The organism is Ruegeria sp. CDSA033 (assembly GCF_059612305.1).
This window is the reverse complement of record NZ_JBXWQI010000006.1, coordinates 1-54,729: the sequence shown is the minus strand read 5'-3', so window position 1 is coordinate 54,729 and position 54,729 is coordinate 1. Positions and strand designations below refer to the sequence as shown.

Annotated in this window: 59 protein-coding genes (1 of these 59 only partly in view); 24 read left to right on the top strand and 35 right to left on the bottom strand. The window is 58.1% G+C overall.

The genetic code is table 11. The features are described from left to right. The 3 genes in view from AC2FLA_RS10285 to AC2FLA_RS10275 are tightly spaced (at most 54 nt apart) and all read left to right on the top strand, a layout consistent with a single transcriptional unit that may run on beyond the window. Nucleotides 1-461, top strand: the 3' end of a protein-coding gene (locus tag AC2FLA_RS10285) for a flagellar hook-length control protein FliK (protein WP_496721961.1). It extends 751 nt beyond the left edge of the window; only the last 461 of its 1,212 coding nucleotides appear in the window; its start codon lies off the left edge, out of view; the stop codon is at nucleotides 459-461. Beyond that, the gene (locus AC2FLA_RS10280) at nucleotides 458-1,129 is read left to right on the top strand and encodes a flagellar hook capping FlgD N-terminal domain-containing protein (RefSeq protein WP_496721959.1); all 672 of its coding nucleotides are present in this window, start codon (nucleotides 458-460) and stop codon (nucleotides 1,127-1,129) included. Before AC2FLA_RS10285 ends, AC2FLA_RS10280 begins: the two co-directional genes overlap by 4 nt. A 54-nt stretch (nucleotides 1,130-1,183) precedes the next feature. After that, the gene (locus AC2FLA_RS10275; RefSeq protein ID WP_496721957.1) at nucleotides 1,184-2,050 is read left to right on the top strand and encodes a phosphotransferase family protein; all 867 of its coding nucleotides are present in this window, start codon (nucleotides 1,184-1,186) and stop codon (nucleotides 2,048-2,050) included. Here the strand turns inward: AC2FLA_RS10275 and AC2FLA_RS10270 are convergent. The 5 genes from AC2FLA_RS10270 to AC2FLA_RS10250 form a co-directional block, all read right to left on the bottom strand. Next, nucleotides 2,047-3,357: an NAD(P)/FAD-dependent oxidoreductase gene (locus AC2FLA_RS10270; RefSeq protein WP_496721955.1), complete on the bottom strand. Its 1,311-nt coding sequence runs from the start codon at nucleotides 3,355-3,357 to the stop codon at nucleotides 2,047-2,049. The two genes, AC2FLA_RS10275 and AC2FLA_RS10270, sit on opposite strands and share 4 nt — an antisense overlap. Further along, the gene (locus tag AC2FLA_RS10265; protein ID WP_058272596.1) at nucleotides 3,354-4,172 is read right to left on the bottom strand and encodes an ABC transporter permease; all 819 of its coding nucleotides are present in this window, start codon (nucleotides 4,170-4,172) and stop codon (nucleotides 3,354-3,356) included. The genes AC2FLA_RS10270 and AC2FLA_RS10265 overlap by 4 nt, the downstream gene beginning before the upstream one ends. Further along, nucleotides 4,169-5,059 (bottom strand): ABC transporter permease subunit, encoded by an 891-nt coding sequence (locus AC2FLA_RS10260; RefSeq protein WP_496722160.1) that lies wholly within the window; start codon nucleotides 5,057-5,059, stop codon nucleotides 4,169-4,171. Before AC2FLA_RS10260 ends, AC2FLA_RS10265 begins: the two co-directional genes overlap by 4 nt. Then, nucleotides 5,059-6,186 (bottom strand): ABC transporter ATP-binding protein, encoded by a 1,128-nt coding sequence (locus AC2FLA_RS10255; protein ID WP_109310740.1) that lies wholly within the window; start codon nucleotides 6,184-6,186, stop codon nucleotides 5,059-5,061. Before AC2FLA_RS10255 ends, AC2FLA_RS10260 begins: the two co-directional genes overlap by 1 nt. 69 nt (nucleotides 6,187-6,255) lie before the next feature. Further along, nucleotides 6,256-7,341: a polyamine ABC transporter substrate-binding protein gene (locus AC2FLA_RS10250; RefSeq protein ID WP_113791802.1), complete on the bottom strand. Its 1,086-nt coding sequence runs from the start codon at nucleotides 7,339-7,341 to the stop codon at nucleotides 6,256-6,258. Between the two features lie 140 nt (nucleotides 7,342-7,481). On the opposite strand from AC2FLA_RS10250, the gene AC2FLA_RS10245 reads away from it, so the two are divergent. Both AC2FLA_RS10245 and AC2FLA_RS10240 read left to right on the top strand, forming a co-directional pair. Next, nucleotides 7,482-8,165, top strand: a complete 684-nt coding sequence (locus AC2FLA_RS10245) for a GntR family transcriptional regulator (protein WP_109310637.1) — start codon at nucleotides 7,482-7,484, stop codon at nucleotides 8,163-8,165. A 76-nt stretch (nucleotides 8,166-8,241) separates the two neighbouring features. Continuing rightward, the gene (locus AC2FLA_RS10240) at nucleotides 8,242-9,639 is read left to right on the top strand and encodes an aspartate aminotransferase family protein (protein ID WP_282120351.1); all 1,398 of its coding nucleotides are present in this window, start codon (nucleotides 8,242-8,244) and stop codon (nucleotides 9,637-9,639) included. A gap of 389 nt (nucleotides 9,640-10,028) precedes the next feature. Here AC2FLA_RS10240 and AC2FLA_RS10235 read toward each other — a convergent pair whose 3' ends face one another. The 3 genes from AC2FLA_RS10235 to AC2FLA_RS10225 form a co-directional block, all read right to left on the bottom strand. Continuing rightward, a complete protein-coding gene (locus AC2FLA_RS10235; protein ID WP_496721953.1) occupies nucleotides 10,029-11,162 on the bottom strand; it encodes a lytic murein transglycosylase in 1,134 nt (377 codons plus the stop codon). Nucleotides 11,163-11,172: 10 nt separating this feature from the next. After that, nucleotides 11,173-11,319 carry a hypothetical protein gene (locus AC2FLA_RS10230; protein ID WP_496721951.1) on the bottom strand — a complete coding sequence of 49 codons (147 nt, stop codon included), beginning with the start codon at nucleotides 11,317-11,319 and terminating at the stop codon, nucleotides 11,173-11,175. A 71-nt stretch (nucleotides 11,320-11,390) separates the two neighbouring features. Next, complete coding sequence (locus tag AC2FLA_RS10225) at nucleotides 11,391-12,104, bottom strand: helix-turn-helix transcriptional regulator (protein ID WP_496721949.1); 714 nt, start codon at nucleotides 12,102-12,104, stop codon at nucleotides 11,391-11,393. 22 nt (nucleotides 12,105-12,126) lie between these two features. Between AC2FLA_RS10225 and AC2FLA_RS10220 the strand changes: the two genes are divergently transcribed. Together AC2FLA_RS10220 and AC2FLA_RS10215 are read left to right on the top strand one after the other, a co-directional pair. Continuing rightward, complete coding sequence (locus tag AC2FLA_RS10220; protein WP_496721947.1) at nucleotides 12,127-12,885, top strand: glutathione S-transferase family protein; 759 nt, start codon at nucleotides 12,127-12,129, stop codon at nucleotides 12,883-12,885. After that, nucleotides 12,882-13,268, top strand: coding sequence for a DUF1801 domain-containing protein (locus tag AC2FLA_RS10215; protein ID WP_496721945.1), 387 nt, complete (start codon nucleotides 12,882-12,884; stop codon nucleotides 13,266-13,268). Before AC2FLA_RS10220 ends, AC2FLA_RS10215 begins: the two co-directional genes overlap by 4 nt. Here the strand turns inward: AC2FLA_RS10215 and rnr are convergent. The 3 genes from rnr to dapE are packed head-to-tail and all read right to left on the bottom strand — an operon-like array spanning nucleotide 13,259 to nucleotide 17,282. Beyond that, a complete protein-coding gene (gene rnr / locus AC2FLA_RS10210; RefSeq protein WP_496721943.1) occupies nucleotides 13,259-15,517 on the bottom strand; it encodes a ribonuclease R in 2,259 nt (752 codons plus the stop codon). The genes AC2FLA_RS10215 and rnr overlap by 10 nt on opposite strands. A 46-nt stretch (nucleotides 15,518-15,563) precedes the next feature. Then, nucleotides 15,564-16,139: a TIGR04282 family arsenosugar biosynthesis glycosyltransferase gene (locus AC2FLA_RS10205; protein ID WP_108861084.1), complete on the bottom strand. Its 576-nt coding sequence runs from the start codon at nucleotides 16,137-16,139 to the stop codon at nucleotides 15,564-15,566. A 3-nt stretch (nucleotides 16,140-16,142) separates the two neighbouring features. Next, entirely contained in the window at nucleotides 16,143-17,282 is a 1,140-nt protein-coding gene (dapE, locus tag AC2FLA_RS10200) for a succinyl-diaminopimelate desuccinylase (protein WP_496721941.1), read from the bottom strand. Nucleotides 17,283-17,491: 209 nt separating this feature from the next. Here dapE and AC2FLA_RS10195 point away from each other — a divergent pair, with 209 nt between their 5' ends. Beyond that, nucleotides 17,492-18,550 carry a transporter substrate-binding domain-containing protein gene (locus AC2FLA_RS10195; protein ID WP_496721939.1) on the top strand — a complete coding sequence of 353 codons (1,059 nt, stop codon included), beginning with the start codon at nucleotides 17,492-17,494 and terminating at the stop codon, nucleotides 18,548-18,550. On the opposite strand, the gene AC2FLA_RS10190 is transcribed toward AC2FLA_RS10195, so the two are convergent. Next, a complete protein-coding gene (locus tag AC2FLA_RS10190) occupies nucleotides 18,547-18,891 on the bottom strand; it encodes a DUF8846 family protein (RefSeq protein ID WP_058279829.1) in 345 nt (114 codons plus the stop codon). The genes AC2FLA_RS10195 and AC2FLA_RS10190 overlap by 4 nt on opposite strands. 114 nt (nucleotides 18,892-19,005) lie before the next feature. On the opposite strand from AC2FLA_RS10190, the gene AC2FLA_RS10185 reads away from it, so the two are divergent. Beyond that, nucleotides 19,006-19,341, top strand: a complete 336-nt coding sequence (locus AC2FLA_RS10185; RefSeq protein ID WP_472724597.1) for a cupin domain-containing protein — start codon at nucleotides 19,006-19,008, stop codon at nucleotides 19,339-19,341. 57 nt (nucleotides 19,342-19,398) lie between these two features. Here the strand turns inward: AC2FLA_RS10185 and dapD are convergent, their stop codons facing one another. From dapD to AC2FLA_RS10170, 3 genes are all read right to left on the bottom strand, one after another. Next, a complete protein-coding gene (dapD, locus tag AC2FLA_RS10180; RefSeq protein WP_058279709.1) occupies nucleotides 19,399-20,226 on the bottom strand; it encodes a 2,3,4,5-tetrahydropyridine-2,6-dicarboxylate N-succinyltransferase in 828 nt (275 codons plus the stop codon). Between the two features lie 109 nt (nucleotides 20,227-20,335). Then, nucleotides 20,336-20,935 (bottom strand): GntR family transcriptional regulator, encoded by a 600-nt coding sequence (locus AC2FLA_RS10175; RefSeq protein ID WP_058279708.1) that lies wholly within the window; start codon nucleotides 20,933-20,935, stop codon nucleotides 20,336-20,338. A gap of 44 nt (nucleotides 20,936-20,979) precedes the next feature. After that, a complete protein-coding gene (locus tag AC2FLA_RS10170; RefSeq protein ID WP_496721936.1) occupies nucleotides 20,980-21,897 on the bottom strand; it encodes a threonine/serine dehydratase in 918 nt (305 codons plus the stop codon). A 79-nt stretch (nucleotides 21,898-21,976) separates the two neighbouring features. On the opposite strand from AC2FLA_RS10170, the gene AC2FLA_RS10165 reads away from it, so the two are divergent. Further along, nucleotides 21,977-22,819 carry an LOG family protein gene (locus AC2FLA_RS10165; protein ID WP_472724600.1) on the top strand — a complete coding sequence of 281 codons (843 nt, stop codon included), beginning with the start codon at nucleotides 21,977-21,979 and terminating at the stop codon, nucleotides 22,817-22,819. 3 nt (nucleotides 22,820-22,822) lie between these two features. Then, nucleotides 22,823-23,923: a cystathionine gamma-lyase gene (locus AC2FLA_RS10160; protein WP_472724601.1), complete on the top strand. Its 1,101-nt coding sequence runs from the start codon at nucleotides 22,823-22,825 to the stop codon at nucleotides 23,921-23,923. On the opposite strand, the gene AC2FLA_RS10155 is transcribed toward AC2FLA_RS10160, so the two are convergent. After that, the gene (locus AC2FLA_RS10155) at nucleotides 23,918-24,307 is read right to left on the bottom strand and encodes a hypothetical protein (RefSeq protein WP_496721934.1); all 390 of its coding nucleotides are present in this window, start codon (nucleotides 24,305-24,307) and stop codon (nucleotides 23,918-23,920) included. The genes AC2FLA_RS10160 and AC2FLA_RS10155 overlap by 6 nt on opposite strands. A 152-nt stretch (nucleotides 24,308-24,459) precedes the next feature. Here AC2FLA_RS10155 and AC2FLA_RS10150 point away from each other — a divergent pair, with 152 nt between their 5' ends. Continuing rightward, on the top strand, nucleotides 24,460-25,377 hold the full coding sequence (locus AC2FLA_RS10150; RefSeq protein ID WP_496721932.1) for a DnaJ C-terminal domain-containing protein: 918 nt from the start codon (nucleotides 24,460-24,462) through the stop codon (nucleotides 25,375-25,377). Then, the gene (locus tag AC2FLA_RS10145) at nucleotides 25,374-25,718 is read left to right on the top strand and encodes a hypothetical protein (RefSeq protein ID WP_496721930.1); all 345 of its coding nucleotides are present in this window, start codon (nucleotides 25,374-25,376) and stop codon (nucleotides 25,716-25,718) included. Before AC2FLA_RS10150 ends, AC2FLA_RS10145 begins: the two co-directional genes overlap by 4 nt. 7 nt (nucleotides 25,719-25,725) lie before the next feature. Here the strand turns inward: AC2FLA_RS10145 and AC2FLA_RS10140 are convergent, their stop codons facing one another. From AC2FLA_RS10140 to AC2FLA_RS10120, 5 genes are all read right to left on the bottom strand, one after another. Continuing rightward, a complete protein-coding gene (locus tag AC2FLA_RS10140) occupies nucleotides 25,726-26,352 on the bottom strand; it encodes a cytochrome P460 family protein (protein ID WP_496721928.1) in 627 nt (208 codons plus the stop codon). A 232-nt stretch (nucleotides 26,353-26,584) separates the two neighbouring features. After that, nucleotides 26,585-27,772 carry a dual-specificity RNA methyltransferase RlmN gene (gene rlmN, locus AC2FLA_RS10135; RefSeq protein WP_472724605.1) on the bottom strand — a complete coding sequence of 396 codons (1,188 nt, stop codon included), beginning with the start codon at nucleotides 27,770-27,772 and terminating at the stop codon, nucleotides 26,585-26,587. Between the two features lie 79 nt (nucleotides 27,773-27,851). Beyond that, on the bottom strand, nucleotides 27,852-28,229 hold the full coding sequence (locus tag AC2FLA_RS10130) for a lysozyme inhibitor LprI family protein (protein ID WP_496721926.1): 378 nt from the start codon (nucleotides 28,227-28,229) through the stop codon (nucleotides 27,852-27,854). Nucleotides 28,230-28,376: 147 nt separating this feature from the next. Further along, entirely contained in the window at nucleotides 28,377-28,544 is a 168-nt protein-coding gene (locus AC2FLA_RS10125; protein ID WP_186437396.1) for a hypothetical protein, read from the bottom strand. 171 nt (nucleotides 28,545-28,715) lie between these two features. Continuing rightward, nucleotides 28,716-29,249: an invasion associated locus B family protein gene (locus AC2FLA_RS10120; RefSeq protein WP_058272619.1), complete on the bottom strand. Its 534-nt coding sequence runs from the start codon at nucleotides 29,247-29,249 to the stop codon at nucleotides 28,716-28,718. A 178-nt stretch (nucleotides 29,250-29,427) separates the two neighbouring features. On the opposite strand from AC2FLA_RS10120, the gene AC2FLA_RS10115 reads away from it, so the two are divergent. Continuing rightward, complete coding sequence (locus AC2FLA_RS10115; RefSeq protein WP_496721924.1) at nucleotides 29,428-30,426, top strand: asparaginase; 999 nt, start codon at nucleotides 29,428-29,430, stop codon at nucleotides 30,424-30,426. 2 nt (nucleotides 30,427-30,428) lie between these two features. Here AC2FLA_RS10115 and AC2FLA_RS10110 read toward each other — a convergent pair whose 3' ends face one another. From AC2FLA_RS10110 to hutI, 8 genes are all read right to left on the bottom strand, one after another. Then, nucleotides 30,429-30,749, bottom strand: coding sequence for a YciI family protein (locus tag AC2FLA_RS10110; RefSeq protein WP_496721922.1), 321 nt, complete (start codon nucleotides 30,747-30,749; stop codon nucleotides 30,429-30,431). 23 nt (nucleotides 30,750-30,772) lie between these two features. After that, complete coding sequence (locus tag AC2FLA_RS10105; RefSeq protein WP_496721920.1) at nucleotides 30,773-31,201, bottom strand: SRPBCC family protein; 429 nt, start codon at nucleotides 31,199-31,201, stop codon at nucleotides 30,773-30,775. Beyond that, entirely contained in the window at nucleotides 31,189-31,518 is a 330-nt protein-coding gene (locus tag AC2FLA_RS10100) for an ArsR/SmtB family transcription factor (protein ID WP_282120371.1), read from the bottom strand. Before AC2FLA_RS10100 ends, AC2FLA_RS10105 begins: the two co-directional genes overlap by 13 nt. A gap of 40 nt (nucleotides 31,519-31,558) precedes the next feature. Then, on the bottom strand, nucleotides 31,559-32,437 hold the full coding sequence (gene serB / locus AC2FLA_RS10095; protein ID WP_496721918.1) for a phosphoserine phosphatase SerB: 879 nt from the start codon (nucleotides 32,435-32,437) through the stop codon (nucleotides 31,559-31,561). 68 nt (nucleotides 32,438-32,505) lie between these two features. Next, nucleotides 32,506-34,188 (bottom strand): urocanate hydratase, encoded by a 1,683-nt coding sequence (hutU, locus tag AC2FLA_RS10090; protein WP_496721916.1) that lies wholly within the window; start codon nucleotides 34,186-34,188, stop codon nucleotides 32,506-32,508. Continuing rightward, nucleotides 34,185-35,003, bottom strand: a complete 819-nt coding sequence (hutG, locus tag AC2FLA_RS10085; protein ID WP_496721914.1) for an N-formylglutamate deformylase — start codon at nucleotides 35,001-35,003, stop codon at nucleotides 34,185-34,187. Before hutG ends, hutU begins: the two co-directional genes overlap by 4 nt. Then, on the bottom strand, nucleotides 35,003-36,538 hold the full coding sequence (hutH, locus tag AC2FLA_RS10080) for a histidine ammonia-lyase (RefSeq protein WP_496721912.1): 1,536 nt from the start codon (nucleotides 36,536-36,538) through the stop codon (nucleotides 35,003-35,005). Before hutH ends, hutG begins: the two co-directional genes overlap by 1 nt. After that, nucleotides 36,538-37,743, bottom strand: coding sequence for an imidazolonepropionase (gene hutI / locus AC2FLA_RS10075; protein ID WP_496721910.1), 1,206 nt, complete (start codon nucleotides 37,741-37,743; stop codon nucleotides 36,538-36,540). The genes hutH and hutI overlap by 1 nt, the downstream gene beginning before the upstream one ends. 81 nt (nucleotides 37,744-37,824) lie before the next feature. Here hutI and AC2FLA_RS10070 point away from each other — a divergent pair, with 81 nt between their 5' ends. From AC2FLA_RS10070 to AC2FLA_RS10060, 3 genes are all read left to right on the top strand, one after another. Beyond that, nucleotides 37,825-39,180, top strand: a complete 1,356-nt coding sequence (locus AC2FLA_RS10070) for a formimidoylglutamate deiminase (RefSeq protein WP_496721908.1) — start codon at nucleotides 37,825-37,827, stop codon at nucleotides 39,178-39,180. Nucleotides 39,181-39,209: 29 nt separating this feature from the next. Next, entirely contained in the window at nucleotides 39,210-39,914 is a 705-nt protein-coding gene (gene hutC, locus AC2FLA_RS10065; protein ID WP_496721906.1) for a histidine utilization transcriptional repressor HutC, read from the top strand. A gap of 82 nt (nucleotides 39,915-39,996) precedes the next feature. Beyond that, on the top strand, nucleotides 39,997-41,514 hold the full coding sequence (locus tag AC2FLA_RS10060) for a malonate--CoA ligase (protein ID WP_496721904.1): 1,518 nt from the start codon (nucleotides 39,997-39,999) through the stop codon (nucleotides 41,512-41,514). On the opposite strand, the gene AC2FLA_RS10055 is transcribed toward AC2FLA_RS10060, so the two are convergent. The 5 genes from AC2FLA_RS10055 to AC2FLA_RS10035 form a co-directional block, all read right to left on the bottom strand. Beyond that, complete coding sequence (locus tag AC2FLA_RS10055; protein WP_496721902.1) at nucleotides 41,501-42,238, bottom strand: metallophosphoesterase family protein; 738 nt, start codon at nucleotides 42,236-42,238, stop codon at nucleotides 41,501-41,503. The genes AC2FLA_RS10060 and AC2FLA_RS10055 overlap by 14 nt on opposite strands. Nucleotides 42,239-42,356: 118 nt before the next feature. Then, complete coding sequence (gene serA, locus AC2FLA_RS10050) at nucleotides 42,357-43,952, bottom strand: phosphoglycerate dehydrogenase (protein WP_496721900.1); 1,596 nt, start codon at nucleotides 43,950-43,952, stop codon at nucleotides 42,357-42,359. Nucleotides 43,953-44,010: 58 nt separating this feature from the next. Then, a complete protein-coding gene (locus AC2FLA_RS10045; RefSeq protein WP_496721898.1) occupies nucleotides 44,011-45,165 on the bottom strand; it encodes a phosphoserine transaminase in 1,155 nt (384 codons plus the stop codon). Nucleotides 45,166-45,324: 159 nt separating this feature from the next. After that, nucleotides 45,325-46,422 (bottom strand): Gfo/Idh/MocA family protein, encoded by a 1,098-nt coding sequence (locus AC2FLA_RS10040; RefSeq protein WP_496721896.1) that lies wholly within the window; start codon nucleotides 46,420-46,422, stop codon nucleotides 45,325-45,327. A gap of 12 nt (nucleotides 46,423-46,434) precedes the next feature. Beyond that, the gene (locus AC2FLA_RS10035) at nucleotides 46,435-47,145 is read right to left on the bottom strand and encodes a GntR family transcriptional regulator (protein WP_496721894.1); all 711 of its coding nucleotides are present in this window, start codon (nucleotides 47,143-47,145) and stop codon (nucleotides 46,435-46,437) included. A gap of 106 nt (nucleotides 47,146-47,251) precedes the next feature. On the opposite strand from AC2FLA_RS10035, the gene AC2FLA_RS10030 reads away from it, so the two are divergent. Genes AC2FLA_RS10030 through AC2FLA_RS10005 form a run of 6 tightly spaced genes read left to right on the top strand, consistent with a single transcriptional unit; the run spans nucleotide 47,252 to nucleotide 52,826 of the window. Then, nucleotides 47,252-48,406: an LLM class flavin-dependent oxidoreductase gene (locus tag AC2FLA_RS10030; RefSeq protein ID WP_496721892.1), complete on the top strand. Its 1,155-nt coding sequence runs from the start codon at nucleotides 47,252-47,254 to the stop codon at nucleotides 48,404-48,406. After that, on the top strand, nucleotides 48,406-49,296 hold the full coding sequence (locus AC2FLA_RS10025) for an aldo/keto reductase (protein WP_496721890.1): 891 nt from the start codon (nucleotides 48,406-48,408) through the stop codon (nucleotides 49,294-49,296). Before AC2FLA_RS10030 ends, AC2FLA_RS10025 begins: the two co-directional genes overlap by 1 nt. Then, the gene (locus AC2FLA_RS10020) at nucleotides 49,296-49,811 is read left to right on the top strand and encodes a flavin reductase family protein (protein ID WP_496721888.1); all 516 of its coding nucleotides are present in this window, start codon (nucleotides 49,296-49,298) and stop codon (nucleotides 49,809-49,811) included. The genes AC2FLA_RS10025 and AC2FLA_RS10020 overlap by 1 nt, the downstream gene beginning before the upstream one ends. Nucleotides 49,812-49,862: 51 nt before the next feature. Further along, nucleotides 49,863-50,450: a TRAP transporter small permease gene (locus AC2FLA_RS10015; protein WP_496721886.1), complete on the top strand. Its 588-nt coding sequence runs from the start codon at nucleotides 49,863-49,865 to the stop codon at nucleotides 50,448-50,450. Then, nucleotides 50,451-51,740: a TRAP transporter large permease gene (locus AC2FLA_RS10010; RefSeq protein WP_058279679.1), complete on the top strand. Its 1,290-nt coding sequence runs from the start codon at nucleotides 50,451-50,453 to the stop codon at nucleotides 51,738-51,740. Between the two features lie 24 nt (nucleotides 51,741-51,764). Then, complete coding sequence (locus AC2FLA_RS10005; protein ID WP_058272641.1) at nucleotides 51,765-52,826, top strand: TRAP transporter substrate-binding protein; 1,062 nt, start codon at nucleotides 51,765-51,767, stop codon at nucleotides 52,824-52,826. Between the two features lie 33 nt (nucleotides 52,827-52,859). On the opposite strand, the gene AC2FLA_RS10000 is transcribed toward AC2FLA_RS10005, so the two are convergent. Then, complete coding sequence (locus tag AC2FLA_RS10000; protein ID WP_496721884.1) at nucleotides 52,860-53,330, bottom strand: tetratricopeptide repeat protein; 471 nt, start codon at nucleotides 53,328-53,330, stop codon at nucleotides 52,860-52,862. A gap of 84 nt (nucleotides 53,331-53,414) precedes the next feature. Between AC2FLA_RS10000 and AC2FLA_RS09995 the strand changes: the two genes are divergently transcribed. Further along, the gene (locus tag AC2FLA_RS09995) at nucleotides 53,415-54,614 is read left to right on the top strand and encodes a cytochrome-c peroxidase (protein ID WP_496721882.1); all 1,200 of its coding nucleotides are present in this window, start codon (nucleotides 53,415-53,417) and stop codon (nucleotides 54,612-54,614) included. Nucleotides 54,615-54,729 lie beyond the last annotated feature (115 nt).

Below are 54,729 nucleotides of genomic sequence, written 5' to 3'. Positions count from 1 at the left end.
CGCCCATTTCGGCGGGTCGGGATTCGGTATCTTCTGCGCAAGTCATGGCACAGACTGCCCGGTCCGAGACAGCGCGCGCCGTCGCCGGGCAAATGGCGGCCGTCATCAATACTCAATCGAAATCCGGTTCAGTGGAGATCGCGCTGAACCCCGAAGAACTGGGGCGAGTGTCCATCATGTTGAACGGTCGCGATGACGGATTGCATCTGACAATTTCCGCCGAGCGCCCGGAAACCCTCGAGATGATGCGGCGTCATTTGGCGGTGCTGGAGGAAGAGTTCAAGAATTTTGGCTTGGGCGATCTGTCAATTGACCTTGGGACATCCGAAGACGCCGAGCATAACCAGGCCGGCCACCAGGATGGATCGCCTACTGAGACCGCGCAACTCACCGATTCCTCTTCAAACGCGTCACCCATTCCCAAAACCGGCCCCGTTGGCCGCATCGACATGAGGTTGTGAAATTGATTACCCTGACCCAACCCAACGCCCAACCGTCAGCCACAGCGCAACACAAAGACGCGCCAAAGCAAACAGGTCTGGCATCAGACTTTGAGACATTCCTTACAATGCTGACCGTACAGGCCCAGAATCAGGATCCTTTGAAACCATTGGATGCCTCAGAATATGCATCGCAACTGGCGCAATTCTCGATGGTCGAACAACAGGTTCAGACAAATGATTTGTTGGCGACACTTGGACAGGCGCTGGGTGGCGCAAATCTGGACAAACTCGGCAAATGGATCGGGATGGACGTTCGAGCGCCCGCGGCTTTCCAATATGAGGGCGAGCCCGTGACGCTGTTTGCCACACCTGCACCCGAGGCTGACAAGGCGGTCATGGTCATCCGCGACAGCGACGGTGCCGTTGTCGATCGTGTGGCTGTTTCCACGACCGACAACAAAACAGTTTGGACTGGTCAGGGAAGCGATGGGCAGCCTCTGGTGGCGGGAAGTTACTCGGCCACACTGGAAAGTTATGATGGTGACGAACTGTTATCGACACAGCTGGCAGAGACCTATGGCGAAGTTGTCGAAGCTCAGGTTACGGACAATCAGGTTATGCTGACCCTCGAAGGCGGGCAGGTTGTCGCTGCCACGACGGTAACCGGGGTCAGAGCCGGAACTTGATCTGCCGGGCAGGACAGTTCACACCTTGGCAGATTCGACTCGCTAACTGCATTGGTGAAACTCCTGCCTGCCCTAACCCACCCCCCTTCTGATCTGATCGACGATCTGCGCGCCCGTGGCCTTGTTCAGCCCGGCGCAGAGTTTCAAACGTTGTATGGCGGGCGAACAAATCAGGTCTGGAAAGTACTGGGTGGCAGCGGTGACAAGGTTCTGAAGCTGTATCGCGCTACACCGCGCAATCCACTGTTTCGCAACGATCCCGAACTCGAAGCGCAATGCCTGCGCGCGCTTGAACCAACCGGGTTTGTTCCCCGCCTGCGTGCGATCGGAACACATGATACAGGTCATTGGGTGTTCTACGATCACGCCCCGGGATCACCGTGGCAAGAAGGGCCTGAAGGTGTCGCCGGTTTGCTGCGTGAACTGCACAGGCTTGATGTTTCGGTCCAAGCGCCGGATGGCTGCAATGGCAGCCGGGACCTGGCTGAACATGCCGAACGTATTCTCAGCGTCTGCACCTCTGATACACGCGCACGACTCGCGCAGCTGCGCCCAAAAGGCCATGTGCCCGCGACCGCACACACATGCCTGATCCATGGCGATACCGTGGCCGGAAACATCCTTGTCGCGCCGACCGGCATAACCCTGATCGACTGGCAGTGCCCGGCTTGGGGCGATCCGTGCGAGGACATTGCGATGTTCCTGTCCCCGGCCATGCAACGGCTTTATCGGGGCGCACCCCTGAGCGTGACCGAGGAAGAGCGGTTTCTGACTGCTTATGGTCACGATGAAACTGTCGCGCGATACCGGGATTTGCGCCCGTGGTATGCATGGCGCATGGCTGCCTACTGTTTGTGGCGCATCGAAAACGGGGCTGCGGATTATGCCCAAACGCTCGAACTGGAATTCGCCGGGCTTTAGAGCGATAGCCGATCCGCGATTGCCATCGCAGCATAGGCGGGCGGCATCAGGGCGCGCCGCCAGAACCCAAGGGGAAACCGACCCGGCAGCTGTGCAATCGGCGCGGGCAACTCGGTCTGCTTATCCAAAACCACGCGGGCAAGGGCGCGTCCGCAATACGTCCCCATGGCAACGCCATTCCCGTGATAGGCAAAGGCAGTAAACATTCCGGGTTGATCGGGAACCGGCCCGACATAAGGCGTCAGCTTGCGCGACAGGCACACCATTCCGGACCACATATGGGTCACATCCACATCTTTCCATTCCGGAAACATGGCCTGAAAGTCCCGGCGCATTGTCTGGCGAATGGCGGCCTCGGCCCGAGGGGATGACCGCAGCCCTCCGCGCATGCCGAACAGGAACCTCCGATCAGGCATCAGGCGGAAATAGTGCAGCAGGTTTCGGGTGTCATAACACATCTGCTCCGAGGTCCACCCCTGCGCCTGCAACTCAGCGTCTGTCAGGGGCCGGGTCACCAGAACCGTGGATTGCGTGGGCATGTAGCGTCCCGACAACCAGGGCGGCATATCCTCGCTGGAGTATCCGTTCGTACAAATCAGAACATTCGTGGCGCGGATGTGACCTGATCCAGATTCAATATCGAACCCGGCCTGAGTTTTCCTGATGGTTTCAACCGGCGATTTCTGGAAAATCTGTACGCCCCGCGCCTTGGCGGCACTTGCCAAGCCAAACAGATACTTTCGAGGGTTAAGAGCGAAACCAACCGGATTTGTATATGCACCATGAAAGGAACCGCCCAGACCCAGGCGCTGCAGGTCATCAGAACCGTGCAAGACACCTGATGCTTCTGCGTTACGACGTAGCTTTTCCATCGCCCTTACCGAATGGGCCAGTTGGGTTTCCCCTTTCGAATGGGTATCGGCGTCGATCTGATGCTGTTCCAGCAAATCTGCGACAAGCTGAACAGCGTCTTCTTCCGCTTGTTCGTAAGACTGCGCAGCCTCAGCACCAAACCCACGGACCAAAGCCGCATGGCTCAGCTTGGACCCTCCGAGGCAGCAAAATCCGCCATTCCGGCCCGAGGCACCCCACCCCGGGGTTGCGGCCTCAAGAACCGCAACTTTCACACCTGCCTCGGCCAGATGCAGGGCTGCCGAAAGCCCCGTGAAGCCGCCGCCGACGATTGCGACGTCAACGTTCAGATCACCGTTATGGGTCGGCCAATCAGGTGCCGAAATTGTCTGATCCCACCAGCAGTTCTGACGGGGTCCAGGCCCATAGGTGTAGTCCGGAAAAAGACGTTTCATTCGGTGCGCGCAGCGGCAAGTTCATCCTGCTTTTGCCGAACCATTGCGCGTTTCGTCACCAGCGAGGCGGTGATGACGCCAACGGTAACAACTGCGATCATGATCGTGGACAAGGCATTGATCTCGGGGCTGACGCCCAGACGCACGGCCGAGAATATCTTGATCGGCAGCGTTGTCGCCGACGGGCCCGAGGTAAAGGACGCGATGACCAGATCGTCCAGCGACAAGGTAAATGCCAGCAACCATCCCGAAATCACCGCGGGCGCAATGATCGGCAGTGTCACAAGACGGAACGCTTGCGCTGGCGAACATCCCAGATCCAAAGCGGCCTCTTCCAGCGACTTGTCAAAGGTTACAAGGCGCGAGGATACGACGACCGACACAAAACACATCGAAAAGGTTGTGTGGGCCAGAACGATGGTCAGAATGCCCCGATCCAGTCCAATACCGATAAACAGCAGCAGCAGCGACAGACCGGTGATCACTTCGGGCATTACCAGAGGTGCATAAATCATTCCAGAAAACAGTGTCCTGCCAAAAAACCGCCCGCCTCGGACCAGAACATATGCGGCAGCGGTGCCAAGAACCGTGGCCAATGTGGATGAGAACACCGCAACCCGTATTGTCACCCAGGCCGCGTTCAGAAATGCCTCATTCTGGGCAAGTTCGCCGTACCACTTGGTCGAGAACCCCGCCCATACTGTGACCAGCTTGCTTTCGTTGAAGCTGAAGATGATCAGGATGACCATCGGGATGTAGAGGAACGCAAAGCCCAGTGTCAGAGACACCGCGTTGAACCAACTTAGCCTGTTCATTGCTCGGCCTCCGTCTGTTTCTGCTGGTTGCGCTGGAACAGCACAATCGGGATCACGAGGATCAGCAACAACACAACGGCAACGGCACTGGCCACCGGCCAATCGCGGTTCGAGAAGAACTCTTCCCACAACACCTTGCCGATCATCAGCGTGCTGGACCCGCCCAACAGCGACGGGATCACGAATTCACCGATCACCGGGATCATCACCAGGAAACAGCCGGCGATGATGCCGGGGCGCGACAGCGGTATGGTCACCAGCCAGAACGCCTTCAGACGGGAACAGCCCAGATCTTCGGCCGCTTCGATCAGGGATTCATCCATGCGCTCCAACGACGAATAAATCGGCAGGATCATGAAGGGCAAATAGGTGTAGACGATACCGATGTAGACGGCAGTGTTGGTGTTCAAAATGGTCAGCGGGGTCGAAATGATACCCAGCCACAACAGAATCTGGTTCAGATAGCCTTCATTGCTGAGAATTCCCATCCACGCGTAAACGCGGATCAGGAACGACGTCCAGAACGGCAGGATCACCAGCATCATCAGCGTCGGGCGCCATTCGGCTGGCGCACGAGCCATTCCATAGGCAATCGGATAACCCACCAGCAACGTCAGAACCGTCGAGATCATAGCGATCTTGACGCTGGACAGGTAGGCTTTCCAGTAAAGGTCATCTTCGGTCAGCCAGACGAAGTTTTCGAAATCCAACTGGCTGAAAAAGTCGGTTATCCCAGACCAACCCTGCGACAGATCCAGTGTCGGCGTATATGGCGGGATCGCCAGTTCGACATCCGACAGCGAAATCTTCAGAACGATGAAAAACGGTATCAGAAACAGGGCCAGCAGCCAGACGTAAGGAACAGCGATCAGAAGGGCGCGGCGCATCAGTTTGCCAACAAAACCGCAGCCGTTGCCGTCCACGACAGCCAGACCGGGTCTTCCCATGTAAAGGATCGGCGCGAGATTCGGCGCGTGTTGGCCGATTGCGCCTTGATGATCGTGCCATTCGGCAGTTCCACGTAGTACGTGGACAAGTTGCCCAGATAGGCAATGTCAAGCACCTTACCCTGTACCGCATTGATGGCATCCGCCGGGCGGTCGGCCGAGATCGTCACCTTTTCGGGGCGGATCGCAAGATGGCAGCTTTGCCCGTTCGAGAATTCTGTCGACGAGGTTGCGGTCAGCGGCGATTGCCCCTCGGCCCAGTCGATTTGGTAGGCTTCATCGCCGTTCGCGGTCGCCCGGCCTTCGATGATATTCACATCCCCGATAAAGTCAGCGACATAGACTGAGTTGGGGTTTTCATAGATCCTGTCCGGCGTTGACACCTGCATCAGCTTGCCCTGATCCATCACGGCTACGCGGCTGGCGACAGTCATCGCCTCTTCCTGATCGTGGGTCACGATCACAAAGGTAGTGCCGGTCTTTTCCTGAATATCCATCAGCTCGAACTGGGTGTCCTGCCGGAGTTTTTTGTCCAGCGCCCCCAAGGGTTCGTCTAGCAACAGCAGTTTTGGCGCTTTGGCCAGTGACCGTGCCAGCGCGACCCTCTGTCGTTGGCCACCAGAAATCTGGTGCGGTTTGCGGCGGGCGAATTGCTCAAGCCGGGTCAGGCGCAACATCTCTTCCACGCGGTCTTCAAGGTCCCGCTTGGGCATGTTGTCCCGGCGCAAACCGAAGGCAATGTTCTCCCAGATGCTGAGGTGAGGAAACAGCGCGTAGGACTGGAACATCATGTTCACAGCCCGCTTGTTTGGCGGGATTGGGTCGATGTCCTGCCCGCCCAGCATGATGTGCCCTTCGGTAGGTTTTTCAAACCCTGCCAGCATCCTCATCATGGTCGTTTTGCCGCAGCCGGATGGACCGAGCAAAGCAAAGAATTCCTGTTCGAAGATGTCCAGTGACAGGTTGTCGATGGCCGTGAATCCGCCAAAACGCTTGGTCACATTCTGGAATTGGATCAATGGTTTCGCCTGTGGATCTTCCCACGGCGCAAAGACGTTTGTGTTCAAGGCGGCCCCCGTTCGACGGTCTGATTGAAAGGGCAAGGCGGTCGGGCCGCCTTGCTCAAATACTTCGGTTCAGGTGCCCGATTTGATTTTGGTCCACAGACGGGTCACGCTCCGCTGCGTTTTGACCGGATAAGGTGTCGTGATGTACAGATTCTGCATCGTGGCATCACTCGGATAGATTGCCTGATCACCAATCACGTCTTCCTCAAGGAACTCCTGAGAAGCCTTGTTGCCATTGGCATAGTACACATAGTTCGATGCGGCAGCCATGTTGTTGGCGTCCAGAATGAAGTTCAAGAACTGGTGTGCGCCTTCCGGGTTCGGAGCATCTGCCGGGATGGCCATCTGGTCGAACCACATTAGCGAACCTTCAGCGAATGGGTGGTATTCAATTTCCACGCCATTTTCGGCCTCGGCCGCGCGATCCCGCGCTTGCAGGATGTCACCTGACCAACCGACAGCTACGCAGATATCGCCATTTGCCAGCGCGTTGATGTATTCCGAGCTGTGGAATTTCTGGATATGCGGGCGAACGCCAGCCAGGACTTCTTCGGCTTTACCGATCACATCGGTGTCATGGCTGTCCGGATCTTCACCGATATACTGCAGCACCATCGGAATAATCTCGGCCGGAGCGTCCAGGAAATGGACGCCGCACGAGGCCAGCTTTTCCATATTCTCCGGCTTCAGAACCAAGTCCATGCTGTTCAGAGCAACGTCATCGCCCAGCACTTCCTTAACCTTACCAACGTTAACGCCGAGGCCGGTCGTCCCCCACATGTAGTTGATCGAATAGGCGTTGTTCGGGTCATAGCCTGCGGTACGTTCCTGAATCACGTCCCATAGGTTTCCTGAATTCGAAAGCTTTGCTTCGTCCAGTTCCTGAAAGGCGCCAGCCTGAATCTGACGCTGTAGAAACGTACCCGACGGCACAACCACGTCATAGCCTGATCCACCGGCCAGCATCTTGGTTTCCAGAACCTCGTTGCTGTCAAACACGTCGTAGATCAGGGTCAGCCCTGTCTCTTCTTCGAATTTTTTCAGTAGATCCTCGTCGATATAGTCGGACCAGTTGTAGACGCGCACCTCTTCGGCAAAAGCCGCCGAAGTCCCCAGCGCGACAATCGCTGTCATCGTCAGCGTTTTGATTGACATATTTCTCTCCCTGCAAGTGTACGGGTATTCTCCCGTTTTTTTTGATTTGATCAAGTTTTGCGTTTTCCCCCGATCCATCGTATGGTTTCACGAGGTCAGGCGTCTGGCAAGTCGACACCACGCGAAACAGGGTAAACCACTTGGATTTGATCAAAAATAAAGCATCCAGCTCGAAGGTGGATGAGGGAAAAAGACCGGCGCATGAACAGGTGTACCAAACCCTGAGATCGCAGATCATGTACGGTGATCTGGTCCCGGGACAACCCGTCACGATACAGGGTTTGACCGAATCGCTCGGGGTTGGAATGACCCCCGTCCGCGAGGCGATCCGGCGGCTGATTTCGGATGGCGCACTGGTGTTTCAGGGCAATCGGCGCGTCAGCGTGCCTTTGTTGTCGGGCACCGATGTCGAGCAGATGATTTTTGCCAGAATATCAATAGAATCAGAGCTTTCCAGACGGGCAACCGCGAATCTAAAACCTGCTGATATCGATCAGCTCGAAAAGCTTGATCAGCGATTGGATCAGACCATCACAGACGGCGACGTCAGTGGTTATTTGCGCTTGAACCACCAGTTTCATGAAACGCTCTATGCGCATGCGGATGCTCCGATTCTCAACGATCTGGCCGAGCGGCTTTGGCTGCGGTTCGGCCCCTCACTACGCGTTGTCTGCGGACGGTTCGGAACACATAGCCTGCCGGATCGGCACAAAGACATCATCGCAAGCTTGCGGGCGAAAGATGCGGAAAAGGTCGCGAAAGCAACCGCTCAGGACATTGAGCAGGGTATGGAATTGATGTCGGACGCTTTGATCTCTGCCTGATTCAGGTCGATTCGATTGACACAAAAAAATTTGATCATATTGTGACGGGTAACCGCCTTTTGCAGGAGATTCTCTGATGTCGACCATCACCAATCACATGCCGACCGCCGAATTGCAGGCGCTGGATGCGGCGCATCATATGCACCCGTTTTCGGCCAACGGATCTTTGGGCGAGGAAGGTGCGCGCGTCATCACTCGTGCCAAAGGCGTGTACCTGACTGATAGCGAGGGCGAAGAGATTCTGGACGCCATGGCCGGTCTTTGGTGCGTCAATATCGGTTACGGTCGCGATGAACTGGCCGAGGTTGCTGCCCGTCAGATGCGTGAACTGCCCTATTACAACACGTTCTTCAAAACGACCCATATTCCAGCCATCGCTTTGGCAGCCAAGATCGCAGAACTGGCGCCGGGGGATCTGAATCACGTGTTCTTCGCGGCCGGTGGGTCCGAGGCAAATGACACCAACATTCGCCTGGTACGCACCTATTGGGCTGAGAAGGGTCAGCCGGACAAGAACATCATCATCAGCCGCCACAATGCCTATCACGGGTCCTCCGTCGGTTCGGCCTCGCTGGGCGGTATGGCGGGCATGCATGCGCAGGGCGGCATCCCGATCCCGAACATCCACCACATCAACCAGCCGAACTGGTGGGCAGAAGGCGGCGACATGGCGCCGGAAGAGTTTGGCCTGGCCCGCGCGCGTGAGCTGGAAGAAGCCATTCTGGAACTGGGCGAAGACCGCGTCGCGGCCTTTATTGCCGAACCCGTGCAGGGTGCGGGCGGGGTGATCGTTGCCCCCGATACCTACTGGCCCGAGATCCAGCGCATTTGCGACAAATACGATATCCTGTTGATCGCCGATGAGGTGATCTGCGGCTTTGGGCGAACAGGCAACTGGTTCGGGTCCGAAACCGTTGGTATCAAACCGCATATCATGACGATCGCCAAGGGCCTCAGCTCGGGTTACGCGCCCATCGGCGGATCCATCGTGAATGACGAGATCGCCGAGGTGATCGGCGGCACCGAGTTCAATCACGGCTATACCTATTCCGGCCACCCGGTTGCGGCGGCAGTCGCATTGGAGAACCTGCGCATCCTCGAAGAAGAAGGCATCGTCGACCACGTCCGCGACGTGGCCGCCCCCTATTTGAAAGAGAAATGGGAGGCCCTGGCCGATCATCCATTGGTCGGTGAGGCCAAGATCGTCGGCATGATGGCCTCAATCGCTCTGACGCCGGATAAGGCCAGCCGCGCCAAATTCGCGTCCGAGCCCGGTACGGTCGGCTACATCTGCCGCGACCGCTGCTTTGCCAACAACCTGATCATGCGCCATGTGGGTGACCGGATGATCATCTCCCCCCCGCTGGTCCTGACCCCTGCGGAAATCGACGAGATGTTCGTGCGAATTCACAAGTCACTGGACGAGGCGCAGGCCGAGATCATCGCGCAGGGGCTGATGAAGGCAGCGTCATAGTCCAGATTTCTACTACTCAGGTTTAAGGGGCGCACTAGATGCGCCCCTTCTCACTTTCTAAGTCGCAATTGCCCGTCAATCGATCCAGCTCAATTGCTGAACACAGCTAGATTCAATCAAATCGAGCGACAAAAAGAAGTAATTATGTATCGCGCGGCAACAATAAATTTATCGCGCGATAAATATCTTGATTTGATGTGACTCAGATTCAAGTATGCGAATGCGACTCGGTTACTTGTATTACCTCTACCGGCGTCGCGACCCGCTCTACTGCTGGGTCCACCTCCCGTCTATCGTAGTGAGTGCCGGTAGTCGGGAGGTTGCACAGCCAATACCTGACAGTGTATCCGCGGCGCATACCCAGGCAATAGATCAACGCCCTTCCATTGTCACCGCAACGCTTCCAAGAGGTTCAGACTGGCATATCCGTCTGGCAGCAACCCCTGCGCCAATTGATACGCCCGAACAGCTTTGACTGTGTTTGGCCCTGTGCGCCCGTCGACACCTTGGGTATCAAATCCAGCCTCTGTCAGTCGGGATTGCAGTTCCTTTTTCTCGGTGAAACTCAGCACCCTGTCACCACGTGGCCATTCGGTCTGGAACGACCCCCGTCCGGCCAGACGGTCAGACAGGTGTCCTATCCCGATCACATAGGCGTCGGCACCGTTGTATTTCTCAATCACCTTGAAATTGTCGAAGATCATCAGCGCCACGCCCTGCCCTCCGGCAGGCAACAGGATCGCCGCTTGCCCGTGATCCGAAATTTGGCCGCCGTTCGCCACCACCACACCACGCGCGGCCCATTGTGAGGGCATCAATGTGTGATCCCGCCTTGCGGTGGAATAGTCGAACCCTTTGGGCAGGGTCACCTCAACGCCCCACGGCTGCCCTTTGGTCCACCCATGCCGCGCCAGATAGGCGGCGGCCGAGGCCAGCGCATCGGTTGGATCGTCCGACCAGATATCGCGCCGCCCGTCCTCGTCGAAATCAACCGCATGGTCCAGAAACGAGGTTGGCATGAATTGCGTATGCCCCATCGCCCCGGCCCAGCTGCCCATCATGTTGCGCGGGCTGACGTCGCCCGCCTGAATGATCTGCAAGGCAGCGATCAACTGGGTTTCGAAGAATTGCGCGCGCCGTGCGTCAAACGCCAAAGTTGCCAGAGATCGGATGGTGTGGTCGCTGCCCCGAAACGTTCCGAACGAGGTCTCAAGCCCCCAAATCGCCGTTACCACCTCTTTTTCAACGCCGTACCTGGTTTCGATGCGGGCCAACGTATCACGATGTCGCTCCAACCCCGCCCGGCCGTTTCTGATCCGTGTGTCCGAAACGGCGGAATCCAGATAATGCCAAATTGGTTTCGAAAATTCCGCCTGATTGCGGTCGCGCCTGATCACGTCCTTATCGTAGGTTAAACCCGCCAGCGACCTGTCCAGTGTAGCGGTGGAAATGCCCTGCTCTACCGCCCGTTCACGAAATGCTCCAAGCCACGCCTGAAACCGCGCGTTTCCTTCCGTCGACACCCGGTACTCCTTAGCTGAGGGTCGTAATGCTGGCCGGATCGATATCGCCACGCCAGCTGACGCCAGCTGTATGGCCTGTGATCCGCCCAGAGTATTGATAGATTCCGCCTGCACAATGGATGCCCATAATGCGGCGGTCATAACGCCACCTATGCATTTACGCATTCCGAATTTTCCTGGTTACTGCTCGACTTCAGAATACCTCAAAATTCGCGTTTTCCAAAGCGTTCAGCTTGACCCCTCGCGATCTTTTGCTTTGTGTTCCGCACGAATTCCGGCAAGTGCCTCACGCAGTAAAGGGATGCGGTTTGGTCTAAAGCTTTCGCCTGTCACGGACATTTCGCGTATCCGGTCCAGCCGAAAGACGCGAAAATCCTGCCTCAGATGGCACCAGGAAATCAAAACGCTGGCGCGGTCCATATAGACGATACTCAGCGGGTTCACCTTACGGCGCGTGTCATCGCCCTTGGCATCGGTGTAGGCAAACTCGATCGTGCGTTCGTCCCATGTGGCCTGCCGCAGGTCAGCCACCGCAATGGTGGGCTTGGCTGGGCGATCAAAGCGCGTTGCTGTCAGCACTGCGTGGGACAGGCGGTGTGATTGGCGCTGCGGCAATCGTCCCTGTAATTTGCGCAACGTATTGCTGGCGGCGTCTGCCAACCCAGGATCACCAATGGCCTGAACCTCTCGCAGCCCCAAAACCAGCGCTTCAAGCTCATCATCTGTGAACCCAAGCGGCGGCAGGGTTGCGTCTTCGATCAGGGTAAAGCCAAAACCGGCCTCACCGTCGATCACTGCTCCAAGCCCACGCAACGACTCAATATCGCGATGAATGGTACGCGGCGAGACGCCCAGATCCTGCGCCAGTTGTTGGGACGTTTTCGGCGAAGGACCAGAGCGCAAGGCTTGCATCAATTGGAACAGGCGGGCGGTTCGGGACATAGTGCAGATTAATCTAAACCTGATGACAGAAACTGTCATCAGGCAAAGCTATTCCTCGGGCATCCCAAATTTGGAGCCTCCGATGTTGACCCTTATGATTTACCCTTCGGCCTTTGGCCTGTTCAGCGCCAGCCCCTTTTGCGTCAAGGCCGCTTATATGCTGGAACATGCGGGCCAGCGTTGGCAGCGGTCCGATATGTCGGACCCCCGCAAGATGCCCCATCAGAAACTGCCGGTTCTGCGCACGCCAGAACGGCTTGTCCCCGACAGCGACCTGATCCGCGATTGGCTTGAGGCGCAGGGCGCGAACTTCGACACTGGGTTAAGTGACATACAAAAGGCGCAGGCACGAACGCTGATCCGCATGGCAGAGGAGCATATCTATTTTCAGGTCGTCCAGGACAGATGGGCCAATGACGACGTCTGGCCAATTCTGCGTAAGACCTTCTTTTCGGTTATTCCTGCGTTGATCCGAACGCCGGTGTCGAACTCAATCCGGAAAAAGGTCGTCCAAGGATTGGTGTTTCAGGGTGTCGGCCGTTTCTCACCCGCTGAGCGTCAGGACCGTCTTGAGCGGGACCTTGAAGCGATATCCGCTTATTTGTGGCAATCACCGTACCTTCTGGGCGACCGGCCAACATCAGCAGATATGAGCGTTGGGCCCATGTTGGCTGCAATGCGCGCAACACCGGTGGAAACCCCGCTGACCCAGCGGATCAAACAGGATAGGCTGCTCAACGACTACGTGGACCGAATGGAACAGGCGATACCGCTGCCATGACACCTTTTGACGACCCTGCGGTGCAGACCGCCTTTGAAGCGTTTCCCGAAGACACCCGTTCGGGTGTCCTCGTCTTGCGCGAGCTGGTGTTTTCAACGGCCGGGACTTTGCCTAAAGCTCAGCCATTGAATGAAGCACTGCGTTGGGGCCAACCCGCCTATCTGGCGCCCAAAGGTTCAACCATCCGGCTGGGCGGGCACAAAGCGGCATCCTTTGCACTGTTCGTGCATTGTCAGAGCCGACTAATGGGTGATTTCACCACCGCCTTTCCGGGCGAGGATCGGTTGGACGGCAACCGGGCCATTCTGTTTGATGACCCGGATCAGATTGATGAAACCCGGCATGGCTGGTTGATCGCACGGGCGCTGACCTATCACCTTTGACGGCGTTTGCGTTCGACCTTGCGCTTGATCTTGTCTTTCTTGCGCTTGGTACTGACAGCCTTGCGTCTTGCACCCCGCTTAGCAGGCCCGCCTCCGCGTGGCAGGGCCTGGTCGTCGATGGACAGCAGCTCCAGCTCGAGCCCGCCGGTAACGGGCGTGGCCTCGGTCAGGCGCACGGTGACACGCTGGCCGATGGAGATGATCAAACCGGAGTCCGATCCCATAAGCGTTCCGGCTTCGCGGTCGAAATGGAAAAACTCGCGCCCCAGTGACCGGACGGGCACCAGCCCGTCCGCGCCGGTTTCGTCCATCTTCACAAATGCACCGAACCGCGCGATGCCGCTGATGCGACCACTGAATTCATTGCCCACGCGCTCGCTCAGATAAGCGGCCAGATAGCGATCCGTCGTATCCCGCTCGGCCATCATCGAGCGGCGCTCGGTGTCCGAAATATGCGTCGCCGTTTCATCAAGGCGCGCGATCTCATCCTCGGCCAGCCCGTCATCGCCCCAGCCATGCGCCGTGATCAGTGCGCGGTGCACGATCAGGTCCGCATAGCGGCGGATGGGAGAGGTGAAATGCGCGTAGTTGCGCAACGCCAACCCGAAATGGCCAAAATTCTCGGGGTTGTAATAAGCCTGTGCCATTGAGCGCAAAGTTGAAAGGTTGATCAGCTCTGCATCCTCGGTCCCGGCGGCCGCGTTCAACAGCGCATTCAGGTGTCGGGTCTGCAGGACCTGCCCCTTAGCCAAATTCAACCCAGCTGCCTGTGCGGTCTCCCGCAGGCTTTCCAGCTTTTCTTGCGCCGGTTCCTCGTGCACACGGAACAGCAACGGGCGGCGCTTGGCGATCAATGTCTCGGCGGCGGCCACATTGGCGAGGATCATAAATTCCTCAATCAGCTTGTGCGCGTCCAGCCGGTCGCGGAAAGCCACACTTTGGACCTCGCCCGCGTCACTGAGAACGATCTTGCGTTCGGGCAGGTCCAGTTCCAGCGGCTGCCGTTCTGCCCGCGCTTTCTTTAGCGCGGCATAGGCATCATAGAGCGGCTTCAAAACAGGCTCTAACAACGGCCCTGTGCGGTCGTTTGGATTGCCGTCGATAGCGTCTTGAACTTCGGCATAGTGCAGCGAGGCGGCCGAGCGCATCAGACCACGTACAAAGCGATGAGCAATCTTGTTTCCATCCGCATCGATCTGCATCCGAACAGCGATACAGGCGCGCGGAACGCCTTCGTGCAGCGAACACAGGTCTCCAGAGAGGCGATCCGGCAGCATCGGCACCACCCGGTCCGGGAAGTAGCTGGAGTTGCCGCGCTTGCGCGCCTCACGATCCAGCGCAGTACCGGGCTGCACATAGGCGGCAACGTCGGCGATGGCGACCCAGATCACATGCCCACCAGGGTTCTTGGGGTCATCGTCGGCATGGGCATAACAGGCATCGTCATGATCCCGCGCATCTGACGGATCGATGGTCAGCAAAGGTATATCCCGCAGGTCTTCGCGGCCTTTTAGACCAACCGGTTTGGCCTTATCGGCTTCGGCAATCACCTTGTCGGGGAAATCATCCGGAATACCGTGCTGATGAATTGCAATCAGTGACACAGCCTTGGGCGCCGATGGATCACCCAGCCGTTCCACAATGCGCGCGCGCGGCAGGCCCATTCGGTTCTTTGGCCCAGCCTGTTCAGCCTCGACCAATTCTCCATCCTTGGCACCCAATACGGCCCCATCAGCAACCAGCCATTCGGTCTGACCGGCTTTGTCGATTGGCACGATCCGTCCGCCTTCCGCACCTTTGCGAAAGATGCCCACGATCTTGCGCGGGTTCGTGCCGACACGTCGGATCAGGCGTGCTTCGTAATTGTGGTCTTCTTCATGCACAACCGTGAGGCGGGCCAGAATGCGGTCGCCCTCGCCCAGCGCAGGATCGCTGGCACGGGTGATGAGCAGAATGATCGGCTCGACCCCTTCGCCATGCCATTCCAAGGGCCGTGCGAACAGGTCGCCATCCGCATTCGGAGCCTTCACCTGCAGCACGCTGACCGGTGGCAGGCGGTCCGGATCGCGATAGCTGCGCTTGCGCTTTTCCAGATGCCCCTCGGCCTCTAGCTCTTTCAGGATGCGCTTCAGATCGATCCGGTCCGCGCCCTTGATACCAAAGGCTTTGGCGATATCGCGTTTCGAGGTCAGGGTGGGGTTCGCCGAGATCCAATCGAGGACCTCCTGCTTGGTAGGTATGCGAGTCATATCTCCGGCCTATCACGGGTATGCGACCGCGTCATGACCAAAAAGTTCAGGGCGTCAAGTCAGCCACCGTATCAACGTCGCGCAGATGGTCCAGCAATCCTACGCGGCACCCCGGAACTGAGGCCAGAGTGTCAGCCAGCGCAGTTTCAGTAGACCAGCGTACATTACGGAACAGGCTTGTCGGCAACGCCTTGTACCGCTGAGCCCCTACCAACCAATAGCCACCGTCCGGCGCAGGGCCAAATACAAATTCCGACTGTCCCAATTCCTTGAAGGCTCGTGCGATATGCTGGGATGTGATCCCGGGAATGTCCGCGCCGATCAGACAAACCGGTCCCTGCGGCATGCCGCGCAACATGCGTCCCATGCGGTCGCCCAGATCACCTCGCCCTTGCGCCGCGCGGGGCAGATCAACGGGCCAGATGCGGCTGGTCAGACCTTCCCGATCCGGGGCGACGGCAAGCACTATCTGCCAGCGTGGGTCCCGCAATCGCCGGATCAGCGCGCGTGTCTGATGGCGGAACCACCACGCCGCGCCAACCATGCCGATGTCGCGCCCCAGCCGTGTCTTGACCCGACCCGGGCGGGGTTCTTTCACCATGATGACCAATGTGCGCTGCATGGTTCAGGCGAAATAGTCCTGAAGGATACGCGTGTAGATCGCCTTGAGCTGTTCGATCTGCGCCACCTCGACGCATTCATCGACCTGATGCATCGTTCGGCCAACAAGGCCGAACTCAACCACTGGGCAATGGTCTTTGACAAACCGCGCATCCGAGGTACCACCTGTTGTCGACATCTCGGGGCGCACACCGGTTTCGGTCTCGACCGCTTTCGCGACCAGATCAGACAGGGGGCCGGGTGGGGTCAGAAAGCTCTCGCCTGAGATCTTGATCCGGACGTTGACCGCGACATCGTAGGTTTCAGCCACGGCTTTGGCTTCGGCCTGCAACCACTCACTAAGGCTGGCGCCCGAGTGTAGATCGTTAAAGCGGATGTTCACGGCTCCGGTACATTGCGCCGGGATCACGTTGGTTGCTGCGTTGCCCGTGTCAATACTCACAACGGCCAGGGTTGAGGCATCGAAATGGTCCGATCCCTGATCCAGTTCGTGGCTGGCCAGCTTATGCATCAAACGCGCCATGGCGGGCAGAGGGTTTTTGGCCCGGTGCGGATAGGCCGAATGCCCCTGCTCACCGGTCACCGTGAACCAGGCGGTCATCGAACCACGCCGCCCGATTTTCATCATCTCGCCCATTGTGTTTGGGCAGGTCGGCTCACCCACCAAACAGGCAGACATTCGTTCTCCGGCCTTGGACATGTAATCAAGCAGTGCCGTGGTGCCGTCCACCGCGTCCGCCTCTTCATCGCCCGTGATCGCAAGAATAATTGCCCCGTCCGGGGGGGTGTCGCGCACGAAATCCACAGCGGCCGCCGCAAAGGCCGCCACGCCGGATTTCATGTCTGTGGCCCCGCGCCCATACATCAAACCTTCGCGGATTTCTGCACCGAACGGGGGCATCGTCCAGGCTGCTTCGTCACCCACTGGGACAACGTCAGTATGCCCGTTGAACCCAAAGCTGCGCGGATGGTCTTTCGGCCCCCAGCGCGCGTACAAATTGCTGACATCACCGCGATCCGCGCGGGTGCAGTCGAAGCCTGCGTCGGACAGAAGCTTCTCCAACAACACAAGCGCGCCGCCTTCCTCAGGTGTGACTGATGGGCAACGGATCAGGTCCGCCGTCAACTTTACCGGATCTGTCATTTCTGGGCCCTTTTGGTTCATTCAATCGCGGGATCGTGCACAGATTCAACGAATTGGATCAATTGCCAACCCCTCGCCACCGGATTCCGGGCGCTTTTTTTCGCGAGTCTTGAAATGACACCCCAATAAAACATGGCGGTTTACCTTGCGGCCACCTTGCCGTGCCTTTCAAATCTGCGTTAGAGGGCCGCGAAACAGGTGAATTGACGATGACACGTGCGCTTCTCGTTTGGATCTGCCTGACTTTCGCCGTTCTTGCACAGCAAAGCCAGGCGCAGACGCTTTCGGTCACGACCGTGACCCGCCCCCCGTTTTCCTATGTCGAGGACGGGGCCCAAACCGGTTTTTCAATGGACCTGCTGCAAGCCCTGTCCGAAGCACTGAATTGGGACTACTCGGTCACCAGGGTCGAGGCCTTCAGCGATATGCTGGGTGCTGTGCAGGAAGGAACCGCGGACCTGGCTGTGGCCAATATCTCGATCACGGCTGCGCGTGAAACGCAGATGGATTTCAGCCAGCCGATATTCGAGGCCGGTCTGCAGATCATGGTGCCATCGGATGCAGCGCGCAGACCATCGCTGCTGCACGCTTTGCTGTCTGTTGAATTGTTCATCGCCATCGGACTGGCCTTTGCGATCTTGCTTGGCGGCGGGATGCTGATGTGGGGGTTTGAGCGTCGGGCCCAGCCGTATTTCGACCGCAAGCTGAATGAGGCATGGTTCCCGTCCTTTTGGTGGGCGCTGAATCTTGTGGTCAATGGCGGGTTCGAGGAACGCATGCCGCGCACACCGTTCGGACGGTTGCTGGGCGTGGTACTGGTGGTGTCCTCACTGTTCATCGTATCGGTCTTCACAGCGCGCATCACGTCGGTCATGACCGTGGATGCCATCAGCGGCAACGTGAACTCAGTCAACGATCTCTACGGCAAGCAGGTGGGCACAATCTCGAACTCAACTGCCGCAAACTTCCTGAACCGGCGCGAGATCGAATTTTCCGGTTATGAAAACCTGGATGATGTGCTGACCGCATTCCAGGATAAGGAGTTGGACGCCGTTGTCTTTGACGCACCGATCCTGTCCTATTACGCGGCGCATGAAGGACGTCGGATCGCATCGATGACAGGTGGCGTTTTCCTACGCGAGAACTACGGGATTGCGTTCCCAACCGGCTCGCCATTGGTCGAGGACGTGAACCAAGCCCTGTTGGCGCTGCGCGAAGACGGCACCTATGATGAAATTTACCGCAAATGGTTCGGGGTGCGGAACTAAGCCGGTTCTTCATCCCCGAAAAACGGCGTCATTTGCGCCACGATAACGGCGTTTTCGTCCAAGGCCCGCTGCATCAAGTCGCGTTCGTCCGGGTCGATGTCGTGCCCCTGCGCCTCACGCTCGGCCAGAGTTCCATAACCGGTGACGTCCAGTGGCGCCGTGTCGGCCTGTTTCAGGATCGCCACGGTTTCACGCACCGCTTCAGCCTCATCCACGCCGCTAGCAAAACACATCAGCGCTGCTCCGGTCGCACCTTCGGGCAGACCGTCGCCTTCTTTGCGGCCAATCTGAACGAGCAATGTATAAACTTGCTGACGGGACGGTTTCTTTTGCTTTTCCATGCAGGGGGCCATAGCCGCGCGCCTGTCCGTGGTCAAGCAGCCGGGAATTGCGGGAAGCCCCCAGCACGTCCATAGTACCCGCGAAAACCCATTTCAAACTGCAAAGGATTTTTCATGGCCTACCCAAATTTTATTACAGACTTCCCTAGCCTCGACGTCCCATTCCCCGAGGACGTGGTGCAAACCGCCGTCATCCGGTCAGATGCGGGTTTGGTCGCGTTCTTCACCTTCCTCAAGGATTTCGAACTGCCACCGCATTCACACAAGGCGCAATGGGGCACGGTGGTCGAGGGCGAGGTTGAACTGACAATAGGCGGAGAAACTAAGACCTATCGCCCCGGCGACAGTTACTCGATCCCGTCTGGTGTTGAACACGGCGGGAAAATCAAAGCCGGAAGCCGCGTGATCGACGTGTTTGAGGAACCCGACCGCTATCCAGTCAAAGGATAAACAAAAAAAGGGCTGCAGCGAGATACGCTACAGCCCCGTTTCAAATCCGCACTTGATTTAGTCGCGCAGCAGTTCGTTAATCCCGGTTTTCGAACGAGTTTTCTCGTCCACGCGCTTTACGATCACGGCGCAATACAGGTTGACGTTGTTCTTGGACGGCATCGAACCCGCGACAACCACCGAATATGGCGGCACTTCGCCATAAGTGACTTCGCCGGTTTCGCGATCCACGATCTTGGTGGATTTGCCGATAAAGACGCCCATTCCCAAAACCGAGCCTTCGCGCACGATGCAGCCTTCGACCACTTCGGAGCGCGCGCCGATAAAGCAATTGTCTTCGATGATGGTCGGGCCAGCCTGCATTGGCTCCAAAACTCCGCCGATGCCAACACCGCCTGACAGGTGTACGTTTTTACCAATCTGCGCACAGGAACCAACGGTGGCCCAAGTATCGACCATGGTGCCTTCGTCGACATAGGCGCCCAGGTTCACGAAGGACGGCATCAGAACCACGCCGGGTGCGACATAGGCCGATTTGCGCACAACACAGTTAGGAACCGCGCGGAAGCCAGCGGCACGCCACTGGTTTTCACCCCAACCGGCGAACTTGCTGTCCACTTTGTCCCACCAGCCGCCATCCTGTGGACCGCCGGTCTGGATTTCCATATCCTTGATGCGAAAGCCCAGTAGAACTGCCTTCTTGGCCCACTGGTTCACATGCCAATCACCGCTTTCCAGCTTTTCAGCAACCCGCAGCGAACCGCTGTCCAGCGCGGCCAGCGTATCCTCGATCGCCTCGCGTTGTTCGCCGGTGGTGGCGGGCGTGATGGTGTCGCGCGCCTCCCAGGCGGCTTCGATAGCGGTTTCCAGTTGCGCGTTGGACATCGGATGGCTCCCTGCAGAATCTGTTCACGTTTGTTTGGCCTATACGCAACTGCATCTCGCGGTGCAATGCGACGCAGAAGGTACGATTTGCGGCTAGCTTGACCTGTGTTCAGCTTGCGCGGCGGATATGGCGGGTCAGAATGGCCGTCGCCGTGGCCGCGTCCTTGCGCTTGAGCGCCTGAACGATGGCTGCGTGATCACCATCCGCACGGTGTACCCACTTGGGACGCCAATGGGCAAACAGGTGGCGCGCGCCGGCGATATGAAGGTCATCGATTGCATGCAGCAGGCGTGGCAACCCGCACGGCGTCAGGATCGAGCGATGAAAGGTACGGTTGCACGCTTCCCACTCGGGCATCGTTTGCGCAGCATCACAGGCGATCCGAGCGTCATCCGCCTCTTTAAGCGCGCCAGGCGTCATATTCTGTACCGAATGCTGCAAGGCCAGGGATTCCAGCGCGACACGCATTTCAACCACTTCGCGCACTTCTGCCGGGTCCAGCGCCGAAACACGCATACCGCGGCGCGGCTCACTTTGGGCCAACCCGTGCGCTTCCAGACGCAGCAATGCCTCGCGCACCGGTACATGGCTGGTCTCAAAGGCCCGCGCGATGTGATCCTGACGTAGCTTTTCACCGGCAAGCAATTCGCCCGTGATAATCTTCTGTCTAAGGTTTTGGTAAATTGTGTCGGCGATCGTAGTGGTCATAGATTATCGATAAAATCCTTAACCACCTTCCACAAGCCGATAATTCAACCCATCAGCGGGTCCGGGGCAATATTTCCCCCGCACACCAGAACCGCCACGCGTTCTTCTGGTTCTGGCTTGTAAACACCTGAGGTCAAAGCCGCCAACGCGGTCGCACCGGCCGGTTCGACCAATATGCGATGGGTCTGCCACAGCGCCTTTTGCGCGGCTGCAATCGCCTCGTCTGAGACAAGAACAGATGTCATTCCTTGCGCAAGATCGAAACAAATCCCTCCGATCCGCCGCGCGCCCAGCGCGTTGGCTGCTATCCCCGAGACCGAGACATCCACCGGTTCACCCGCCTGCAGCGCCGCGTTCAGCGCGCAGGAGGTTTCCGGTTCGACTGCTAAGACCTTGCGCGTGCCATCAAACCAACCCAAAGCCCCGCCAATCAGGCCACCGCCGCCCACTGCAACCAAAATGGTGTCAGCCTGCAGTCCCTGCGCCTCCCATTCGGCAAAACACGTGCCCTGCCCTGCTACGGTTGCGGGGGCATCATAAGCGTGGATTTGCATCGCCCCGGTCGCAGCCTCATGCGCTCTGGCCTCGCTCAGTGCGTTTGCGTATTCACCTTGCACCACCGTCAAATCCGCGCCCGTCTGTTCAATCAGGGCGATCTTGGATGGTCCGGCAAGGTCTGGCACGAAAATCTTGGCCGGATATCCCAGCGTTTGTGCCGCATACGCCGCCGCCGCACCGTGATTGCCGCCCGAAGCCGCCACAACGCCAGCCTCGGGCACGTCCAAGCTGAGCAGCGTATTAAACGCCCCGCGCGCTTTGAAACTGCCCGTGTGCTGCATATGCTCCAGCTTCATTTCGACCGGATAATCCAATCCGGGCATAAGGCTTTCAATCACCGGGGTCAGCTGCGCATACCCATTGATCCGTTCGGCGGCGGCGGAAATTTCACTCTTCCAATTCATTCTTGTTCTTCCGTGGCTGGCACTCTGCCTGCGAACCCTATAGCTGTTTTATGAACACGCAAGCAGGGAACCATCACCCATGAGAGAAGACCGCCTCAGCCCTTTCCGCGACGCCCAGACTGACCGCTCGACCGCGAGCGAGGTGCCGGACACGCCGCAGACGCGCTCACCCGCCTATCGCCTTGCCTTTGCAGACGATGATTTCCTGTGTCGGGATGAGCTGCGCCCCGTGCGTCTGCAACTGGAGTTGCTGAAGCCCGAGATGATCATGACCGAGCGCGAGATCACCTCGACCATCGTCATGTTCGGCGGCGCACGCATTCCTGAGCCGTCGCAGAAACACACCGCGCGAACCCAGACGCTGGCCAACCTGTCGCAATATTACGACGAAGCGCGGGAATTCGCCCGTCTGATGACCGAAAGATCCAATGAAACCGGCTGCCGCGAGAACGTGATCGTCACCGGCGGTGGCCCCGGCGTGATGGAGGCCGGAAATCGTGGCGCACAGGATGCCGGTGGCTGTTCCATCGGCCTGAACATTGTGCTGCCGCACGAGCAGGCGCCGAACCTGTATGTAACGCCCGATCTCAGCTTTAATTTCCACTATTTCGCCATTCGCAAGATGCATTTCCTAATGCGCGCCCGCGCCATCACCATCTTCCCCGGCGGCTTCGGCACGATGGACGAGCTGTTCGAGTCGCTGACGCTGATCCAGACTGGCCGGATGGAGCGTGTGCCCTTCCTGCTGTTCGGCCGCGATTTCTGGGAAAAGGTCATCAACTGGGAGGCGCTGGCGGATGCGGGCACGATCTCGGACGAGGACCTCGACCTGTTCCGCTTCGTGGATACCGCGCAAGAGGCGGTCGATATTATTGAAAACTGGGAACCGGCCCCACCCCGCGATGAAATTCCGGGGCGCTGAGACATGAAGCCGCCTAAGACCGGTGAGATGTTGCACCTGCGCGGGAACGCGCTGAACAAAGGCGATCCGGTGGCCCTGCCGCTGACGCAAAGCAGCATGTACCACCTGCCCGGCGCACCGGACGGGCATCCGACCTATGGCCGGGTCGACAACCCGACCTGGGTGCATCTGGAACACGTGCTGTCCCATTTGGAAGACGCGCCCTGTCTGACCTTTCCGTCAGGTATGGGGGCGATCTCTGCCGCTTTGTTCGCGACGGTCAAAGCCGGGTCCCATATCCTGATCCCCTCGGACGGGTATTATGTCACACGACTGCTGGCCGATCGGTTCCTGTCCAGTCTAGGCGTCTCGGTTACTGAGCGTCCAACGACGGCGTTCGCAGAGGGCGGGTTTGACGGGTTTGACGTGGTCTTTTTGGAAAGCCCCTCGAACCCCGGTCTGGATATGATGGACCTGCCTGCGATCGCCACTGCCGTTCGCGCGGCGGGCGGTCTAACGATTGCCGACAACACAACGATGACGCCACTGGGTCAACGCCCGTTGGATATGGGCATCGACGTGGTGGTGGCCTCGGACACCAAGGCTATGGGCGGCCATTCGGATCTTCTGATGGGTCACGTCGCCAGCCGCAACGCGCAGATCATGGAACGGGTTGAGGAATGGCGGCGCGTTTCCGGCGCGATCCCCGGCCCGCACGAAGCATGGCTGCTGCATCGCGGGTTGGAAACGCTGGACGTTCGTTTCGACCGGATGTGTGCATCGGCGCAAGTGCTCGCTGAACGGTTGGCAGAACATGAGGCCGTCAAACAGATCCGCTATCCCGGCCTGTCGGGTGACCCTTCCTATGCTCTGGCCAGGGCGCAGACGCCCCGGTTCGGGTTCTTGTTGTCGATCACGTTAGAGACCGAGGAAAAGGCCGAAACTTTTATCAACACCTGCCCGATGCTGCGACCGGCCACATCGTTCGGCGGTGTCCACAGTTCTGCCGAACGACGCGCACGCTGGGGCGATGACGTCGATCCGGCCTTTATCCGTCTTTCAATAGGTTGCGAACCGACGGATGAACTGTGGCAGGCGATGGAAACCAGCCTGAACGCGTTATGATTTCTTCTTAGGCTCGCGCAGTTCAGTGAACACATAGATCGGCAGCACAATGCTGGCGATCAGTGCCCCCAACCAAACAAGCAGAGTCGCCGCCAACAGGTTGGCAACGCCGCCAACGGTCAACCCGGTCGTAATCAGATCAGTCACCAACAGGCCGACAAACGTCACGATCAAGGCAATCCCACCCTTGATGGAGGGGGCTTTTTTCTCACCCAGTTTCAGGATCAGCGGCTCGGCCACCACCTGCACCAGCGTGAACACGATCACCACGACGATGAATGATATCGGCTTGATCGCAAACCCCGACAACAGCAGCGTAGCAAGCAGTAGCCCTATGGCATTGCCGGTCAAAAGGGCCAGTGCGGACTTGATTCTGCGCGTCATAGGGTTCTCCGTGGATGATCAGTTAGAAACATGCAGATATTAACAGGCCCATGGGATTTTGCGAGCGGTTTCAAAAGCCGCTTTCTTTTGGGTCATTGAAATCGCATGATAAAACACATTCATCCTGTTCAGACCGACCCGCGAGAGGTGAGATGAGCGACGATCCCTATACCATCCTTGGCGTCGCCAAAGACGCCAGCGCCGCCGAGATCAAAAAGGCTTACCGGCGCATCGCCAAAGAATGCCACCCGGATCTCAAGCCCGGGGATGGCGAGGCTGAAGAAAAATTCAAGGCGGCTGCGTCCGCCTATGACTTGCTGAAAGACCCGGAAACACGTGAGCGATACGATAATGGCGAGATTGATGCATCGGGTCAGGAAAGGCCACAGCAGCAATATTATCGTGAATATGCCGAGGCCGCCGGGAATCCCTATCGCGGTCGAGCGGCAGATCCGGATGACATGTCCGACATCTTTGCCGAATTCATGCGGGGCCGCGGAGGATACCAGCAGCGCACGCATGAATTCCACGCGCCGGGCCACAATCGCGCTTACAATCTGCAGATCAGTTTTCTGGACGCGGTGTTCGGGGCCAGCCAAAAGCTGACGCTGCCGGATGGTGACCGGATCGAGGTCAAGATCCCCGCTGGCATCACCGATGGCCAGACTATCCGCCTGCGCGGCAAAGGCGACCCGGGTTTTGGCGAAGGCCCGCCCGGCGATGCTTTGGTCACTGTGTCAGTGGCTAAACACCCGGTCTTTGATCGTCAGGGCGATGACATCCATATTACTCTGCCCATCACAATTGATGAGGCCATTCTGGGTGGCAAGGTACCCGCCCCCACCATTGATGGCGGCGTCAATGTCAGTGTCCCCGCAGGCACCAGCAGCGGCAGGACGTTGCGCCTGCGCGGCAAGGGGGTCAAGAAGCGCGGCTCGTCCGATCGCGGCGATCAGTTGATCGAACTAACTGTATCCATGCCCGATCAGATTGATGACGATTTGAAGCAATTCATGGAGACTTGGCGCGAAAGCCACAGCTATGATCCGCGGAAAGGAATGCCGTCATGACCCGCACCCTGACCGAAGAGCAGCTGATCGCAACCGTCACCCGCCTGACCTCGACCCGCCTGACCGAATACCTGGCTGCCGAGATCGTCATTCCCGAGCAAACCGAGCAGGGGTTGGTGTATCACACCCTCGACGTGGCGCGGTTGGAGCTGGCGTGCGAGCTGCACGACCAATACGAGATGGAGCCTGATGCGCTGTCGATGATGATCTCACTGATCGACCAGATGCACGGCCTTCGGGCCGAGTTACGAGAGGTTCTGAATGCGGTAGACACGCAACCGGAGCCGGTGCGTCGGACATTGATCGAGGTAATTGGAACGGCGCGGTTCGGTCGCAAGTAACCCCCGCTTAGTTACCGACAACATACTCTTCGGGAACGAAGAACGTGTAGTCCCGATCAGCCACCGCTTCGTGACAATCGTGGCAATAGACGACAGCGTCCGAACGCGCGCCCATCGTGTCACCAAACAAAGACCCGTCGGGCATGACCATGATATAGCGCCAGTCCGCAGTTTCCGGGCTGGTGCCTTCGGCGAGTTTTTCCATCACGAACAAAGCCCCGGGATGGACATTGCCCTCGTCCGTGACCGTGACGCTGTCCTTGGCCAGCACTGACCCCATCGGCAGTTTTTCACCCTCGGCCAAAGTACCATAGTTGTGCGCCATGCGGTTGGCATAGCTGTTCACATAGCGCTGCCCATGGGTTGCCGAGATGTAAGGCGCGTCGTTGAACAGCGGCCATGCCTGATAGTTCATCAGCAAATCTAACTGCGCGGCGGCATAGCCACGCTCCATCCGTCGCTGCAGGGACTTGTAGATGCCCAAAGCTTCTTCTTTGGACAGCTCGGCAGGATTTTCAATGGCAAGGTGAGCATCCTCACCACTGGATTGAGCGCCAGCCTGATGCGCAGCAAGCCCCACCACAAACAAAGCCGCAAGAAATGTCGGAAACAGTCTTATAAATCGTACAAACATGTATTTGGCCCACCTGTTTCAAAAGGTTCGCCTGAACGCCGCAAGTTACGTGTAAAATGATAGCGGCCATGAACAAACGCGCCACGACCGGAATGCGACTCTCACTGCTTTGTGCGCAAGCGTGAGGCCTAGGCAGCCGGTTTCAGCCCCCAAAACATATCAAATTGTGCATACAAATAACAGCGGCCAGAAAATTAATTTCTTGGCGTAGTTTGCACGAAATTTGGGCTTGTCAGCTCTGCAATCCCGCTTCGGCTTCGATCTGCTTGCGCGACTTGCGGGCGCGCTCTGTGGCCGATTTCAACTGACCGCAAGCTGCCATGATGTCCTCGCCACGCGTCTTGCGAATGGGAGAGGCATATCCTGCCTGATAAATGATGTTCGCAAACGCCCGGATTCGGTTATTCGAGCTGCGCTTGTAAGGCGCGCCGGGCCATTCGTTGAACGGAATCAGGTTGATCTTAGCGGGAATGTTGTGGCTTTTGATGTGGTCGATCAAGCGATGCGCATCTTCGTCGCTATCGTTCACACCATCCAGCATCACGTACTCGAAAGTAATCCGCTCGGAATTGGACACCTTGGGATAATTTGCCAATGCCTGCAGCAGTTCTTGGATGTTCCAGCGCTTGTTGATGGGCACCAGAAAATCGCGGGTTTCATCCGTTGTCGCGTGGAACGAGATCGCCAGCAAGCAGCCGATCTCGTCAGCTGTGCGCGCAATTTCCGGCACCACGCCGGACGTCGACAAGGTGATCCGACGGCGTGACAGAGAAATGCCTTCGGGGTCCATGGCGATCTTCATCGCGTCGCGCACGTTTTCGAAGTTATAAAGCGGCTCACCCATGCCCATCAGAACGATGTTCGACAACAGGCGTGTTTCGTCCTTTGGCGCACCAGGGGTCGGCCATTCGTCCAGATCGTCGCGGGCCATCATCACCTGACCGACGATTTCTGCAGCCGTCAGGTTGCGCACCAGTTTCTGCGTGCCCGTATGGCAGAAGGAACAGGTCAGCGTGCAGCCAACCTGAGACGAGATGCACAGCGTCCCGCGATCCTCTTCGGGGATGTAGACAACCTCAACCTCATGGCCACCCGCGATGCGGCACAGGTACTTGCGCGTGCCGTCCTCGGACACCTGCCGGGTCACGACCTCGGGGATCTCAACAACGAAATTCTCAGCCAGTTGCGCACGATACGCTTTGGCGAGGTTGGTCATCTCGGCAAAATCGCGCACGCCCCATTGATAGATCCACTGCCAGATCTGCCCGGTCCGCATCTTGGCCTGCTTTTCCGGCGTGCCATGTTCGATCAGAGCGTCACGCAACTGATCACGGGTCAACCCGACAAGGTTGATCTTCCCCTCGGGCAGTTTGCGGGGGATGGTCATGACATCTTGAGTGATCGGCGCTTTGGGCGACATATTGCTATCTCAACGAATTCGGGCTTGGGATGCGCCTCTATATAGGATCGCGCGCAAAGATCAAAAGAATTCGTATCATTTAATTTGCCATGCGCAGCAATTCATCCACACGCGCCCGGCCCAGATCAACGCGGCAGGACGCAATGGCAATACCGGTACCAGAGCCGCCACCGTATGAAGCCCCCACTGCTTCACATTGCGCATCGCGATATCCTCTCCATGCCTCTTGTGCAGCCTCAAGTGCCGGTTGTGCCACCACACGGTCTGTGACCTCGTCCAACTCAAATGCGGACTGCATGGCGAAGCCATAGCTTGTCTCAACAGCCATATTCACGCGTTTCTCCATTTCCCCAACGCAGGCTCCGATTTCGACCTGCGAACCTGCGTCGAAACATTCCAGGCTGGGATCTGCCCACGCGGCCGAAGAAAAAAGCACTGCAATCAAGACGTAACGCATTATCCGTTTCCACATATGAACCCTTGTATGTGGCCACCGTAGCACGCGTTGCGCCGTAGTCCCAATTGCAAGTCGGCCGCAAAGGCCAAACCGATGCGACCGAACTATCTGCATTACGATTACGAAGAATCAGGTCAGGTGAACATGTCAGATCCCTGCAGGTAGGATGTCGCAATCATCCGCGTCCAAAGTTTGCACGGGATCTTTTGGACCGCATTGCTCGCCAGAAACCGGATAGGTTTCGTTGTTTTTTTCACATGCGCTCAGAAATACGGCGGCGACCACCAACACGGCAGCAAGAGGTTTGTTCAGCATGGATAAGCTCCTTCCATATATTTGAACTGATTGGTTCAGAAAGATGGGTCGCTTGCCTTGATGCGGATCAATTTGGGGTGGTGGACGTGGCGTAAAGATCGGATGACACGTATGATCGCCCACGAAAAAGCCCCGCCAAATGACGGGGCTGCGTAAACCTGTTGTCCTTGTTTATTGGGTGCAGCGCTTTTCGGCGTCTTCGATCGCAGCACTGAAACCCAATAGCGAGAACGTGTCTTTGGTCTGGGTTCCGCGCTCGGACCGGGCGGTCAGAACGGCCTCGGTGCCGCGCTTCATCGCTGCGACGACCTTCAGGTCTTCGCCTTCGGTTGCCGGCCAGGCCCATTCACCTTCGGTGATCAAAGCGAACTCGGTGCCGTCAATCTCAAGGGTGACCGTCGATCCTGCCGCGAAAGGATAGCCGCCGGTAAAGGTCACCTGACCTTTGACTTCGGCATTCGGGCGGTAGAACACGAACAACAGGATGTCGCTGCGGCGCACCGAAACCACGCGTCCGCCTTTGGTGTTCACAGTCTCTTTGGGCGCGGATACGCTCCAGCACTCTGTGGGATCTTTCTCCACAAAAACGCTCCAGTCGGTCTTCGCAGCAACCCGATTGGTGCTGGTCGCCTGCTGAGCGATTGCGGTTGTGGCCATTCCTGCCACGCACAGACCCGCAATTGTGCGGACGAGTTTTAATCCCATCTGTCCAGCCTCCTAGCTCGACCTAATACCTCATACCCATCGAGACCGCATACGAACTCTGTCGGTTCGTCTGTAAGTTGCGTATTCCGATGATTGTCGACATACACACACTAACGCAGGTTTCGCCACAGGCGAAAGGGCGATTGGCAGATTTTTGCGCATATAATGGAGGGGCCAGATGACGCAGCCGGTACCAATGACAGAACTATGGCGAGGCCCCTTGTTGGAAAGCCTGCATCTGGGCCACGCAGTGACCTGCGACGACAGCGGTCATATCGTACGCAGTTGGGGCGATCCGGACACGGTGATTTACCCTCGGTCTTCTGCAAAAATGATACAGGGGCTGCCGCTGATCACATCGGGTGCAGCCGCCAAATATGGCCTGAACTCCGAGCATCTGGCCCTCGCCTGTGCCTCGCATAGCGGCGCACATATCCATACCGACAGAGTTACTGCCTGGCTGGATCACTTGGGCTTGACCGAACACGATCTGCGCTGCGGTCCGCAAGAACCGCAGGACATGGCCGCGCGCGACGGGCTGATACTTGCCGATGACACGCCCTGCCAGATCCACAACAATTGCTCGGGCAAACATTGCGGGTTTCTGACGGTCGCACAGCACATGGGCGCGGGACCGGAATACCTTGAGATCGACCACCCCGTACAGCAAGCCTGCCTGTCCGCGCTGGAAGATACCACTGGAGAAACCAGTCCTGCCTATGGAATCGATGGATGTTCGGCCCCGAACTTTGCGACATCACTGGTGGGACTGGCGCGTTCGATGGCGTGGTTTGCCTCGGCCGCTGACCGGTCGGACCGTGCCAGCGACGCAGCGCAACAGCTTACGGCGGCCATGATCAAGCACCCCGAACTGGTGGCGGGCGAAAGCCGCGCCTGTACAGAACTGATGCGCGCTATGGATGGCCGCGCTGCAATCAAAACAGGGGCTGAGGCGGTGTTCATTGCCATCATCCCGGAAAAACGAATGGGTGTTGCGCTGAAAATCACTGATGGCACCACCCGCGCCAGCGAATGCGCAATCGCCGCGATTCTGGTAAGCCTTGGTGTGCTGGAGGCCGATCACCCGGCCACCCGCAAATTCATGAATGCCACGCAATACAGCCGTCGCGGGCTGGAATGCGGTGTAATCAGACCTGCGCCGGGGTTCCCCGGCTAAGGTTACATTTCGATTTCATGCACCTCGGCCACTTCGACCGAGCCTGAGCCGTTGACTACCATGGGACAGCCCTTGGCCATTTCGGTCGCGGCATCAATGCTATCGGCCTTTACAACCGTAAAGCCGGATGCCGGGTTTACGCCGCCATTGTCGACGACGCTTCCGTTGCTGACCGTATAGGATTGACCAACCGGATTGCCGGGTATGTCCAGCGCCTCACCCATGCCTTGGAACCATGCGCCCCACGCGGCCATAGTTGCTTCTACTTCAGCGGGGTCGGTTGGTGTGGTTCCGCCGTGATAGACAAACAAATATTGTGGCATTTTATTTCCTCCCTAATGAAAACTTATCCAAACTGCGCCTCAAGCTTGGCCAGCGACGATGTCCAGCCCATGTTGTGGTTAGCTGCAGCCTCGGCATCTGCCAGTTCGCGGTGTTCCACGACCAGCTGTGCACCATTATCCGTTGCGACAACCGAAAACGTGACGTGGCTTTCCGCCCCGCGCTGATCCTGATCGTCATGCCAGGCCCAGGTGAACCCAACCGAATTGGGCGGATCAACATGGGTGACATGACCGGACACCTTGAATGTCTGGCCTTCTGCGTTCTTCATTATTGAATACCAGGGCCCCGTGCGTGAGAAATTCAGGTCATGCTCGGGCACATGCACCCCTTCGGGCCCCCACCACTGCAACAGCTTCGCCCCATCACTGACCCAGGCAAACAGGTTTTCCGGGGTGGTCGGGAACTCGCGTTCCAGTTTCAGGTCGGCCATGAGTTTTCCCTTTCAATGAGGTCGCCCAGACGATCGAGGCTGTTTTCCCAGAACTGACGTTTCGAAATCGTCCATTCGGCAATCGCCCGCAGCCCGTCGGGCTGGATGGAATACATCCGCTGAGTGCCGTGGACGCGCTGTTGCACCAGCCCGGCCTCACGCAGCACTTTCAGGTGGCGCGAAATCGCTGCGCCCGACATGCCGCGCCCTTGGATCAGGTCACCGGCAGGCAGCTCTCCGTCCTGCATCAGTTGCTCGACAATCGAGAACCGAGTGGAATCGGACAAAGCAGAAAAAGCGTTTATCAGAGTGTTCATAGCCCTTATTTAACACGTTCGCTAAATAAAGGGAAGACCTTTAACCGGACACGAATTCCGAGCGGCTATAGCCCTGAACGTACAGCAATGCTGTCAGATCGCCATGGTTGACCCGAACCTCGCATTGCTCGGCAACCGTGGGCTTTGCATGCAGGGCCACCCCTGTTCCTGCCCGGTGCAGCATCCCCAGATCGTTGGCCCCGTCGCCTACGGCAATAACGTCTTCTTCACGCAAGCCCAATCGCGCGGTGATCTGTTCCAAGGCATCCACCTTGGCTTGTCGCCCCAGAATGGGTCGCGCCACATCCCCGGTCAGTTTTCCGTCTTGGGCCAGCAGGGTGTTGGCACGGTTTTCGTCAAACCCCAGCACCTCGGCCACTTTTGCGGTAAACGCCGTGAAACCGCCCGAGACCAAGGCGGCATAGCTTCCGTTCTGGCGCATCGTCGCGACCAGTTCCTTGCCGCCCGGCATCAGAGTGATGCGTTCATCCAGTACTTTACCGATCACCGCCTCATCCAGACCTTTCAACAGACCAACCCGTTCGGTCAGCGCGCCCTCAAAGTCCAACTCGCCATTCATGGCGCGTGCGGTGATATCCTTAACGCGGTCGCCGACGCCGGCCTCATCCGCCAGTTCGTCGATGCATTCCTGTTGGATCATGGTGCTGTCCATATCGGCCAACAGCATCTTGTTACGGCGGCCCTCAGACTGTTGGACAACCAGATCCACGCCCATTTGCTGCAGGTCCGCCCAGACATCCCACCGGTTGCCCGGCATTTCGGCCAGGGAAAACTCTGCAGTTTCATCCGGGCTGAGCCAAACGATCTCACCACCGCCCCATGCGTTCCGCAAGGACTCGACCAACGCCAAATCCAGATTAGACACATCGGGGTTGGTCAACAGGGTGGCAACGTACATATTCGATCTCCGGCAAGCTCACCTGCGCATATCGCAGGTGCAGCATTTTCGCCAGAGTCTGTTTCGAACTATCCCAAAATACCCGGCAGACGCAGCCCGTGGACCCGCGCACAATCCTTCGCGAGGTCATACCCAGCATCCGCATGGCGCCAAACGCCCGAGGCCGGGTCATTCCAGAGAACCCTTTCCAACCGACGCGCGGCATCTTCGGTGCCATCGGCACAGATCACGACGCCCGCGTGCTGGCTAAAGCCCATCCCGACGCCACCACCGTGATGCAGAGACACCCATGTCGCCCCGCTCGCCGTATTGATCAGCGCATTCAGCAACGGCCAGTCGCTGACCGCATCCGAGCCATCCAGCATCGCCTCAGTCTCGCGGTTGGGGCTGGCCACAGACCCCGAGTCCAAATGGTCGCGTCCGATCACCACCGGCGCCTTTAGCTCGCCATTGGCGACCATCTCATTGAACGCCAGCCCAGCCCGGTGTCGGTCACCCAATCCAATCCAGCAGATACGCGCAGGTAGACCCTGAAACGCGATCCGCTCTTGCGCCATGTCGATCCAGCGATGCAGGTGCTCATTCTCGGGGAACAGTTCCTTCATCTTGGCATCGGTTTTGTAGATGTCCTCGGGGTCGCCCGACAGAGCACACCAGCGGAACGGGCCGATGCCTTTGCAAAACAGCGGGCGGATATAAGCGGGTACAAAGCCGGGGAAGGCAAAGGCGTTCTCAAGCCCCTCATCCTGAGCGACCTGCCGGATGTTATTGCCGTAATCCAGCGTCGGAACGTCCGCGTTCCAGAAATCCACCATCGCCGCGACATGCTGCTTCATCGAAGCGCGAGCGGCTTTTTCCACCGATTTAGGGTCTGTTTCACGCTTTTCGCGCCACTCTCCCATAGTCCAGCCCAATGGCAGATAACCGTTAATCGGATCATGCGCGCTGGTTTGGTCGGTGACGATATCAGGACGCATCCCGCCCGCCTGCATCCGAGCATAGATCTCGGGGAAAACCTCTGCCGCATTGCCCAGCAGACCAACCGACTTCGCTTCGCCAGCCTTGGTCCAGCGGTCAATCATCTCCAGCGCTTCGTCCAGCGTTTCGGCCTTTTCGTCGAGGTATTTGGTCCGTAGGCGGAAATCGATGCTGTCCGGGTTACACTCAACAGCCAGACATGAGGCGCCTGCGAACACGGCCGCCAGCGGTTGCGCGCCGCCCATTCCACCCAGACCTCCGGTCAGAATCCACTTGCCTGTCAGGTCACCGTCGTAGTGCTGACGCCCTGCCTCGGCAAAGGTCTCATAGGTGCCCTGAACGATACCCTGCGTACCGATGTAAATCCACGAGCCAGCGGTCATCTGGCCGTACATCATCAGGCCCTTCTTATCGAGCTCGTTGAAGTAATCCCAGGTCGCCCAATGTGGAACGAGATTGGAATTGGCGATCAGCACCCGCGGCGCATCCTTGTGCGTGCGGATGATCGCGACCGGCTTGCCGGACTGGACGATCAGCGTTTCGTCTTCCTCCAAATCCTTCAAACCGGCAACAATAGTGTCGAAATCTTCCCACGTGCGGGCCGCGCGGCCGATGCCGCCATAGACGACCAGTTCGTGCGGGTTCTCGGCCACATCAGGGTGAAGGTTGTTCATAAGCATCCGCAGCGGCGCCTCGGTTACCCAGCTTTTGGCGTTCAACTCAGGGCCGGTCGGTGGATAGATGTCGCGGGTGTTTTTGCGCGGATCGCTCATTTCTGGGCTCCTTGTCTGGTCAATGCGCCCGAGAGGGCAAGATCGTTGAGGCGGGTCAGCATGGTTTTCAAATGGGGGCGCAGTTTCGCAGCGCGGTCCTCGCGCCATGTCCACGGGGGTGTCTCGTCCATGTAAGCCCGCTGCGCGATCTCCATCTGGATGGCGTGTATGCCATCAGAAGGGCGACCATAGTGGCGGGTGGTCCATCCCCCGCGAAACCGGCCATTCAGGACCGAAGTGAAACCTTCGGCCTTGCTCGCCACGTCGTGCACGGCTTGCTCAATGGCCGTGTCGCACGTCAGCCCATCATTGGTTCCAGTGTTGAACACCGGCAATTCGCCTTCGAACAGAAACGGGATCAGCGACCGGATCGAGTGGCAATCAAACAAGATCGCCACACCGTGCCGATCCCGCACGCGGTTCAGTTCATCCAGAAGGGCAGCGTGATAAGGTGCGTGGTATTTGCGCCGTCGATCTTCGACTTCATCCTCGGATGGTGATTGCCCGTCATTCCAGATCTGCTGCCCGTCGAAATCGGTCAGAGGCACAAGTGTGGTGGTATTCTGGCCCGGATATAGCGAGGCGCCGAACGGATCACGATTGGCGTCGATGACGTAGCGATGAACATGCGACTGCACGACAGTGACATCATCCAATATCTCTTTATAGAGCCTATTTATGTGCCAATCTGTATCGGCCAAACCGCGCCCGTTGTCATTCAGACGGACCGCTGTTTCGTCTGGCACATAAGTTCCGCCATGAGGCTGGCCCAGCACAATGGGACCGTCCCCGCGCTGAACGCTGAACACCTGCATCAGAACAGCCCCGGCATCTGGGCACCCACTGCCCCAAGGATGTCACCCTCAGCCACCAGGCACTTGGATGTTTCCAGATCGGGTGCCAAATAGCGGTCTTCGTTCAGTGTTGGGATCTCTGCCCGTACCCTATCCATGACCCGTTGCAACGGTTCGCTGGTTGCCAGCGGTGCGCGGAACTCCACCCCCTGAGCGGCGCAAAGCAACTCAACACCAAGAATGTAGTTCAGGTTTTCGACCATCCGCGTCAGACGCCGCGCACCATGTGCAGCCATCGACACGTGATCCTCCTGGTTGGCCGAGGTCGGTGTGCTGTCAGTCACGCAAGGATTGGCAAGGTGCTTGTTCTCGCTCATCAAGGCGGCGGTCGTGACTTCGGCAATCATCAGACCTGAGTTCAGGCCGGGATCAGGCGTCAGGAACGGCGGCAGATCAAAGCTGAGCGTCGGGTCGACCATCAAGGCAATGCGCCGCTGCGCAATCGCGCCGACCTCGGACACCGCCAGTGCAATCATGTCTGCGGCAAAGCCAACGGGTTCGGCATGGAAGTTCCCGCCTGAAACGATGGCACCCGCCTCAGTCAGAACCAGCGGGTTGTCGGTGGCCGCGTTCGCCTCGATCTCAAGCGTGGTGGCCGCTTGGCGCATGACATCCATGGCCGCGCCGGTGACCTGCGGCTGGCATCGGATGCAATATGGGTCCTGAACGCGCGTGTCGCCGTCCCGGTGGCTTTCGCGGATCTCGGACCCGGCCAGTGCGGCACGCATGGCGCTGGCGGCTTCGGTCTGGCCGCGGTGCCCGCGCAGGGTATGGATTTCGGGTTGCAAGGGCGCAGTCGACCCCATGATCGCATCCGTCGACAGGGCCGAGATGACCAGCGCGCTTTGCGCTGCACGCCAGGCTTCGAACAAACCGGCCAGCGCAAAAGCAGTCGAGAATTGCGTGCCGTTGATAAAGGCAAGCCCTTCCTTTGGACCGAGTTGAATAGGCTCTAATCCAACTGATTTTAGCGCTTTTCCCCCCGGCAGGATGGTTCCGTCAACCTCGGCTTCACCTTCGCCGATGACTACGGCTGTCATATGCGCCAGGGGCGCAAGATCGCCCGAGGCCCCGACCGACCCCTGCGCGGGAATAACCGGGGTCACGCCTTTGGCCAGCATCTGCTGCAACAGCTCGATCAGCTCCCAACGCACACCCGATGCTCCGCGTCCAAAAGACAACAGCTTTAGCGTCATCATCAACCGGGTGACACGCCGAGGCACGGCAGAACCAACGCCGCAGCAATGGCTGAGGATCAGGTTGCGCTGAAGGGTCGAAGTATCCTTTGCCGCGATCTTGTGGCTGGCCAGTTTTCCGAACCCGGTGTTAACGCCATAAACCGGGTCTTCCCCGGCCGCAGCTTCGAGAATGCGTTTGGCTGCAGCCTCCACCTTGGGTTTGCACCCGTCATCCAGCGATACTGCGGGCTGCGACCAATACACTTCGGACAGATCCGACAGCGTGACCTGACCGGGCACAAGCGACAGGGTCTTCATTACAAACCTCCGAAAATGCGGGCGTGCAGCGGGTTGAAGCCGATCCGATAGGACAGCTCGGCTGGGTTCGTGATGTCCCATACCGTCAGGTCCGCGCGTTTGCCTTCAGTTATTGTGCCAGTGTCGGTCAGGCCCAAGGCTTGCGCCGCATTGCGGGTCACGCCAGCCAATGCCTCTTCCGGCGTCAGGCGGAACAAGGTGCAAGCCATATTCATGGTCAGCAGAAGCGACGTCAGAGGGGACGAGCCGGGGTTGCAATCCGTCGCCAGCGCAATCGGCACCCCATACTGGCGCAGCAGTTCAACCGGCGGCACCTGTGTTTCGTGCAGCGTATAGAACGCCCCCGGCAGCAGCACACCCACGGTTCCGGCCTGTGCCATGGCGGCCACGCCAGCCTCGTCCAGATATTCGATATGATCTGCCGACAACGCCCCGTACGAAGCCGCCAGGGCTGCCCCTCCGAGGTTCGAAAGCTGCTCTGCATGCAACTTGACGGGAAGGTTCAGTTCTTTCGCCACATCAAAGACCTTAGCGATCTGAGACGGATCAAAGGCGATCCCCTCGCAAAAGCCATCAACGGCATCCACCAGCCCCTCTTCATGCGCCAAACGCAGAGTCGGGATGCACACATCGCGAATGTAGGTATCAGCGCGCACCTGAAACTCAGGCGGCACCGCATGTGCTCCTAGAAAACTTGTTTTCACTCGCACCGGGCGCACTTCGCCGATCCGGCGCGCGGCGCGCAGCATCTTGAGCTCTGTGTCGGTGTCCAGACCATAGCCCGACTTGACCTCGATGCACGACACGCCCTCGGTCAGCAGGGCGTCCACTCGCGTCAGGGCATCCTTTAACAGGGCCTCTTCGCTGGCCGAACGGGTCGCTGTGACCGTCGACAGAATCCCACCACCTGCGCGCGCGATCTCTTCATACGAGGCACCATTCAGGCGCATTTCGAACTCGACCGCCCGGTTGCCACCAAAAACGACATGTGTGTGGGCGTCGATTGGCGCCGGCGTTATCAGACGGTCGCCATAATCCACGCTCGGCCAGTCAGAATAGTCTGCAGGCAGTGCATTCCGAGGCCCGATCCAGGCAATTTTCTCACCATCAACAACAAGTGCTGCGTCCTGAACCATCCCATAAGGTTCGGCGCCATCGTCCATGGTCGCCACCCGCGTGCTCAAAAGGACAGATTTTTTGACCATATCGATTCTTTTGGGCTCCCTTTGTCGTTAGATTTTTCGTATACGTATAAAAGTTTAAAGTCTACACAAAATGGAAATGCGATGACCATCCATGCGAAAACGGCTTTATTAGGCTCTGATTGGATCAGTAACTTGCGGGTAGAAATCGCGCACGGTCAGATCCAAAGCCTGGAATCACAAACGACCGCGCGATCCGGAGACACACAGGTTGATGTCTTGCTGCCAGCCTTGGGAAACCTGCACAGCCACGCCTTTCAGCGCGCTATGGCCGGTATGACAGAAGTGCGCGCCGCCGGGCACGAGAGCTTTTGGACCTGGCGCACCCTGATGTACCGGTTCCTGGACAAATTGACGCCGGATCACGTAGAGGCCATTGCCGCTTTGGTCTATCTGGAAATGCAAGAGGCCGGATATGCCTCGGTCGGTGAGTTTCACTATGTCCATCACCAGCCGGGCGGCGGACGCTACGACCGCGTATCGGAACTGAGTCAACGCATATTTGCCGCGGCCACCCAAACTGGAATCGGGCTGACGCACCTTCCGGTTCTCTACACCTACGGCGGTGTCGAACAACAACCCTTGGCGGGCGGTCAGTTACGCTTTGACAATTCTGTGGATCAGTTTCTGAACCTGGTCGAGGAATGCCGTTTAGCCCCACCACATGCGGATTCCGTGATCGGTATCGCCCCGCATTCTCTGCGGGCAACATCGCCTTCGGATTTGCGCAAGGTTCTGAATGCCACTCCTAATGGTCCCGTCCACATCCACATCGCCGAACAGCTAAAGGAAGTGGCCGATGTAGAGGCCGCGCTTAGACAGCGGCCGGTCGAGTGGCTGCTGGACCATGTCGACGTCGATGACCGGTGGTGCCTTATCCACGCAACTCATATGACAGATGCCGAAACACGCGCCGTTGCGCGTTCGGGCGCCGTTGCCGGGTTGTGCCCGATTACCGAGGCGAATTTGGGCGACGGTATTTTCAACGGTGCAGTTTATGTCGAAGAAGGTGGTCGCTTTGGCGTAGGATCAGACTCTAACGTGAGAATTTCTCTGCCTGAAGAACTGCGGACTTTGGAATATTCCCAACGCTTGCGGGACCATGCGCGGACGGTTTTGGTCAAAAACGAAGGCTCTGTCGGCCAGGCGTTATATACAGGGGCCGTACAAGGGGGTGCGCAGGCATTGGGACGAAATGCCGGGGAAATCGCGGTCGGCAAGCTGGCTGACTTTGTGGCGATCGACCGATCTCATCCCACGATCTGCGCGCTGACTGACGAACAGGTGCTGGACGGTCTGTGCTTTGCAGCGCCGGATGGGCTGGTGACGGATCTTTGGTCGGCGGGGCGCCACATGGTGCAGCAAGGCCGCCACATAGAACGGGATCGGGTCATTCCCGCGTACCGGTCGGCGATTGCCGATCTTTTGGCCGACGTCTAAACGACCTTATCCAGGTAACCAGAGGCACCATGACCCAACCGAACGAAACCACCAGCTACAGGGACATCAAGGAAACCGTGCTGGCGCGCATTCGGTCGGGTGAGTGGCAGCCGGATTCGCTGTTGCCCAACGAACAGGATCTTGCCGTCGAATTCTCGTGCACCAGAACCACCGTGAACCGCGCAATGCGAGAGCTGGCGGACGAAGGGTTTCTGGAGCGTCGCCGCAAAGCCGGTACACGGGTTCTAAGCGCGCCGCAAAGGCAGGCCCGTTTCACGATCCCCAAGGTGCGGGACGAGGTTGAGGCGTTGGGCGGAATCTATCGTTATGCTTTGGTCTCATCAGTTGCCGGCCAAGCGCCCGATTGGCTGTGCGCAAGACTGGCGCTGAAACCGGACCAACACGTGATGCATGTTCGCTGCATGCATTTTAACGGCAATACTCCGTTTCAATACGAAGACCGGTGGATCGTCATAGACTCGGTTCCGCAGGTGGTGAATGCGGACTTCGCCTCAATAGGCCCGAATGAATGGCTTATACAGACCGTTCCCTTCACCAATGTCGAGCTGAGTTTCCTGGCCAGTCGCGCCGATGAATCTGTGGCCGCATTCCTGGATCTGCCCATCGGCGAGCCGGTGTTCACGGGCGAACGGATCACATGGCTTGAGGGCCAGCCTGTCACCTTTGCAAAGATGTACTTCGCCGCCGGGTACCGGATGACCACTCAGTTCTGAGCTGACCGCGATTTCTGCTTTACCGTGCCCCTAATCCACGCCAGATTCAGCGTATTCTGATCCTGCGCGAAGGAAATATGGGATGGGTAACCCACTCTATGATCGGTTGTTTGGCATCCATGCAGGCAAGGATACACCTTTCCTTCTTCTGCCCGACGGCCAGACCATTACCCACGCGGCTTTTCTGGACACGGCAGCCCGAATCGCTAACGCTTTGAACGGGTACGAGCTTGAGCCCGGAGACCGAGTTGCTGTTCAGGTGGAAAAGTCACCAGAAGCGCTGGCGCTCTACGCGGCTTGCGCGCAAACCGGGCTGATCTTTTTGCCGTTGAACACGGCCTACACATCCGGCGAGCTTTGCTATTTCATCGAAAACAGTGGGGCTGCGCTGGTGGTTTGCGATGCCGCCAAACAAGCGGAACTGACGCCCATCGCCGAGGCGCAAAACGCCAGGTTAGAGACGCTCAACGCAGATGGGTCGGGCAGCTTGATGCGGCGGGCATTGGGTATGCTTCCTGCCTTCGAACCAGTCAAGCGGACCGAAGGTGATCTTGCCGCATTCCTCTACACCTCTGGCACGACCGGGCGCTCCAAAGGTGCGATGCTGAGACAAGCCAACCTGCTGTCCAATGCCGAGACGCTGGTGGACGAATGGCGGTTTACGCAGGATGATGTGCTGCTGCACGCCTTGCCGATCTTTCATACCCACGGGCTTTTTGTAGCTACAAACATCCTTCTGGCCTCGGGCGGGTCGATGCTCTTTCTGCCGAAGTTTGATCTGGATGACATCCTGCGCCTGATGCCCAATGCGACCTCGATGATGGGCGTGCCGACTTTCTATACCCGATTGCTGGCGGATGATCGGTTCACCGGTGATCTGGCGCAGCACATGCGGTTGTTCATCTCGGGTTCGGCCCCCCTGCTGGCCGAGACGCATGAACGGTTCGAGGACCGGACCGGACACCGAATCCTGGAACGCTATGGGATGACTGAAACCAATATGAACACTTCGAACCCTTATGACGGTGAACGTCGCGCAGGAACTGTCGGGTTCCCGCTGCCGGGTGTCGAACTAAAGGTAACCGATCCTGAAACCGGCGAGGCATTACCGCAAGGCGAGATAGGAATGATCGAAGTGCGCGGACCAAACGTCTTCGAAGGTTATTGGCAAATGCCCGAAAAAACCGCTGCGGAATTGCGCGAAGACGGGTTCTTTATCACCGGTGATCTCGGACGCGTGGACGTGGATGGTTACGTACACATCGTGGGTCGCGGCAAGGACCTGATTATTTCGGGCGGGTTCAACATCTACCCCAAAGAGGTCGAACTGGTGCTGGACGACCAGCCCGGTGTGCTGGAAAGCGCCGTAATTGGCGTGCCACACGCTGATTTCGGCGAAACCGTTCTGGGTATTCTGGTTGCAGAACCAGGCCGAGCGCCTGACCTTGATGCCATTATGGCCAGCGTTCAGAACCAACTGGCGCGGTTCAAACATCCCAGCCAACTGATCGTGCTGAATGAGCTGCCCCGAAACACCATGGGGAAAGTGCAAAAGAACGCCTTGCGCGAGCTTTACAAAGATATGTTTACCGCGGATTAGGCTCTAACGGGGCCCGGCCGGCGTCCGTCAGCAACCAGCACTGACGCCCTTCGAACACTGCTGTGGCCAGTGGTCGACCATAACCTGCCCCTGCGTCCAGATTGACACGATTGCCGCAATGCTCCGCCGTATCCACGGGTGTGTGCCCATGCACGATCAGCCAAGGGTACGGGCTGGATTCGATTAAGAACTCTTGTCGTATCCAAACCAGATCATCCTCGGATTGCTGCGCCAAGGGGATACCAGGTCGGATGCCCGCGTGAACGAACAAAAGCTCACCCTCTTGATGATAGGCAGGCAGAGCATTGATAAAATCCAAATGTTCCGGCGGCACAGCGGCGCAGGCCCGTTCGTGAACCTGAAAGATCCGGTCATTGTCCGTGACCTCGACACCGTAGGATGCCAGCGTCTCTTGGCCCCCAAGCCGGGGATTCAGCCAGTTCAAAGTGATCGGCAACTGCTTGTCTGCGATCTCGCAATCCTGCACGAAACGGACCATCATCCGGTCATGGTTGCCTTTGACCATGACCCAGTTCCGCCCCGCCTTGCGCCCTTCGATCAGCAGATCCAGAACCTCCCGGCTGTTCGGGCCACGATCCACATAGTCCCCAAGAAAGACAACACGCGCATCCGGCCCGCCATCCGCCTCGATCCGGTATAGCGCGTTTTGCAGCATGCCCATTTGCCCATGGATATCGCCGACCGCGTAAATTGGGATGCTCAAAACGCTACCTCTTGAAATATGTCAGTCACTTTGTGCAACAACTCGGTTGCAGAAAAAAGACAATGCCCGCACATTTTTTGCACGGGCATCGCCAAGGTCACAATTTTCGGACAGAATCTTATGCTACGTCAAATTCCAGCGGTTTGATCTGAGTGAACAACCCGGTTTCCGCCAGTTTCGCCCGCGCTTCGGCGGGAACCGGCTCGTCCACATAAAGGAGCGCAATCGCTTCTCCGCCCGCCTCGGCACGGCCCAGGGTAAAGTTAGCGATGTTTACGTTGTTCTCGCCCATGGTCTGACCCAACGCGCCGATGATACCCGGAACGTCTTCGTTGGTGGTATAGAGCATATGGGCACCGACCTCGGCGTCGATATTGATGCCTTTGATCTGGATAAAGCGCGGTTTGCCATCGCTGAAAACCGTACCCCCAATCGAGCGTTCGCGCTTGTCGGTTACCACAGTCACTTTGATGTAGCCGTCAAAGACACCGGTCTTGTCCTGATTGGTGGTCGACAGCTGAATCCCGCGCTCTTTCGCTACAACCGGGGCCGACACCATGTTCACTTCCGGGTTGAACTTTTTCATGATCCCGGCAACCACGGCGCAGTTCAGGGCAGCCAGGTTCATCTCAGCCGCGACTCCGTCATACAGGATGTTGATTGCCTTAACCGGTTCATCGGTCATCTGACCAATGAAGCTGCCAAGGTGACCGGCCAGCTTGATCCATGGACCCATGACCTTGGCTTCTTCGGCAGTGACGCTGGGCATGTTCAGCGCGTTTTCCACCGCGCCAGTCAGCAGATAGTTCGAGATCTGTTCAGCCACCTGCAGGGCAACATTTTCCTGTGCCTCGGTCGTTGCTGCGCCAAGGTGTGGCGTGCAAACGACGTTCGGCAAGTTGAACAGCGGGTTGTCCTTTGCCGGTTCTTCTTTGAAGACATCAAACGCGGCCCCTGCGACATGCCCGGATTGCAGCATCTCGGCCAGCGCCTCTTCGTCGACCAGACCACCACGGGCGCAGTTGACAATGCGCACGCCAGGCTTGGTCTTGGCCAGGTTTTCGCGGCTCAGGATATTACGGGTCTGGTCTGTCAGCGGTACGTGCAGGGTGATGAAATCGGCGCGGGCCAGCAATTCGTCCAGCTCGACCTTTTCGACGCCCATCTTGGCGGCTTTCTCTTCGCCAAGAAAGGGATCGTAGGCGACGACCTTCATTTTCAGGCCCAGAGCACGTTCACAAACAATACCGCCAATGTTGCCCGCACCGATGACGCCGAGGGTCTTGTTGGTCAGCTCGATGCCCATGAATTTGGACTTTTCCCACTTGCCCGCGTGGGTGGACGTGCTGGCCTCGGGGATTTGACGCGCGACGGCGAACATCATTGCAATTGCGTGTTCGGCAGTGGTGATCATGTTGCCGAATGGCGTGTTCATGACGATCACACCCTTTTTTGACGCGGCATCCTTATCGACATTGTCGGTGCCGATACCAGCGCGGCCGATAACCTTCAGATTGTCGGCTTTTTCCAGCAGTGTCGGCGTGACCTTTGTGGCCGAACGGATAGCCAGACCGTCATATTGGCCAATCAGCTCGGCCAGCTTGTCCTTGTCCTTGCCCAGGTCGGGCATGAAATCCACGTCGATGCCGCGGTCGCGGAAGATCTGCACGGCGGTTTCGCTGAGTTTGTCGGATACGAGTACTTTGGGGGCCATGTTTGTGGTCCTTGAATGTCATGAAAAATCCGGGCCTGAGACGGCCCGGTAAAAAGGGTCAGGCAGCTTCTGTCTGGGCCGCGATCTCGGCCTCAAAGGCCCATGCCAACCAGGGCAACATCGCCTCGATATCCGAGGTTTCAACCGTGCCACCGCACCAGATACGCAGGCCCGCAGGCGCGTCGCGGTAGGCTCCGATATCCAATGCGATTTCCTCGGCCTCGAGCCGCTTGGCCACGGCCTTGGCGAATGTCGCACCGTCCTGAATGCGTGTGTCGGTGAACTTCAGGCAGACCGAAGTGTTCGACTGTGTCGCCGCATCCTCTGCCAGATTGGCGATCCAGTCGTTTTGGTCGCAGAACGCGTGAACCGCACTAGCGTTGGCATTCGCACGGGCGATCAGGCCCTGCAAACCACCAACCGAGCGCGCCCAGTCCAGCGCAAAAAGGTAATCTTCAACCGCCAGCATCGAGGGCGTGTTGATCGTTGCACCGGTAAAGATACCGTCGATCAGCTTGCCGCCCTTGGTCAGGCGGAAAATCTTCGGCAGGGGCCATGCGGGGGTGTAGCTTTCCAGCCGCTCAACTGCACGGGGGCTCAGGATCAACATCCCGTGCGCCGCTTCACCGCCCAGCACTTTCTGCCAGCTAAAGGTGGTCACATCCAGTTTGTCCCAGGGCAGGTCCATCGCAAACGCAGCCGAGGTCGCGTCGCAGATCGTCAGACCCTGACGGTCATCCGCGATCCAGTCGCCATTGGGAACCCGGACGCCCGAGGTGGTGCCGTTCCACGTAAAGACAACGTCATTGGAAAAATCAACCGAGGCCAGATCAACGAGCTGACCGTAATCCGCGGTCTTCACCTCGGCGTCGATCTTCAGCTGTTTGACTACGTCGGTCACCCAGCCAGAGCCAAAGCTTTCCCAGGCCAACATCTCGACCTTGCGTTCGCCCAACAGCGACCACAGGGCCATCTCAACCGCGCCAGTGTCCGAGGCGGGAACGATCCCGATCTTGTAATCCGCAGGGATGCCCAGCACTTCGCGCGTGCCTTCGATCGCGGTCTTCAGCTTGTCCTTGCCGACCGCAGCACGGTGCGACCGGCCCAACGCGGCATCGGCCAGTTTGGTCAGATCAAATGTGGGGGGTTTGGCGCAGGGGCCCGAGGAAAAACGCGGATTTGCCGGCCGCGTCGCCGGTTGTTTAATTCTCATGTGTATTACCCTTACAGATACACGCCCCTCGTTGGGGAGGGGTGTCCCACAGGCAGAGCTATTGCCTCGAACGACGCCCAGCAAGCGGAAAAGACGCATCGGGCGCCAAAAACGACACCCGATTATGTGCGTATCTGGAACGCAGGTTTCCTATCGGCATCAAGACGAGAGGCGCACAGTCTCTCCGGTTTCCAACGCCTGCTGTGCCGCCAACCCGATGCGAACGGCCCAAAGCCCATCGTTCAGGGTGACGTCCGGCTGAGCCTTTTCACCCCGCAAAACCGCCAGAAAGCCCTGATGCTGATAGAAGGTCGATCCATTGTGGTCCCCGGCCGCCAACAGACGCGGATCGACGGGGATCTCTTTGGTGACCGGACCTTTTGGGGCACGTGGGCTGACGATGATCTGCGGGACCGGCGGGGTGCCCAGATGATCCGGCCAGAACCGCCCCGGCCCCGGCACCAACGCTTCGATCTTGGCGTCTGGCCCAACGACCGAGATTTCCTCTTGATACCGTGATCCTTCGGCAAACATGCACAGCTCTAGCATCGCGCGCGCGCCCGAGGCGAAGTCCACGATGACGTAGCCATGGTCCAAGATATCCGGCGTTTCGCCCTCATAGTCCTCATCCAGATGGTTGACCGCCTGCCCGCCGCTTGCTGTAACGCGAACCGGATCGGATTGCAGGATCAAACGCATCAGGTCGAAGAAGTGGCAGCACTTCTCGACAAATGTTCCGCCGGTATTCCGGTTGAACCGGTTCCAGTTGCCGACTTTTTCCAGAAACGGAAACCGATGCTCGCGAATCGACAGCATCTTAACACCGCCCGTGGCCTCGACCTCGGCGATCAACGCAGCAATCGGTGGCATATAGCGGTATTCCATCGCCACCCAGATCGGGTGTGGATAGCCGCGGTGGATCACTTCAAGCCGCGCGGCATCCGCCGGATCAGTGAAAAGGGGCTTTTCCACCAACAATGGCAATGGGCGCGTCCGAGCAATCTCTTCGATCTGATTCACGTGCAGGTGGTTCGGGCTGACGATGACAACGCAATCCAGATCGTCGACCGCCAGCAATTCCTCAACCGACGACACCATCACCACATCAGGCGCAATCGCTTTTGCGACTTTTGCCATCTCGGCATCCGGCTCGAAAATCGCTGAAACATGCGTGTCGTCCAGCAGGGCAATATTGTGCAGATGTTCCTGCCCCATCATACCGCATCCGATCAGCCCGTAGTGAATGGTCCGGGTCATGCGCAGTTCCTCTTATTTCAGTCGTTGGACATAGGTGGCCCGATCGGGGTCGAACCATGTTTTTGAAAACTCGACGGGTTCAGATCGCTCAGACCAACTGAACCGTTCGATATAGCCAACCGTTTCTCCGGCCGGCTTGGTGAAATCAGGAGGCGTCCACTCCGGCAGCGCCCCAAGCGAAACCCTGTCTTCTGCCCGCGTTATCCAAAACCCCAACTGGTGCTGGTAATACCGGTAAAGCGAGTCGGACAGCAGGTGCCGATCGATCCGACCGACGGACTCATCCAGCCAGATTTCTTCAACCGCGATAATTGTGTCATTCAGATACCGCATTCGACGCACCCGCGAACCCATCTCTGAGGAACCAAAGCGCGGCAGATCCACAGGCTTTTTCAGGTGGTCAACCGAGAGGATATCCGCCCGCGGCAACCCACCGCCTTCAGGCAGCTCCAGTCGGAACATTGCATAGACGCTGTTTTGCGTTCCGGTCTCACGTACATAATTGCCCGAACCCTGAATACGCTCCAGCATCCCCTTTTTCTCAAGCTCAGCCAGCGATTTTCGCAGGGTCCCTACCGATACCTTCAGTTCCGACGCCAGATCCCGTTCGGGCGGCAAACGCTCACCATCGATCAGCCGACCGGCGGCGATGTCGCGGATCAGAAGCTCGGCAATCTGAACATAAACCGGCAGGGCGTTCGGGTTTCGGTTGGCTGACGACATCTTTTGGCGCTTCACTCAGTCGCAGGAAAAATTGATACACCATTGATCTACATCAATGTGATTGCTACGCAAGAGGAAAGTCATAGCCACGTGGAGAGCGAATCAGATGACCATCGTCCCCATCACCTCACCCGATCTGGATGCGGCCGAGGTTTCATGGTTCGCGGCGCTGTGTTCGGACGATTACCAGTTTCTTGGAATGCCCGATGGTGACCTGCGATCCAGCTGGGACCACTGCTCGGACATCGTGAAAGAGGCCGAGGCGCAGGGTTTTCGCAATATCCTCTGCCCGTCGTCCTATCAGGTGGGGCAAGACACGCTGAGCTTTGTGGCAGGCTGTGCGCCGATCACCGACAAGATCAACATGCTGGCCGCTGTCCGCTGCGGCGAGATGCAACCGATTATGCTGGCTCGCACCATCGCAACGCTGGATCACATGCTAAAGGGGCGGTTGACGGTCAACATTATCTCATCCGATTTTCCCGGAGAGAAAGCCGACAGCGCCTATCGCTATCAACGCTCGCGCGAAGTGGTCGAGATTCTAAAACAAGCGTGGACGCAGGATGAGATCAACCATGCCGGTGAGGTCTACAACTTTTCGGGCCTGACGACCGACCCGGCGAAACCCTATCAAACCGGCGGGCCGCTGCTGTATTTCGGGGGCTATTCCCCGTCCGCCTTGGATTTGTGCGGTGAACATTGCGACGTCTATCTGATGTGGCCGGAAACCAAGGATCAACTGGCCGAACGGATGAAAGCCGTGCATGCGGTTGCGGAAAACTACAACCGCACACTGGATTACGGCCTGCGCGTGCACATGATTGTACGCGATACCGAGACCGAAGCGCAGGAATACGCCGACTACATCGTCTCAAAACTGGATGATGAATACGGCCGGGCAATTCGTGAACGGGCGCTGGATGCAACGTCTTTGGGCGTGGCGCATCAATCCAAAAACCGCGATTTGGCGGATGAATATGGCTATGTCGAACCCGGCCTGTGGACCGGTGTAGGTCGTGCACGTTCCGGGTGCGGTGCGGCACTGGTCGGGTCGACCGATCAGGTCATGTCCAAGATCGAAGAATATCAGAAGATGGGCATCCGCGCCTTTATCTTCTCGGGCTATCCTCACATGGACGAGGCCCGCCATTTTGGCAGCCGTGTTATGCCTAACCTGAAAACCTGTTCCCTTCCCGAAGCCTACGGAAGGGTCCCTGCAAATACCCCGGCCACGCCGCTGGGCAACGGAGTTCGCCGCTGATGCAACGTGTAAAACTATCTGACTCGCTGGACATGAGCCGCCTTGTCTATGGCATGTGGCGACTGGGCGACGACACGGATACATCGGCAGGCCATGTCGAGGCCAAGATTGAGGCCTGTCTGGATCAGGGCATCACGACTTTTGATCAGGCCGATATCTATGGCGGATATGCCGCCGAGGCCGTTCTGGGCAACGCCCTGCGCGCAAATCCGGGCCTGCGTCAACGGATGGAGATCGTCACCAAATGTGACATCGTCGCGCCAATGGGCCGGTATGCGGACGCGAAGGCGAAATACTACGACACCTCACGCGCGCATATCCTGAAATCGGTTGAGACATCGCTGTCCGAAATGGCGATTGACCATATCGACCTTCTGTTGATCCACCGTCCCGATCCGTTCATGGATCATCACGAAACCGGTGCCACGCTGGATGAGGTTGTCGCCAGCGGCAAGGTCGGCGCCGTTGGCGTGTCCAATTTCCGCCCGTGGGACTGGAAACTGCTGCAATCGGCGATGAAAACCCAATTGGTGACCAACCAGATCGAGATTTCGCTGGGCGAGATCAAGCCCTTTACCAATGGCGATCTGGCCTTTCATCAGCAGCATAGTCAGCCGGTGATGGCCTGGTCGCCGCTGGGTGGTGGGTTGCTGATGGCCGGGAACCCTCCGGTCGGGGTTGTTGCGGATGAAATTGGCGAAGCGTTTAGTGTAGATCGCGCCGCTGTCGCCGTGGCGTTCCTGTTGGCGCACCCCGCTGGCATCCTGCCGGTTCTGGGCACCAACAATCTGGACCGGATCAAACGCATTTCCGACGCACTGAAAGTCAATCTGGATCGCGAAAGCTGGTTCCGTCTGTACGAGGCGGCACTGGGGCATGAGGTACCATGATGAACGCAATCTCAAAGGATATGACCCACACATTCGTTCCCCACAGGGAAGACACCCGAACCCTGCGCGACGCTTTTGGTCGTTTTGCCACTGGTGTCACCGTTGTTACGTGTGACAGCACTGACGGGCCGATCTGCATCACGGCCAACAGTTTCTCGTCCCTGTCTCTCGATCCACCGCTGATCATGTGGGCGGGCGACCGCAACTCTCGCCGGTTCCGTTATTTCCAAGGGGCGCGGCATTTCAGCGTTCACGTCCTGTCAGCGGAACAGGCCGAGTTATGCTTCGGATGCTCGAAAGACGCGTTTGCGCTTCAGGATATCGACCACGACCGATGTGAAAACGGAACCCCGCTGCTGCCTGATTGCTTGGCGCGTTTCGAGTGTGAACAGCACGCGTATCACGATGCCGGCGACCACGTTATCGTTATTGGAAAGGTTTTGCGTGCCAGTATGGCAGAGGGAGACGCACTGACATTCTACGCCGGAAAGCTCGGCCAATTCGCGCATCAATAACCGCGGGATAACTGTCGCGGGAATTCTCGCGGCTGAAAAGGGAGGATCCGCATGGGCGGATTGACGTCGGTGCTTGCGCCGATCGCGTTTGTAAATGAAACCGCGCTGCGATTGGGCCGCGCGGTTGGTGTCGTTGCGATTGCACTGATGGTAATCGCAATCTTGATACAGGTGTTCTTCAGATACGTTTTGGGCAACGCGCTGCCCTGGCCGGATGAGGCTGCGCGGTTCTGCATGTTATGGATGACGGGCCTGATGGCCCCCACGGCATTTCGGCGCGGCGGGTTCGTCGCCATCGACATGGTGCCCCTGATGCTGCCGCGTGGGATTGGGCAAACCCTGAACATCCTGCTGTTGCTGGTTTCGCTGGCCGTTTTGCTGGTGGCCGTCAAAATCGGCTGGTCCGAGGTCACCGGGTTTGGCGGCAAGTTCGCCACCGCTGCGCTGTATCTGCCAACGTCCTTTGGGTTTGACGAGTGGTACCGCATTCCGCGCAGCTGGATGATGGCCTCACTGTTGGTTGGGGTCGTCCTGCTGATCTCAGTCAATATCGAGCTGATCCTGCGCGCCGTCGTAACCCTGTTGGGCGGTGGACATCTGCTGCCGGATATTGCCGATGCACCTGTGGGGGCCGAATAAATGCTGATATGGTTCCTACCCACATTTCTGGTGTTTCTGCTGATCGGTCTGCCGGTCTTTTTCGCATTGCTGGCCGCGCCCGGCATTCTGCTGTGGCTGAACGGTCAGACAGCCGACATCACGCTGCTGTATCGCAATGTCTATAACGGCATGGACAGCTTTCCTCTGATGGCCATCCCCTTCTTCATGCTGGCCGGAGAGCTGATGAACCGCGGCGGCATCACAATCCGTCTGGTTGAGTTCAGCCAAGCCCTGATGGGTCATTTCCGTGGCGGTCTGGCGCATGTAAATGTGTTGAGTTCGATCCTGTTTGCCGGGCTGTCAGGCTCAGCCGTGGCCGATACGTCGGCGCTGGGTTCAATGCTGATCCCAGCGATGGAGAAACAGGGCTATACCCGCAAGTTCGCCGCTGCGATCACGGCGGCCAGTTCGGTGATTGGTCCGATCATCCCACCATCAGGCATCATGATCATCTACGCCTATGTCATGGGCGAAAGCGTGGCCGCGCTGTTTCTTGCCGGCATCGTGCCCGGCGTGATGGTCGGCGTCGGCTTGATGCTGATGATCAAGGTGATGGCCGACAAATACGACTTCCCCGTCGCCAGCCGGAAATACACCTGGGGCGAGCGCCGTCAGGCCAGTCTCAAAGCGTTCTTCCCCCTGCTGACACCTGTCATCATTCTGGGCGGTATTCTGGGTGGTATCTTCACCCCAACCGAGGCCGCGGCGGTCGCCGTTGGCTATGCGTTCCTCATCGGCTTTTTTGTCCTGCGCACGCTGACGCTGAAAGAGGTGCCTGAAATTCTCAGCAATGCGGGTCTGACCTCGGCCGTCGTTTTGTTGCTGGTCGGCGCGGCGATGGCCTTCAAAACCGTGGTCAGTCTCAGCCATGCGCCCGAACAACTGGCCGAGTTGATCCTCAGCCTGTCAGAAAACCCGCTGATCCTGCTGTTCCTGATCAACCTGCTGCTGTTTGTCGTTGGCATGTTCCTGGACGCAGGTCCCGCGATCATCATCCTTGGCCCGATCCTTGCGCCGATCTTCACCAGCCTGGGCGTCGATCCAATCCACTTTGCCATCATCATGAGCGTCAACCTGACCGTTGGTCTGGCCACGCCGCCCATGGGTCTGGTCCTGTTCGTGGCCGCCGCCGTGTCGCGCGAAAAGGTCGAGACGATCGCCAAGGCGATCCTGCCGTTTCTGGCTGTCGAAATCATAGTGATCTTTTTGATCACCTATATCCCCGCACTATCCATGACGATCCCGCGCATAACGGGATTTGCAAACTGACTGAGTATCACAGGGAGGAAACGCATGCTCGGAAGATTTATCAAAACAGCAGCCTTAGCGACGTCGCTGGTTGCCGCAACCGCCATTGCGGCCACTGCGGCTGACTACACGCTGCGCGCGACCGCAAACTCAAACGAAAACGACGAGGACTATGACGGCCTGATCGTCTTCAAGAACTATGTCGAAGCGGCCTCAAACGGCGCGATTGAGGTGGAGCTGTTCATCGGTACGCAACTCTGTTCGAATGGCGCCGAATGCCTGCAGGGTGTGGCTGATGGCACAATCGACATCTACATCTCCACCTCTGGTGGCGCGTCGGGCATCTTCCCATATGTGCAGGTTCTCGACCTGCCCTACCTGATGGCGGATGACCGCGTGGCCGAGCGTGTACTATCTGGTGATTTCACCCGCACAATGCGCGAGATGGCGCTGGAGGATTCCGGCGGTGCGATCCGCCTGATGACCATCGGCAATACCGGTGGCTGGCGGAACTTCGCGAACACGCAACGCCGGATCGCAGAACCTGCCGACATGGAAGGCCTGAAAATCCGCACCGTGGTCGCCGACCTGCCTCAGGAACTGGTCAAGGCTCTGGGCGCGTCGCCCACCCCGATCCCGTGGCCGGAACTGTTCACCAGTTTCCAGACTGGCGTTGTTGAGGGATCCAAGAACGGCATCACCGACATCATGGGCATGAAGTTCCCGGATGCGGGCCTGCAATACGTCACGCTGGACGGCCACGCCTACATGGGTGCACTGTGGTGGATGAATAATGCCAAGTTCCAGGAGATGCCCGAAGAACTGCGCCGTGTTGTGGTGGATGGGTTCTATGCCCTGCAGCAAGCGACCTTTGCATCGCCCAAGCGCAAGTCGATCCAGGCCTATGAAGATTTCGTCGCAGGTGGTGGTGATCTGTACGTTCCAACTCCCGAACAGAAAGCCGCGTTCAAAGACGCAGCGACACCAGTTTACGAGTGGTTCCAGTCCAACGTGGCCCGTGGGGATGAGATCTTTGCCGCGCTGACCGAGGCCGTGTCCATCGCCGAAGGTGAGATCAACGCATCCCGCGATGCGGACCTGAACTAAGTGAAACTCGGTCGGGCCATTGGCCCGACCCCCTTACCGAAACGGGTACATCCACCCTTTGTAGTCGTTAACTAGAACATGCGCTTTTTCGATTTGTTCCGGCGACATTTTTTTGACCACTTCCTCAAGGCTGATCGCCGCATCGGGATCGCCGCCAATAGCGCTGAGCGTGTACCACATGTAAGCCCGCACAAAATCAGGCGCGGGCATGCCCAGGCCCAACTCATAGTACCAGCCAACGCCGGACTGCGCCCCCGGATGCCCTTTCATCGAGGCGCGCAAATACCATTCAAACGCCCTTTCATAGTCTTGCTCGACGCCCAGCCCAAGGCCGTACATCACGCCAATCAGTTCCTCTGCCTCGGCATTGCCCGATCGGGCAGCGGGCATCAGTTCCTCGCGCGCGGCCTCGAACGCGCCGGCCTCCATCATGTCACGGGCCTGCTCCAGTTCGGCCAGCGCCGGGGTCGCAAGACAGCAAAGGGCAAATACAAACTGGCGCATGGGGCTGTTTTCCTTTTCGTCGGTGCGGCGGCAGCGCAGGAATTACCGCGCCCGCTGACGGATAATGACTTCATCGCCTTTGATATGGAACAGGCCGCCATCGGTCATCAACTGTTTTACGATCCGATCCTGTCCGGCAATCAGAACATCACCTGCGCCCATTGCCATCACCCGGATTTCGGCACGTCCGACGGGTTGTCGCTGGGTATTGGCGAGGGTGGTCAGGGGCTCGGCCCAGACCGAACCCCTGGTACCAGAGCGGAAAAAATCCGCAAACGTATTCCGCGCAATTCGCCGGGTTTATGGAACCTTGGGGCAAAAGACATTCATACGGTATTCCATGATGGCCGCCTGAGTATTTCAGACGTGTATGGCAACGGCTTCAACTCGCCTGCGCAGGAATGGTTGCCAGACGGGTTGAATTCGCTGCTGGCCGCGCAAGCGTTGTTCCCACTGACCTCGCAATTCGAAATGGCCGGGAATGTCGCCGAAAACCAGGTAACGGGCGCGGTCCATGATCGCATCGACAAGGGCTGGCCGATCCTGGCCAAACGCGTCCGCACCGATCCGCACTATGGCCCGGCAATGGTCGCTGCTTTTGACGAGGTCGACACGACCGAAGACATCTCGATCACACAAATCGCCAACGCGCTGGCGGCGTTCATGGCCACCGAATGGCGCAGCACTGACAGCCCATTTGATCTGTATCTGGCCGGGGACACAAATGCCCTGTCGCCGACTCAAAAGAACGGAATGAATCTTTTCTACGGAAAGGCGCAATGCTCTAACTGCCATTCCGGCCCGCTGATGTCCGATCAAAAATTCCACGCTCTGGCCCTGCCACCATTTGGTCCCGGCCGCACCCGGCAGTGGGACCCTTATGTCAGGGACGTTGGACGTATGGGCGAAAGTGACCGGCTAGAGGATGCCTATCGCTTCCGCACTCCGATGCTGCGCAATGTGGCCCTGACCGCACCTTATGGCCACAACGGCGCTTTCCCGGATCTCGAAAGCATGATTCGTCATCACCTAGACCCTGTGTCCAGTTTCGCAAACTGGGCACCCGAAATGGCGCAATTACCCAGTGTACCATGGCTGCAAAAGGCAGATTTTGTTGTTTGGCAGGACCAGTTTGAGATGCAGCGTGTGCGCAGCAAGATCGACATCGCTCCGGTGAAACTATCGCAAACAGAGATCAGCAGCCTCGTCACATTTCTGCACGCCCTGACCGGAACCAGCATAGACACGCCACCCTTTGGCGTACCCGCTGACTTCTCACCCTAAGAAAAACCCCCGCTGAGGCGGGGGATTGTTTCGCGTTTTTACTCTGCGGCTTCTTCGTAAGCGTCCATTGGGGGGCATGTGCAGATTAGGTTTCTGTCGCCGTATGCGTTGTCGA

What these genes read in the sequence shown, in the direction of transcription:
- AC2FLA_RS10270 (WP_496721955.1), bottom strand. Translation starts at nt 3,357, where the DNA reads ATGAAACGTCTTTTTCCGGACTACACCTATGGGCCTGGACCCCGTCAG.
- AC2FLA_RS10265 (WP_058272596.1), bottom strand. Translation starts at nt 4,172, where the DNA reads ATGAACAGGCTAAGTTGGTTCAACGCGGTGTCTCTGACACTGGGCTTT.
- AC2FLA_RS10260 (WP_496722160.1), bottom strand. Translation starts at nt 5,059, where the DNA reads ATGCGCCGCGCCCTTCTGATCGCTGTTCCTTACGTCTGGCTGCTGGCC.
- AC2FLA_RS10250 (WP_113791802.1), bottom strand. Translation starts at nt 7,341, where the DNA reads ATGTCAATCAAAACGCTGACGATGACAGCGATTGTCGCGCTGGGGACT.
- AC2FLA_RS10240 (WP_282120351.1), top strand. Translation starts at nt 8,242, where the DNA reads ATGTCGACCATCACCAATCACATGCCGACCGCCGAATTGCAGGCGCTG.
- AC2FLA_RS10230 (WP_496721951.1), bottom strand. Translation starts at nt 11,319, where the DNA reads ATGCATAGGTGGCGTTATGACCGCCGCATTATGGGCATCCATTGTGCA.
- AC2FLA_RS10225 (WP_496721949.1), bottom strand. Translation starts at nt 12,104, where the DNA reads ATGTCCCGAACCGCCCGCCTGTTCCAATTGATGCAAGCCTTGCGCTCT.
- AC2FLA_RS10220 (WP_496721947.1), top strand. Translation starts at nt 12,127, where the DNA reads ATGACAGAAACTGTCATCAGGCAAAGCTATTCCTCGGGCATCCCAAAT.
- AC2FLA_RS10215 (WP_496721945.1), top strand. Translation starts at nt 12,882, where the DNA reads ATGACACCTTTTGACGACCCTGCGGTGCAGACCGCCTTTGAAGCGTTT.
- rnr (WP_496721943.1), bottom strand. Translation starts at nt 15,517, where the DNA reads ATGACTCGCATACCTACCAAGCAGGAGGTCCTCGATTGGATCTCGGCG.
- AC2FLA_RS10205 (WP_108861084.1), bottom strand. Translation starts at nt 16,139, where the DNA reads ATGCAGCGCACATTGGTCATCATGGTGAAAGAACCCCGCCCGGGTCGG.
- dapE (WP_496721941.1), bottom strand. Translation starts at nt 17,282, where the DNA reads ATGACAGATCCGGTAAAGTTGACGGCGGACCTGATCCGTTGCCCATCA.
- AC2FLA_RS10195 (WP_496721939.1), top strand. Translation starts at nt 17,492, where the DNA reads ATGACACGTGCGCTTCTCGTTTGGATCTGCCTGACTTTCGCCGTTCTT.
- AC2FLA_RS10190 (WP_058279829.1), bottom strand. Translation starts at nt 18,891, where the DNA reads ATGGAAAAGCAAAAGAAACCGTCCCGTCAGCAAGTTTATACATTGCTC.
- AC2FLA_RS10185 (WP_472724597.1), top strand. Translation starts at nt 19,006, where the DNA reads ATGGCCTACCCAAATTTTATTACAGACTTCCCTAGCCTCGACGTCCCA.
- dapD (WP_058279709.1), bottom strand. Translation starts at nt 20,226, where the DNA reads ATGTCCAACGCGCAACTGGAAACCGCTATCGAAGCCGCCTGGGAGGCG.
- AC2FLA_RS10175 (WP_058279708.1), bottom strand. Translation starts at nt 20,935, where the DNA reads ATGACCACTACGATCGCCGACACAATTTACCAAAACCTTAGACAGAAG.
- AC2FLA_RS10170 (WP_496721936.1), bottom strand. Translation starts at nt 21,897, where the DNA reads ATGAATTGGAAGAGTGAAATTTCCGCCGCCGCCGAACGGATCAATGGG.
- AC2FLA_RS10165 (WP_472724600.1), top strand. Translation starts at nt 21,977, where the DNA reads ATGAGAGAAGACCGCCTCAGCCCTTTCCGCGACGCCCAGACTGACCGC.
- AC2FLA_RS10160 (WP_472724601.1), top strand. Translation starts at nt 22,823, where the DNA reads ATGAAGCCGCCTAAGACCGGTGAGATGTTGCACCTGCGCGGGAACGCG.
- AC2FLA_RS10155 (WP_496721934.1), bottom strand. Translation starts at nt 24,307, where the DNA reads ATGACGCGCAGAATCAAGTCCGCACTGGCCCTTTTGACCGGCAATGCC.
- AC2FLA_RS10150 (WP_496721932.1), top strand. Translation starts at nt 24,460, where the DNA reads ATGAGCGACGATCCCTATACCATCCTTGGCGTCGCCAAAGACGCCAGC.
- AC2FLA_RS10145 (WP_496721930.1), top strand. Translation starts at nt 25,374, where the DNA reads ATGACCCGCACCCTGACCGAAGAGCAGCTGATCGCAACCGTCACCCGC.
- AC2FLA_RS10140 (WP_496721928.1), bottom strand. Translation starts at nt 26,352, where the DNA reads ATGTTTGTACGATTTATAAGACTGTTTCCGACATTTCTTGCGGCTTTG.
- rlmN (WP_472724605.1), bottom strand. Translation starts at nt 27,772, where the DNA reads ATGTCGCCCAAAGCGCCGATCACTCAAGATGTCATGACCATCCCCCGC.
- AC2FLA_RS10130 (WP_496721926.1), bottom strand. Translation starts at nt 28,229, where the DNA reads ATGCGTTACGTCTTGATTGCAGTGCTTTTTTCTTCGGCCGCGTGGGCA.
- AC2FLA_RS10125 (WP_186437396.1), bottom strand. Translation starts at nt 28,544, where the DNA reads ATGCTGAACAAACCTCTTGCTGCCGTGTTGGTGGTCGCCGCCGTATTT.
- AC2FLA_RS10120 (WP_058272619.1), bottom strand. Translation starts at nt 29,249, where the DNA reads ATGGGATTAAAACTCGTCCGCACAATTGCGGGTCTGTGCGTGGCAGGA.
- AC2FLA_RS10115 (WP_496721924.1), top strand. Translation starts at nt 29,428, where the DNA reads ATGACGCAGCCGGTACCAATGACAGAACTATGGCGAGGCCCCTTGTTG.
- AC2FLA_RS10110 (WP_496721922.1), bottom strand. Translation starts at nt 30,749, where the DNA reads ATGCCACAATATTTGTTTGTCTATCACGGCGGAACCACACCAACCGAC.
- AC2FLA_RS10105 (WP_496721920.1), bottom strand. Translation starts at nt 31,201, where the DNA reads ATGGCCGACCTGAAACTGGAACGCGAGTTCCCGACCACCCCGGAAAAC.
- AC2FLA_RS10100 (WP_282120371.1), bottom strand. Translation starts at nt 31,518, where the DNA reads ATGAACACTCTGATAAACGCTTTTTCTGCTTTGTCCGATTCCACTCGG.
- serB (WP_496721918.1), bottom strand. Translation starts at nt 32,437, where the DNA reads ATGTACGTTGCCACCCTGTTGACCAACCCCGATGTGTCTAATCTGGAT.
- hutU (WP_496721916.1), bottom strand. Translation starts at nt 34,188, where the DNA reads ATGAGCGATCCGCGCAAAAACACCCGCGACATCTATCCACCGACCGGC.
- hutG (WP_496721914.1), bottom strand. Translation starts at nt 35,003, where the DNA reads ATGCAGGTGTTCAGCGTTCAGCGCGGGGACGGTCCCATTGTGCTGGGC.
- hutH (WP_496721912.1), bottom strand. Translation starts at nt 36,538, where the DNA reads ATGAAGACCCTGTCGCTTGTGCCCGGTCAGGTCACGCTGTCGGATCTG.
- hutI (WP_496721910.1), bottom strand. Translation starts at nt 37,743, where the DNA reads ATGGTCAAAAAATCTGTCCTTTTGAGCACGCGGGTGGCGACCATGGAC.
- AC2FLA_RS10070 (WP_496721908.1), top strand. Translation starts at nt 37,825, where the DNA reads ATGACCATCCATGCGAAAACGGCTTTATTAGGCTCTGATTGGATCAGT.
- hutC (WP_496721906.1), top strand. Translation starts at nt 39,210, where the DNA reads ATGACCCAACCGAACGAAACCACCAGCTACAGGGACATCAAGGAAACC.
- AC2FLA_RS10060 (WP_496721904.1), top strand. Translation starts at nt 39,997, where the DNA reads ATGGGTAACCCACTCTATGATCGGTTGTTTGGCATCCATGCAGGCAAG.
- serA (WP_496721900.1), bottom strand. Translation starts at nt 43,952, where the DNA reads ATGGCCCCCAAAGTACTCGTATCCGACAAACTCAGCGAAACCGCCGTG.
- AC2FLA_RS10045 (WP_496721898.1), bottom strand. Translation starts at nt 45,165, where the DNA reads ATGAGAATTAAACAACCGGCGACGCGGCCGGCAAATCCGCGTTTTTCC.
- AC2FLA_RS10040 (WP_496721896.1), bottom strand. Translation starts at nt 46,422, where the DNA reads ATGACCCGGACCATTCACTACGGGCTGATCGGATGCGGTATGATGGGG.
- AC2FLA_RS10035 (WP_496721894.1), bottom strand. Translation starts at nt 47,145, where the DNA reads ATGTCGTCAGCCAACCGAAACCCGAACGCCCTGCCGGTTTATGTTCAG.
- AC2FLA_RS10030 (WP_496721892.1), top strand. Translation starts at nt 47,252, where the DNA reads ATGACCATCGTCCCCATCACCTCACCCGATCTGGATGCGGCCGAGGTT.
- AC2FLA_RS10025 (WP_496721890.1), top strand. Translation starts at nt 48,406, where the DNA reads ATGCAACGTGTAAAACTATCTGACTCGCTGGACATGAGCCGCCTTGTC.
- AC2FLA_RS10020 (WP_496721888.1), top strand. Translation starts at nt 49,296, where the DNA reads ATGAACGCAATCTCAAAGGATATGACCCACACATTCGTTCCCCACAGG.
- AC2FLA_RS10015 (WP_496721886.1), top strand. Translation starts at nt 49,863, where the DNA reads ATGGGCGGATTGACGTCGGTGCTTGCGCCGATCGCGTTTGTAAATGAA.
- AC2FLA_RS10010 (WP_058279679.1), top strand. Translation starts at nt 50,451, where the DNA reads ATGCTGATATGGTTCCTACCCACATTTCTGGTGTTTCTGCTGATCGGT.
- AC2FLA_RS10005 (WP_058272641.1), top strand. Translation starts at nt 51,765, where the DNA reads ATGCTCGGAAGATTTATCAAAACAGCAGCCTTAGCGACGTCGCTGGTT.
- AC2FLA_RS10000 (WP_496721884.1), bottom strand. Translation starts at nt 53,330, where the DNA reads ATGCGCCAGTTTGTATTTGCCCTTTGCTGTCTTGCGACCCCGGCGCTG.
- AC2FLA_RS09995 (WP_496721882.1), top strand. Translation starts at nt 53,415, where the DNA reads ATGGAACAGGCCGCCATCGGTCATCAACTGTTTTACGATCCGATCCTG.